Here is a 57,671-nt window from a genome sequence, read left to right on the forward strand (position 1 = left end):
CTCAATCAGAGGTTCCCAGATTGCCCATGTCTCGTCCGTAAAGGTGCCTGTTCTGTCTCCTTCTTCCATCCCTACAATATGGGAAGAAATTCAAGATCTAACAGGCCCTAGAAAAACATCGTAATTAGATATCAAATCCAGCCACTTTATTTCTCATCATCATCACTGTTGCTGTAGCGATGAGTCAGATCAAGAATTAACAAAATCTAATATACTGCAATATAATCAAAATATGTCGGGTTTCCTGTCCCGGAAAATATGGTTTTGATTTCTGATGATGATAAAAAATGGATAGAGATTGAATTATTCCAATCGAACCACGCTTCAAAGAAATTTCTCCTTGAAAAATAACTGCTTATGCAGTATGTGGTCAACGATATCGCACAAAATGGAAATAAACTATGAATATAAATATTATTTTTAAAAATAAAAATAAAATTTTAATTCTTATTTTTATTTTGTGGTCAGCAATCGCTGCATATCTAGTCTGCCACCATGCAATGTGGCGTGACGAAGTGCGAAATTTTATGATTGGTATAGGAGCAACTTCCCAGATTCATCTTATTGGGAACCCCCATCCATTCCTAACGTATAAAATAGAACAAATATTTTATTGGATATTGGGTTCTTATTGGGCACTTCCATTATCTTCACTGTTAATATCTTTTTCCACGGTTATAATTATACTATTTTGCTCACCATTTGATGTTAAAACAAAATCTTTAATGTTATTTGGCTATCCATTGCTATATGAATACACTGTAATGGATAGAAATTATGGTATAAGCGCACTTCTGTTAATGCTTTTTTCATATTTTTTCTCAAATAAAAATTACAAATATATATATTCTGGTCCAATCTTGTTTTTACTGGCCAATACAAATGTTCACTCCGCACTTATTGTCGGGGTCTTGTCGGTTTTATGGCCACTCAATGTTTGGTATACAAATGGAAAAAAATGGAATGAAGAAACCAGAAAAGCTTTTATAAATGGATTTATGGGGCTTTCAGGTTTTGTAGTCTGTTTAATAACAATTTATCCAATACGCTACGACCTTGCTCCTGCGCATCCGCTGGAAATTGCTCCTAAGCATCACCTGCATTTTTTAAAAAATCTAACGTTTTTTGAGTGTGAAAACTATTTTTCTGAATTTTTCGGACATAAAACTCTTGGGAAAATAATATATATCACTCTGCAATCAATCGCTTATGCATTTATTATGCTCTCTGTTTTTTCATTATGGGGAAACACCTTACTGTTTTCTATAGCTGCAATAATCCTTGTCGGATTTACTCTGTTTTTTTCCGTTATCTATCCAGGGAGATACAGGCATGAAGCTTTATGGATTATGCTTCTTTTCGCACTACTTTGGATAAAGAAAAATACAGATCAGAAAGTCATTCCCAGCACATTAAATAAAATTGGATTGGTTTCTTTTTATGGCATGCTTTCTGTACAATTTATTTTATCTATCATGCTGGCATTCCACGAAGTGAAAACACCTAACAGTCGGTCTAAGGAGTTTTCAACCCTTATAAGTCAAAATGAAATTTTAAAAGACTCCCCAGTTCTTTCATCCCTGGACTATATTTTGGAGCCAATTCCATATTACACAAAAAAACCTGTGTTCATGATGACACTAAATGATTTTGATTTTGTAGTCCCATATAAAACCCAGCTTAATTATAGCCTAGATGATTTACTTCATGCTGCACAAAAGCTTGCATTATGTTCCAAATCACCTCCTTTGATTTTAATTGTAAATGATAAAAACAATAACAAAACATCCACCGCCAATATAATGGATAATGAAGAAGAAAATTCCATTAGGGAATATACGTATAATTACTGGATTTTTACAGCAACATCTGAACAGAAAAAACGATTTTTGGAAAAAACTCATAGAATAGCACGATATCCAAATGGCTATCTGGAGGAAGGGTTTATCGTCTACGAACTAAACGTCGATAATACTGCAAAAACCTCTTGTTCTCCGGGATGAATTTATTTTCAACTCTGTGTTAAAAAATTGAAAATTACTGCGTATGGTCTTTGAAATATTATAATTATAACTCCCCAGAACACGATCAAGCATCGCAATCCATGTTTACCCATTTGGGTCATTCAAAGTCTTCTTCATACCCGGACTGGATATCTCAAAATCCACAGTCCGGAAGAAAGCTCCCAATAAACCACTACGCCCGTTCAGACGAGCCAAGCATTAAAAAAAACAGTAGCGTCATACTCTTGCCCCCTCATTCTAGCTCTAATGGATGGACGCATAGCCGACTGCTCAAATCCAAGCGACTTTCCCAACCCTCCATTTTCAGTTCCATAGCCTGAGCTCTTTCAAGGTAACTGGCGACAACCTACAAATTTTTCCCAAATTTTACGGCAGGGAAAACATGGTTGAAAAGAAGACTAAGAATAATGGCTGTAAGAGCACCAACAGTGATCCCACTGCCAAATACAATCTGGATCCATGGTGGAAGACTCTCAGTAATATGGGGCTGAGCCGTTATAAGAATACTAAGCGCAACACTGGCCCCTGAAATAGTCATATTATTATGGTCATCAAAATCAACCTCACTGAGTATCTGAACCCCTATCATTGCAACCGTTGCAAACATGGCAAGAGCCGCCCCCCCCAGTACGGGAGCAGGAATACTGGCAACAAGTGCCGCTGCCACCGGAAAACTGCTCAGAATGATCATGATAACGGATGCCGCCACAATAACCCAACGACTACGCACGCCTGTCATACGGACAAGTCCAACATTTTCCGCATAACACGTGTATGGAAACGAATTGAAGATGCTCCCCAGAACGGTAGCCAGACCATCCGCCTGTATGGCTGAGGCAATATCATCCGCACTGATCTTACGTTTTACAATTGAACCAATAGCGTAAACACCAGCAGATGTTTCAATCATTGCAATGACCATAACAACAGTCATCGACAGGATCGGGGCAATATGAAAAACTGGCATGCCAAAATAGAATGGTTGTGTATAGGCCAGCCATGGCAGGGTATTATACTCATGAATTGTCATATCACCGAGTAGCATGGCAACACCCGAACTCAGCAGCAAACCCAGCAGAACCGCTATCGTGGCAAGAAACCCACGGAGCATTCTCTGCATGATAATGATGATAAAGAATGTTCCCAAAGCATAGTAAACATTTTTGATATCGACGGAGCTTTGTATCACACTCGGGCTCTGACCACCGACAATGCCATTGGCAGCTATGGGAAGTAAGGCAAGCCCAACAATAAGAATGGTTGACCCCATCACTACTGGTGGAAAAAACCGAACAATGGTGGAGAAATACCGCCCTATAAAAAATGCAAAGAGTCCGGCGATCAGAATAGCGCCATAAATTTCACGCAGCCCTTCAGTGCCACCACCCGCTGCCACACCAATGGTCACCATTGGTACCATGGCGGTGAATGTGACGCCTTGCAATAATGGCAACCGGACACCAATCCTCCCTATTCCTACTGATTGTATTAACGACGCAAGTCCACATGTAAAAAGATCAGCATTAACAAGATGAAGAAGGTCACTTCTTGACAGATGAAGTGCATTAGCGAGAATTATAGGAACAATAACGGCAGCGGCATAAAACGTGCAGACATGCTGAACACCATAGACGACTAGTTTTTTTAGTGGCAGAATCTCGTCAACAGGATTGCCAGATGTTGTCCCAGATTTATTTGTTTCTAGCCGGAATGATATGCCTGCACGCGTGTTTCCTTCGGTTTCATCACACTACCTTCCGGCCCTGCTTACCTGATCCATGATATTCAAAACGTTTGTGGGTACAGGTTTATAATACCATGCATGCCCTACCAACGCCTAGAATATTGGTCGGATAACACTGCAAAAGACATGAAATATCTGCAAATTATGTCCTTTGCGCATGTTATTTATCATGATCGATCTATCCCGATATTATTTAAGATTTGTGCCCATAAGTTGCCTGCAATCTTTCCTGCAAATAATCATACCCCGTTACTGGTGGGTAATGCGCACTCTCCCCTGATTGAGTAACAATCGGTTCAACCAGTGCATCGGCATCCGGGTCCAGAAAAAAGGCGATAGAATATCGCTCTCCATCAGGCCGCAAGACACGATGGGGGGTGGAGACATACACATCATTGCTCCATCGCATCAGACAATCACCAATATTGCAGATAAACGTGCCAGGAATAAGAGGGGCATCTATCCAGTCACTACCACGCGGGCGCACCTGTAGGCCGGACACACCATTGACGGCCAGAATGGTCACATTCCCATAATCTGTATGTGCACCAGCACCCGGCGCCTGATCCGTGCGTTCGGACGTGGAACTCAGACTGGCAGGGGGGAAAGGCGGGTAGCGTAAAAGACGCAATGTTGCCATAGGATTTTTAAATTTATCAGAAAAAAAGTTCTCATCAACTCCAAGATCACGAGCAAACCCGCGGTGCAAAGCGGACCCAATATCCAGACATGTTGCAAAATAGGCCATCATAAGCTCACGCCATCCCGGAATGGCTGGCCATACGTCAACATCATCGGTGTTATTGGGGCAGATATTAAAAGCCTCCTTATTGTCTGGCAGGGATGTCGTATCGAGACGTTCAACCCCCAGACCAACATAACCTCGATTTTTTCCAACCCGGCTCATGGCGACCATGTCCTTGACCGCAGATGGTTGGTTAAAAAACACCTTTGACGCTTCAAAGAGCTTTTCCATCACTTCGGGAGAAACTCCATGGCCAGTAATATAGAAAAAACCGGCCCCACGGCATGCCTCACCAATGGCTGCGGCTACAACCTCACGCTCCGTGCTGGTGCCATGCCGCAGAGCTGCAATATCAATGACGGGAATATGGGGAGACGACATAGGACATATCCTTTCAACCGAAGAACGTGAGGCATGTTGTTGTTGATCTGGCATGCGAAAAGCATCGCCCATGGTAACGGATGTTCGACCGTGAGTGCCGCGTTGCCGGATACTGCGAGGGCTAAGACCACTGGTCTGCCGGATCTCACGCGAGAGATGGAAAGCCGATCCATAACCGGTAATATCCGCAATACTGGCGAGCGCCATGTCTGTATGCCGTATGAGGCGCAGAGCGGCCTGAGCCCTGACCGCTCGTAAGTACCGCATTGGTGTTGTCCCCTGATGACGGCGGAACAGATCTATCAGATAGGGAGGAGTGACATTGGCAACTGTCGCCAATGTTTCAAGGTCTGGCTTATCTGCATAATGCTGGTCAATATAAGCCTTTGCAGCAAGCAGGGGCGTAGGCATATGGCCAATAACATCCTGTCCGGCCTCTATGCGCCATGCTGCAAACAATGACTCCCCCAAAGCGTTACGCAGCGTATCAAGCGTAGGGGACGTGTGCAGACCACAGCCAATCCCTTCACGAAACAGCGTAAGAATACGCTGGGAGGCCCGGACCCTATCCCCCAGAAAATCGCATCTGGAGGATAGTGCGGATTTTAGAATCGGTGTTTCGCACCACATGACACGGCTACCCGGGGCATACGTCGACCGCCGCCCCGTTCTGTTGATGAAGATGCCGCACTCGCCGGTATGCAGTTCCCGTTTATTGCCATCAATCACAGTGCTCATCGTGCCTGTTTCCAACAGGATCAGTGCAGCGTAAGCACCACTAGTAACACGGAATTCACCTCCTTCGGGGTAGGCGGTCTGCCCAAATGCGAAGTTGGAGCCACGTCTGATGAACGCCATTTCCTGAACCTCTGACAGATCGAGCCTCCCCACATAATCCACAGCCTGAATTATAGTTTGGATTCCGAAATGATAGAATGGCTGGAATGGCAAAAAACATATCCAGAATTAAGATATGCGAGCAGCAGACATGCGTTGCGAACGGTTCGATCCCCCCGCCCAGCCAGAACGCATACATGTCTTACAGAGCGCTAATCACCTTAAGTCCAGCCAGAACAGCATTGGGAATAACTGACGTTTCTCCCGGCCGCATCATGTATTCAAACTCTGGTGTAATCACCAGACCGGGCATGATGGGAATACCATAATACGCCTCCAAGATAGCCGAGTGGGTTTGCGGGGCGTTCACATACGCCCCCATGGACATACCCGCCATCTGGCGTAACTGCTGACCGTAAGTCGTGCGTGGACTGAGTTGATAGTAGGAGTACATAACACCAAACCGGTCAAACGGTCGCCCGGGAATAATACCCAGCAGGGATGCCCCCGCATAAAACTCGTTGGAGAATGTGGAGTTACTTGGTGTGTTATGAATAAACCCAGCCAGCACATAGCCGCCCGCCATCTGGTGCTGGCCATGACTGCGATAAACCATCTGGTCCGTTTCTATATAAAATGTATCCCTCGGTTTTTCCTTGTGCTTGTGCACAGATCCGGCAAATGCGGGCGGGATAACCCCAATCATATCCGCATAAGGGGACGTATCATGAGCGTATCCAATTTTGTAATGACCGGGCAGTTTACGCTCGCCAAAAAAGGGCTCCCATGTCAGTTCCACAGGCGTCTGAAGACCTGTGTAGGGCTCACTACCCCATGCCCACCCGGTATTATCGACCGCTTTTGGACCAATACGATACACACCGGTCCGTAGGATCAGATCCCGGGTGGGCCGTATTCTAAATGTCCCCCCCCATGACGTTTTAGGGTAAACACTCCAGCCTGCGGGTTCACGAATAGCCATTGGCGCGGAACACATGGTCATGAACGTGCAGAGCAATACAGAAGTGGAGTAGGTATGCGTAAGCGCAATGCGACCAAGATTAATATTGATCCGATTATTCAGGAAAGATTTTTCCACATAAAGGTCGGCCAGGCGCGCTGCTGCAGGCCCATGAATACTCCAGACTTCCGTCAGCAGAACATTGCGTTCCCCCACATGGTCCCACCCAACCTGACGTCCCTCGCGGTTCATGACAATGCCATGCAGGAACCAACCGTTCAACGGCTCCCATTTTGTCAACTTTCCCAGATCAAACAGCATGGCGATACGCACTTCATGCGTGTAATCCATACCTTTTGATAAACCACCACTCATGTTCCCCATGCCCTCACCTTTATAGGTCAACTCAAAGCTGAAGCCATGATTAGCCAGACGCTCCCGGAACGGTTTAAGGGCAGGCACAAGGTTGCCAAAAGCCTGCTCGGAGACATAATAACCCGCACTAACATCTCCTCGCCGCAATGCGTCCTCATTATTATTGAGTAATGAAGAAATACTCTCCGTATTAAACAAAGATTCCAGACGGTCTTCGGCAATAGGTCGTTTATGTTTGACTGGAACAGATGGAACGCCACCCCCACTCTGTAATGACGGACCGGCACTTACAGATGGCCCGTCTATAACCTGCGCATCCGCTCCGCAAGAGAGAGCTAACACTATCAAAACGAACCCAAAAACGTCGTAACCTATTGAAAAGACAACAGATATTTTGCGCCAAAAAGCGCACAATTCCCGGCTATACTGACAAAATTTGGACATGATTTTATCCAGAACTGTACGCGTCCATCCCAGATTGTTCTGGAATAGAGGGACAGAATTTCTGTTTTACGTAATAAGGACGAGCTTACAGCCTGCGCGTAACAGGCAGTCTTACCCTGACCCTACTTCGTTTCTTCAGACCCGGAGATGCATGGAGCGATAGTTTATCAGACATATTTTTCTTTTTCTTATGACTGTTTTTTTCAAGCTAAACCGGATTTTAAAGATTTTCAATTCACGTTCTTGTACCCAATTTGTAATAACAAAAAATACAATCTGGTATTCCAATATCTCCACCTAAGTAGAATATAGGCATAAGATCACAATAGGATTCTATTTTAACCAATAATTTTATAAATAAATCAGATATTAAAAATTTTCCCGTATAAATATTACACCAACCCAATACCTCGCCACCCTGCACCTCATTGCTATCAAATTATCGTTCCTCGTCATGCATTCTGGCGTTACCCAAGATGAAACCCGTCCAGCAATATGCGTAACTGGCTTGCTTCTTGCACCATACCTTCGCTCGCCGTGGATGTCCGTTCCGCCATGGCGGCATTCTGCCGTGTACCTTCATCAATAGTGGCAACAGCGCCATTAACACTCTGCAACGCCGCAGCCTGCTCCCGTGCGGCCTCCTCGATCGCCTTAAGATGAGAGCGAATTTCAAAAATTCCGGCAATAATAATTTTCATATCATGCCCAGCCTCCTTCATAATAGAGACCCCATGCCCTACCTGTGCCTGAGAGGTACCCGCCAAACCACGCACATCTTTTGACGCCAATCCAGCACGGTTCGCCAACTCACGAATTTGCTGGGCCAGAACCTTAAAGCCATTCCCCGCATCTGACGCCCGTGCGGCCTCAACGGCTGTATTCAGCGCAAGAATATTGGTCTGAATGGCTACCGCATCCATAATGTCCGTAATTTTGTTGATTGCTTCGGTCGAACGTTCGATTTCGACCATGGATTCATTAGCCCGGTCGATCATACCGCCAAAATGCTGAATACTATTCAGACAGTTTTCAACAAAATTATTGGCTTCAGAAACCCGGCTTGCAGTTGAACTGACCGTTGCTGTAATCTGCTCGATAGCGGCCGCCGTTTTTTCCACCGATGCTGCCTGCCGCTCGGTACGCTGCGCCAGTTCCCCCGATGCATCGCTAATTTCCTGCGTGGCTACATCAATATTATACGCAGTATCGCTTGCCACCATCAAAGTGGTACGCAGGGAATGTATGGCAGCGTTCAAATTATCGCGCAGTGGCAGATAAGCTTCGGGAACATCGCTCCCCATATTCTGGGCAAGGTTTTGCTCCGCAATATCCTGAATGACAGAACCAAAACTCTCAGCAACAAAAACCTGTTCCTTGGCTATGGCTTCATCCCGTGCCGTGGCCCGAGATTTTTCAGCCTCTGCCAGATAAACCGAGATAGTGAGATCCATCTCAAATAGTACAGCTTTACATAAACTGCTGATCTGATCGCCAATTTTTTTGGCAACCATGTGTTTCCTATCAAATAAGCCACTTTTAGGCAAAACGTTGGTCACAATGGCATGGATAAGATGATCCATTACAATAGCATAACCACCAATGTACCATCTGGGCTCAAGACCTATTCGGGCATGGATACTGCCAATTCTACTCACATTTTGAGCATATTCTCGACCAAAATTGGCGGAGGAAATATTTTTCCAGTGTTCCTGCTGAGCTTCCTTGGCATGTTCAATATGCGCCTCGGATGAAAAAAACTCCCTTGTTTCCGGAGTATGCCGCACCTGAGCATAAAACCCATCCAACGCCTGCGGAAGCTCATTATCTATAATGGTCTTTATAGAGCGGATCGTCTCACAATCTGTCTCTGTTAATCCCATAAATTGTCTACGACTATCCAGATCAGAAAGTTTTTTTTCCTCCCTGACCTGTGTGGCTGGAGTAATGATGGTCATACTGTATCCCCTATCCAAAAAGAGGGTGGCCATTAACTCTCCACAAGGAGATCAACCTTAAAAATTTTAGGTATTATGTTCTGTAAAATTAATTCTTTAATCTTGAATTTTCTTTCATAACCCCATTCTTTCCTAATGACCGTTCCATTATCCAGGTATTAAGTGCTGCAGGGGGCATGGGTCTGCCAAACAGGTAACCCTGCATGACATCACACCCCATTGAACGTAGCATTTTCTCTTGTGAATCGTCTTCCACGCCTTCGGTCACAATCCTGACCCCAAGCCTTTTACCAATGGTAATAGCCGCTTCTGTTACGATAAGGGAACTAATATTTTCTTCAAAATTCATCACAAAGCTCCGGTCAATCTTAAGCTCTGTCAAAGGCAGGGTACTCAACCGTGACAGGGAGGAAAAACCCGTGCCAAAATCATCCAGAGAAAGGCCAACACCAATACCGCGTATGGCTGATAATGTTGCCAATGCTTCCGAACTCTGCCGCATCATCACGCTTTCGGTAATCTCGATTGTCAGACGGTCAGGTGTCAGATTATAGGCATCCAGCACATCAACAATCTGCTGGAGAAGTTCTGAACTGGCAAAATGCCCAGCCGAAATATTCACGCTAACCACCGGCACCATAATCCCCAGCTGGTCCCACTGCGCGAGTTGCTGGCAGGCCTCAGCAATGGACCACCGACCAATTGCCTCAATCTGTCCCGTCTCTTCCGCTATGGGAATAAAGCGCGATGGTGGCACTGCCCCTAAAACCGGGTGTTGCCAACGTGCAAGTGCCTCAACACCATGTAGTTTTCCGGTGGTAACGCATATCTGCGGTTGGTAAAATAAAAGAAGTTCCGAATGCTGTATGGCTTTTCGTAACGCTGATCCAACTATCAACCGTGATTGTACTTCACTGTCAGACGCATTATCCAGAATACGGAAACTACCGCGTGCCATTTTTTTGGCTTCGAGCATGGCCACTTCCGCACGGTTGAGCACCTGCTCCACGTCTTTGCTCTCGTCTGGATACAGGCTAATCCCTGTGCTGATCGATACAATCAGTTCATGTCCGTTTATGATAATTGGCTCATGCATAACCTCGATCAGTGTTTCGGCAAAACTACTGGCAGTATTTCTATCACCACCGGGTATGATGATGACAAAATCATCGCCACCCAACCGTCCGGTTACAAAATTGCTCCGACACTGTGCATTCAAACGCTGCGCTACGATCTGAAGCAGAAGATCGCCCTGATCATACCCCAGAAGATTGTTAATATCCTGAAAAAGATCAATATCCAGAACAAGCAGGGCAAATGGCCAACCATTCGGCTGCTGCGCCATCATGTTCTTAAGAATTATTGTTACTGCATTGCGGTTTAACAAACCAGTTAGAGAATCATACCGGTCCAGACGGTTCAGTTTCTGTCGGTTTTTTCCCCGTTCTATAATAGCGGCACAGGACGGAACACAGCCAGAGACAATTTTTTGCGGCCAGTTGGTAATCTTATCCCTATTGCGCGAATAAAGTGCAAAAATTCCAATCGGCGTTCCTGTTCCATCACAAACGGTCGACGCCCAGCAGTCCAGCAACCCGACTTCTTGCTCAACCGCACCTGCATTTTGCCAGACAACTGTCCGGGCTTCCTCCGGATGATTGCGCAGTGCTACCATATCGGCTTCGGGCAATGTCATACGTGTGAGCATCCGACCCTTACGGCGTGGAAGACTTTCACCAGAAAGTATCTCAAGACCGCGCTCTGGCGTAATCTGCAACAGAACTGCCACGCTGTTCAGCACCAGTTTTTCGGCCTCAGCGCACAGCATGTCTGCAATGTCCTGCTCTGTCGCTTTCCCTGCAAGCTCCGTAAAAACCTTATTTTGTAAAGTAATTAGTTTTTTACGATGACTTTCCTCAGTAACTCCTTTTACAATAGCCATATAATAACGTTTATTGAGCGGGGCGAGGGTGATGGCGGAAACAGACATTTCCGCCACAGCATAATCACCCGCACTGCGGGTAAAAGTAATCTCGCGCGACGTGCCTACAATGCGGTCAATACCCGTGGCACGATTATGGGCAATATAATCGTCATGCTTAGCGCGGTGTTCAAATGGCACCAGACATTTGACGTTCTGGCCCATGACCTCCGACGCGGCATAGCCCCATAGACGTTCTGCCGCAGTATTGAAAAAAATAATATTATTATCTTCGTTAATTATAATAACACCGTCTGCGGCCTGCTTTAGTATTTCGTAATACATGTTTCCACAATGTTCGGGGAGCAAGATATCGTGTTCAGTTTCGCTCATGAAAAATATCCACCCTTAACAATTGCAGGATAACAGATGCTACGCCGCATTGATCACTTACAGAATATTCTCTTCCGAGAAAAAATCAGTCAAAAATTAATTTTGATGGACAACTCCTAGTCATAAAGATAATTTTCCACATTTCTAATTCGCAAAAATTGTACCAATCTATTTTATGATATGAAATATATGATAATTCCTTATTATTGAGACATAATATCTTAATTTCGTTTTCTCTAGATAGAAGAAATGGGGTCTATCCGCACCTGAATGTCCCGTGGTTTTGCAAAATAAGGATGCGACGTTACCAATATGCTCGCTCCAGCCCGTACGTAGTCTGCTGCATTATCAGGCCCTACCGCACCAGAAACCGCTAATAGTGGCACCTGTTCGGGCAGTTCAAGGTCATCCAACATGCCTTTAAGTTCAGAGACGGCCTGAAGAGGAAATTTTTCAAGCTGAAGAATGTCAGGTTTATCCTTTAAAAAAGACATTGCTTCATCAATAGATGTCACTTCCACAACAATTTTACGTTCTGGCAGGATCTGTTTCAGACGCGCAACAGCCGCGTGCCCACCCGCCGGTAAAAAAGCCCGATGCTCGGGGAACACCAGAACAGTTTCCGATAAATCGGTGCGGTGCATGACTGCGCCACCAGCCATAATAGAGCGCATGGCAAGCCCACGCATGCCCGGTGGGGCCTTACGGGTGCAAGCAACAGCCACATCTGAACGCACGCTCCGGGCAGCCTGCACAATTGCATGGGCATCGCTTGCAATACCACCAGCCCATTCCATAAGAGTCTGAGCCTGCTTCCATGCCAGAAACAGAGCTTCGGCTGGCCCTTCCACCCGCAGAATACTCTCCCCCTCGCCAGCCCACTGCCCTGCGGGTGCGCTAAAGCAGACGCGCGCGCCAACATGCCTGAACAATGCAGCCGCTACCTCGCTACAGGCAACGATCTGCGGCATGCGTGCGGTAAAACTGATCCGCGCCTCTTGCCCGCAAAGGCCTAAAGAACGGGTTGTCAGGTCACCGCACGGTGCATCTTCAGCCAGGATCGATTCAATAAGGCCTGTTGGAACATGCAACATTGTTCAGCCAAACTTGAAGAGAACGCCAAACCCGCCGCGCGGATAATTCCATTCGATCTCACCAGTGTTCTGGCACACAACGCGACATGTTCCACATTCCATGCAGCCATCGGCCACAATTTCCACCTGTCCGTGCTCGTTCTGGCTGTAGCAGCCCGCCGGGCAGACATGCACCATGGCCTTCAACTCCTCCGATGGTGTCTCATGCGGGGTTACATGGATATGCGGTTTGCCTGTGTCCACCACATAGCGGTTCTGGAACAGTCTGTTTTCAACATCGTCGCTCATCGCCATGCCCTCGCCAGTTTAACAGCATCACCCAAAAGCCCAAGGCCACGCACATGCCAAGCTGCTTTTACGATTTCGTTTTCCTTGGTCTTCTTGTCTCGCCCGTCAACACGGAACCATGTCTGGGCGGCACCATTCATCAAGCGTGGATAGGTATCCATGATCGTGCTCCCCTGCTTTTCAAGCATTCTGGGAACATCCTTGTATTTTTTCATATCCTTCATAACAAACGAGTCATCCAGACGCTGCCGGTATGCTCCGAGTGCTTTTTTGGTGCAGGCCTGTCCACGCTGGTTAAGGGTAATAATGGTTTCTGCTGCAAGACGCCCTGTTGTCATGGCAAGGTTTGATCCTTCCCGGTGCACGGCGTTCACAAAATGGCCCGCATCACCAACGCAAATCCAGCCATCACCCACCAGTTCTGGAATAGCCCTGTATCCACCTTCGGGAATCAGGTGGGCGGCATATTCCTTCATTTCCGAGCCTTCCAGAAGACCACGGATAGAAGGATGAGCCTTGAACCTGTCCAGAAGCTGATAAGGCGAGCCTTTGCCAACGCGGCTCAACTCACTCACCAGACAGCCAATACCGATGGAAATGGACTCCCTGTTGGTATACAAAAACGCAGTACCGATCATGCCTTCGGTTATGGTGCCCATGGCCTCGATGACAACGCCCTCATCCCCTGTGATGTTGAAACGACTTTCAATCGTTTCCTGGGGCAGAAAGTGCATTTCCTTAACAGCCAGCGCCACATCTTCGGGGCGGAGTTCGGAACGCAGGCCGGATCTCTGTCCGACCAGACCGTTTACACCTTCGGCCAGAACAACCACGTTGGCGTAATATCCCTCCCCCTCACGATCAGTCTGCACACCGATCACCTGCCCCCGCGGGTCACGCAGCAGGCCTGTTACGGTGGTTTCGTACAGCACCGTAGCACCTGCATCACGCACCTGACGATTGAACCACTTATCGAACTGTGCGCGAATGATGGTATAACGGTTTGGAAGATCCTCGTTATAATCATCACTCCGATGGTGCATGCCCGTATGGCCACGGTCATCCATCATCCATATCCGCTGTTCAACAATGTGCCGCTCCAGCGGCGCTTCCTCCCGGAAGTCGGGGATCATCTGTTCCAGTGCGTCCGAGTACAGAATGGCACCCTGCACGTTTTTGGACCCGGAATATTCCCCACGCTCGATCTGGAGCACATTCAGCCCTGCATTCGCCATTGTATATGCCGCGGAATTGCCCGCAGGACCCGCACCAACCACAATGGCATCAAATACAATTTTATTCATGACTGTATTCTCTCCCTCAACCTGCAAGTCGGTTGACAAGCAGACGCTGGCGAAAAGCCTCGGTCAGCAATGGCAAAAGAGTGACCGCATCCGCGACAACTCCAAGATGGGCAAAGTCAAAAATAGGAGCATTGGAGTCAGTATTGATTGCAACAATCATATCCGCCCCTTCCACACCAACCCGGTGCTGAATTGCCCCCGAAATACCTGCCGCAATGTACAGCTTGGGGCGAATGGTCTTGCCCGTCTGCCCGATCTGGCGATCAGCCCCGATCCAGCCTTTTTGCACCAGTGGGCGCGAACCACCCCAATCCCCCCCCAGTACACTCGCCAGTTTACGCACAAGCTGTATGTTCTCTTCCGAACGCAGGCCCATGCCACCGGCAACCACAATATCCGCAAAGGCCAGACCGGATGCCTCCGAGGCATCATCTGGCAGAAAGCTCAGAACCTTGGTGACAATATCGTCTTCGTCCAGATCTGGTGTGTAGGATACAACACGTCCCTGCCTCCCCTCTTCAGGTTTGGGCATGGCCATCACACGTGGGCGGATAGTCGCCATCTGTGGCCGGTAGTTGAGTGTATGAATGGTGCAAAGCAACGAACCACCAAACGTTGGCCGTGTGGCAGCCAATGAGCGTTCATCATCAATTGCCAGTTCCGTGCAATCAGCCGTCAGCCCGGTTTTGAGCGTGGTTGCCACAGACCCGGCAAGGTCACGCCCCAAAACAGTTGCACCCAGCAGCATGATCTCGGGCTGGTACTTCAGCACCAGTTCGGTCATAACCTTTGTATAGGGCTGGTTGCGATACTGTGCGAGCACAGGATGATCGACCAGGTAGACAAGATCTGCCCCATAAGCAAAGCAACTCCCTGTGGCTTCATCCAGCCCATGGTCCCCGCTACCAAGCAGGACGCCCGCCAGTTCCACGCCAAGCTGGTCGGCCAGTTTACGGCCCTCACCAAGCAGTTCGAGGGAAACAGGGTGAATCCGCCCATGCTCGAACTCGATAAAAACCCAGACATGCTTGTAAGACCGGAAGTGTTCCGGCAATTCTTTTTTCATGCCAGCGCGTGAGCCAGAAGCGCTAGCGACCGGGGTTTGTGAAGTATTCATGGTCGCCCTTTTCCTTTCACGGCGTCAGCGCCGCTCAATACCCACCAGCCGCGCTGATCAGGTCTTCCTCCAGTGCTGGCTGGCGCTTAAAAATGGCGTCAATCAGCGCCGTGGCCGTGGCACTGCCGCCACCACCGGCTGGGATCATTTCTGCTTTTTCGGATCGGGCCGCAGGTGCGAACACCCGTTTGACCACCGTGGGGGAACCACGCAGACCACACAACGATAAATCCGTAATGCCAACTGCCGCAGCATTCCACTGCGTGACCTTTGCCTGCGCGGCACGCAGCACATCGGACTGGGTGCCACGACGGATCTGGTTACTCCCCTCCAGCATGGTGATCATGGCTGGTAAACGGGAAGTCAGCACCTGCACGCCATGGTCAGCCCGACGACGCACCGTAATGGTGCCTTTGTCTGGATCAATCTCATCAATAGCGGAGACATAGGTTAACTGGGAAAGCCCCAGACGCTGGGCTATACCGGGGCCAACCTGGGCTGTGTCACCATCGATTGTCTGCTTTCCGCAAAACACGATCTGGGGCATGCCCTGTTCTTCGGCAGCTTTTTCAATCAGTCTGGACAAAGCATAACTTGTTGCCAGCGTATCGGACCCGGCAAAAAAGCGGTCTGTCAGAAGCAAACCACGGTCCGCGCCGTAGCCCAGCGCCTTGCGCAGACTCTCCGACGCCATGGGGGGCCCCATGGTCAGCACCGTAACCGTACCGCCAAAACTGTCGCGCAGGCGTAGAGCCTCTTCCAGCCCGAACAGGTCATAGGGGTTGATAATTGTCGGCACACCTTGCCGCATGATGGTGTTTGTAACCGGATGCACGCGAATTTGCGCGCTGTCCGGAACCTGTTTAATGCAGACAAAGATACGCATCGCCCTACTTCCTTTTATCTGTCCTTCCCCGTTATCCTCGCAAGCTGTGTGCCATTCCGCTTATGCGCGGCAAAAAACAGCATCATCAGACTATGACGGCTAAGGGGAGATACATGGTTTTTCTCCCCTGTTAGAAAAACGACAAGTTGGGACTGACTTTTCCATACCTTCGGCTTATTTTGTGTTGTCTTCCGTCAGTTCTGCCACAACGGTCAGGTCGTCCAACCCTACAATTGTCTGCCGGGCCGGGCGTACGGCATCGCGGTGCACCTTGAACGACCGTTCAGCGATGGGCGTGGATACGACAAAATCCTGATAGGCACGCGACAAAAGCATACGACACTGTTCACGTACATTTGCCTCGTCCAGTTCCTCCTCCAGCCCCTGCTCATCAAGGTAGGAGCGCATACGCCGCAGAATATGCAGCCGCGCTACATTCAGCACGGTGGGGTCATACGGCACGCCGAGTTGCTCAAAAAATTCCTCAGCAGCGGAAAGTCTGCGGAGTTCTTGTAAAACATGCATGGATCACGGCTCCTTTTAGCATCGGCCCTTCAGGCCGCGCGGCATTGCAATTCCGAGAACAAAAGTGCGATTTCATCTAACGTGATGGTTCTTTTGTGCTGTTCGGCCAGATGCCGCACAGCCTCCAGTAATTGCGTGGCAACACCTTCCGGCGCGTTCACGCCCAGTCGCTCCAGCGCATGGTTGATCGCAGCACGCCCGGAATGTTTGCCAAAAACAATCTCACGTTCACGGCCCAACTGCATGGGGTCCATGGCTTCATAGGTGTTTGCATCCCGTAGCAGGCCGGACACGTGAATCCCGGATTCATGACGGAACACCGCAGACCCAACCACAGCCTTGCCTTCGGGTATAGGACGGCCGGATGCGTGTGCCACAACGCGGGCCAGTGGCTCCAGCCGCCGCAAATCAACACCACTTTCACACCCTAAAAAGCGAGGGGCCGCCAGAGCCAGTTCCTCCAGCGGGGCATTACCCGCTCTCTCACCCAGCCCCAGAACAGTTACACTAGCAACATCCGCCCCTGCCCGCAGAGCAGCAAGCGTGTTCGCTGTCGCCAGACCGTAATCATCATGGCCATGGAACTCTATTTCCAGTTCCGTCTGCTCTCGCAGCCAGCTTATGGTTTCAAAAGCCGCAAACGGGTCCAGAACACCAAGCGTATCCGCGTAACGGAAACGCCTGGCCCCGGCCTGCCCGAGCATTCCCACAAAATCAGCCAGAAAACCGGGTTCGGCCCGGCTGGAATCCTCCCCCCCGACAGAGACCACCAGCCCCATATCCACCGCCCGCGCAACAACATCACGCGTCATATCCAGCACCTGCGCAGGGGGGCTGCGGTACTTCGCGGCAATCTGCATTGGGGAGATGGACGCGGAAAGATGCACACTGCCAAGCCCCGTAGCCTGCGCCAGAGCAAGATCCCCCGGTATCATCCGGCACCACGGAATAACCCGTGCGCGGGCAACAGAACGCCCTATCCGGGCAATAACAGCCATCTCCTCCGGCCCCATGGCGGGGGTACCGGCCTCGATCTCATCCACCCCGGCCTCATCCAGCAAACAGGCAATCGCCAGTTTTTCGGCCGGGGTAAAGGCAACACCCGGCGCCTGTTCACCGTCTCGCAGGGTACTGTCGTTCAGTTTCAGGCGGCGTGGAGACCGCATGAGCGGCTTGGCTGTCATGTCTCGCGCCTTTTATCTCACTGGAAAAAATCAAGCGTAGGTGGGCGTGAACGCACTCCGGGTTGCAGACGTACCATCCCAGAACGGGGATATGCCGCGCAGGGTATCAACAATACCGGGCATGACCTCCAGAACATGGTCAACATCCTCTTCCGTATTCTCCCGCGACAGGGAAAAACGGATTGCTCCATGCGCGGCCGTATAAGGCACTTTCATCGCACGCAGGACATGCGATGGCTCCAAAGACCCGGACGTGCAGGCCGAACCGGATGAGGCTGCAATACCCGCTTTATTGAGCAACAGCAGAATTCCCTCACCCTCAATATATTCAAATGCAATATTGCTTGTGTTGGGCAGGCGGTAATCTGGATCACCCGTGACCATTGCGTGAGAGATCCGCTGGAGCAGCCCTTTTTCCAGCCTGTCGCGCAGGGCGCGCACCCGAGTGTTCTCATCCTCCAGATGCGTGCGGGCCAGTTCGGCGGCAACACCCAGCCCAATAATGGAGGGAGCATTTTCCGTTCCCGCGCGCCGCCCCCGCTCCTGATGTCCACCCCGGATCATCGGGCGCAGGCGCACACCACGGCGCACATAGAGCGCACCGATGCCCTTGGGGGCATGAAATTTTTGCCCAGAAAGCGAAAGCATATCAATTTCGGACGTCTTCAGGTCCATCGGGACCTTGCCCACGGCCTGCACGGCATCTGTGTGGAACAGTGCGCCAGCTTCATGCGCAAGTTCGGCCAGTGTTTCCACCTCAAACAGATTACCAGTTTCGTTATTGGCCCACATAATGGAGGCAATGGCCGTGCGTGGCCCCAGTGCCTTGCGGTACGCATCCATATCCAGCCGGCCACGGGAATCCACGCCAATATAATGGACTTTTACACCCCGGGTTTTTTCCAACCATGCGCAAAGCGCCAGAATAGCCGGGTGTTCCACTGCGGATGTTACAATTTCGTTGCGACCGGCCTGCGTTTCCAGTGCCGAGAGAAGCGCTGTATTATCCGCCTCTGTTCCACAACCGGTATAGACAATCTCGTGGTCGAACTCCGTGCCCAACAGCGCCTGAAGCTGGCGCCGCGCGTGCCTGATGGCCGTTCCAACATCGGCACCAAAAGCATGGATAGATGAGGCATTGCCAAACTGCTCGGTAAAATAGGGCAGCATGGCGTCCACCACACGCGGGTCAACCCGCGTGGTCGCATTATTGTCGAGATAGACCGGCTTCATCTGCTTTCTCCCACTCGTGGCCGGTAACCCTCCGGCGCATTTGTTGTGATCACCCCATGAACGCTGCGCAAAAATCAGTGCCCGGCGGGAACAGGAATAACCCGAACCGGCTCACCCAGACGTTCGGCCAGACGTTGCTGGATGCCCTGCACCGTGACCGATGCAAGCTGGCAGTTCACGCACGCACCACTCAGCTTGACCATCACCTTGTTGCCGTCCACATCCACCAGTTCACAATCTCCACCATCACCCTGAAGGACCGGCCGCAATTCGCTCAGAACTTCCTCCACGGCGCGAATACGCTGCACGGTGGTCAGCTTGGCGGGCGTTGCAAGGGCACTCAGCTCAACAAGTGGCGATGTCTTGCGGGCCGCACGCCGTGTAGGGGGGAGTGCTCCGGCCACAAAAGCATCACGCGCATCCAGCACGCCCTCGCTCACCATGGCAGCGTTAATGCGCTCCAAAGCTTCCTCAACAGTTTCGGCACAGGTAGAGCAGCTTGCCGTGGCCTTGGTGTACTGGGCAACCTGTTCCATGCTTGTCAGATTGTTGTTGCGTACCGCACGTTCGAGCATTCCCTCGTCAACACCAAAACATTTGCAGAGAAGAGCACCTTCCTCATGGTCATCTTCCCATGTTTCGCCCCGATAGTTGGCAACGGCGGCACGCAGGGCTTCATACCCCATGACCGAACAGTGCATTTTTTCCGGCGGCAGACCGCCCAGAAAATCGGCAATGTCCTGATTTGTGATTTTCAGAGCTTCATCGACCGTTTTTCCAACAATAATTTCAGTCAGGGCCGATGAAGAGGCAATAGCGGATCCACACCCGAATGTCTGGAACCGCGCACTGGTAATCTGGTCCGTGGCGGGATCAACCTGCAACATCAGCTTAAGCGCATCCCCGCAGGCAATAGCCCCGACCTCACCCACACCATTGGCGTCTTCAATGACACCAACATTTTTCGGGTTGAAAAAATATTCTTTAACCTTATCGGAATATTCCCACATGACCCTTCACTCCCGTTCCACCGCCCAGCAGGGGGTTTTAATTAAAAGACTTCCCACAGGAGCATTTTGATGCCGCGTTCGGGTTATCGAATGAAAATCCGGACTGTTCGAGGGAGACAACAAAGTCGACCGTTGTGCCCTCAAGGTGCGGGCTGCTTTCACGGTCCACAAAAACTTTGACATCATCACAAAGAACAACAATGTCGTCCTTCTCTGGAGCAGAGACCAGACCCATCATGTATTTAAAGCCCGAGCATCCACCGGCCTCAACCATGATACGGATGCCTTCGGCCGGGTTGCTTGAACCGGCAATTGCTGAACGCACCGCATCGCGCGCCGCATTGGTCAACTGGATCATTTTCCCCTCCGCATTAATTCTTTTCTCAAAGAAATACGTCGCAAGGACCGTGCCAGAAGCATTTTCTGTTTTATAAAAATGAACACATATCTGGCAGCCCGTCAGAACAGGCCGCTCTGTACAGCCCGGGCTGGCAAGCCTTTTGCTGCCAGACAAACAAAACGGATTACATTTTTGGGGGGCAACAATACTGTTATGTTTGCAACGTTGCCGCACCCATTATGCGCGGAATGTTACACAAAACATCACGGTTCCATACAGCGGGAATACTCGCACAAAATGAAGTCTTCACATGGACACATGTGCGTTGCACGGTGCCGGTCAGTCTGCGCTTTTGCGAATACGCGCCATACGGCTTTCACCGCTTTCATCACCAAAGCAGTCATCAAAATCGTCGCATTCGGAACAGACGGGAACGCTACACAGCCGGAACCCTTCATCACGGCAGATCATGCGGAACAGGAATTTTTTCCACTTCATGTCACCTGTATTCCGGCTGGCCAGAGGCTCAAAATAGCGCTCCATAAGCCAGGACAGTTCGCGCCGTGAGCGCAACCCCAGATCCTGCCACAGATGGTTGGGGGCCATGGCGCGGCGTGCCACCATATCGGCCAGTAGCAGTTCGCGCTCGTCCCCCGTAGTGGCCCTGCGCAAGAGGTCGCGCAGGCAGTTTTCATCCTCCTCCAGTACAGGCTCGACCTGACTTTCAAAAGATTCAAAAAGTGCATGCACGGAAGGAAACACCTGCGCCACAAGATGGCTCAGCCGCGCCCCTCCTACACCCAGCGTTTCCGATGGCAGGCAGTTGCGCTCCTTGGCATCCGCCAGACCAACGGCCAGTATGGAAGCCAGAACATGTGCATCAAAACCTTCACACATGTCTCCGTGAACAGCCGCCATCAGCCAGGCATGAATATCTGCTGCTCCCATAACCAGTTCCTCCGAGTTTATCAGACTGCTATGTGGGTCTGGCAGTTGGTCGGACATACGCGGGCGCAGGCACCGCACCCCACGCAGGCACCTGCATCGTCCATAGCCATGACGCGACGATCAATATCGTCTTCGTCTTCCTCGTCATCCACAATTTCGCCTTCGTCATTCACACCGCGTAGGGTCATTACGCCGCGACCGCACACCTTGTAGCAGCGGCCACAACCAATACACACACCGGGGTCTATGGCGTTCAGGTAGGACGGGGTCCAACTGCGGCCATCTCGCGTTGTCGCACTCATGCTTAAGCCTCTTTTTCTTCCAGCGCACGCAGGGCCGTGCGACGTGCCTCCAGAGTGGCGTATGCATCATGCGCACGGGCAGCCACTTCGGGAATATTGGTCCAGCCAATAGGCAGATCTTCCGACAGGTCATGCAGGTCCATTTTGGCCTTGACCGCCCGCGACGAAAGTTTTTTGATTTCGGCGCGCAACTCCTCAATATCAGACATTATTTTCTGTCCTCTCACGCATTGGCGACATCGGGATATTCCCCGATAACATCAAGGGCCATACGGACCGCCTTCATACCTTCGTTCGACAGTGCTTCAAGATTTTCAAATCCGAAACGATGCACATCACGCAGGGTTTTTGAGAATATGACCAGTCTGCCCGTTGTCAGGATCACACGGCCAAATCCCTCATGGCTCATTTTCATCATGGGGGATGCCATCAGGCCGCAATTCTGTTCCACCGCCAGACCAACCGCCTGATAAAAATGCTCCACCCGCGAGATAACATCCGGGTCAGGATCGCTAATGATCGGCATGGCGCGTTTTTCTTCCCGGCTGACAATATAATCACGCAGCAGCCATTCATCCGGTTTGTTCTCCCACGCGCCAAAGGAATCTTCCGCACGGATGCGCCCGATTAACGCCCTGAGAAAAGGGCTTTTCATCGGGTCTTCTTCCTGCACCAGAGTCGCTGGTGACACTTCGTGAGACATATCAGTCGTCCTCATCCAGAAAATCCATTGAGCGTTTGACGCCCATGGCCTTGCGCAGCCACGGTGGGGGATTCCCCACCATCATGGTCTGCACCCGTTCAATGACCGAGGGGATGCTCTCAGGGTTAAGCAGCTTGACCGGGTGAATATGCGCCCGCACGACCTTGGCTGCCGCGGGGCCACCAATAGCGAGCACAAAAAGAAGGTTACACCCCGCGAGCGCCTCCACCTTGGGGCCGATCCGGTCATCCCCCTCGGTCTGGTGCGCGCCACTTTCATCCGAGACATCATCAAAAGCCACGGCCTCAACAAACCGCGCGTTCTGTGGTGTCACATCCCAGATTGCAAAACGCTGGGCCGAACCAAAATGCGCGTTAAGGGACTTCATGTCCCGCGTGGCAATCGCAATCCTCAGGCGCGGCGCATCCTGCGGCAGTTCGCCCTGCGTATCGTTCTGTGCTGTGTCAATGAGTTGCAAATGTACCGCTGGCATGACGCCCCTCCTCAGTTGTAATGACTGGTGCTGGAATGGCACTTCCAAAATCTTCCGGCCTGTGTTCATGGCTCTCGCTAAGGAACTGGTTGGCCACACGGAAGATAAGCGAACGTGTGCCGCGATAGCCCACCGTTTCCTCATGCGAGACACCAAGCCGGTCAAAGATTGGAAAACCTACACGCATCAACGGCACGCCAAGCCGTGCGGCGGCCTGCCGACCGTGGCTGTGCGTCACGAGCAGGTCCGCTCCCGCCTGTGCCGCACCGTCCTCCAGATCCATCAGGTCCCCTACAATCACATTCTCAACCGGAATGCGCTGTAGGTTGCGGTTGCCCCCAGTAGAGGCAATGGCAGTTACGACCGACGCACCCATGCCCGCAAAAAACTGCGATAGACTGAACAGCAGGTCCGGGTCTGCGGCAATAGCCACCTTTTTGCCGCCAAAATGAAAATGCCCGTCCAGCATGGCGTCTACCAGTTGCGCACGGTGCCTGCGCAGGCGGCCCGGAACCGGTTTGAGCGAAAGCCGTGCCAGTAAAGAGACAAGCCGGTCCGATGGTTCCAGACCTGTTAGTGTAGGAAACACTGTTGCGGGCACGCCTGTCATGGCTGTTAACGTGTCCGCTGGCGTACGCATGTGCTCGCCAATGGCAATGGTGTGTACTGCACGCGCCATATTCGCTATTTCCGATAGCGACGTGCCACCAAGGGAGGTCGGCACCCAGCTCTCCGCAATATGTCCATCAAGCGAGTAGGAAACATCTGGCAGGATAACTGGATAAAATCCAAAACTTTCAATAATTTCACGCAATGCTTCAATATCAACCGGTGTCTGGTGCACACCGGGCAGCACATTGATCTGCTGGAATGAGCGGATTGATGGCGACCACGGTTCAACAAGGCGGTTAATGATCGCGGTAGTGGCACTTGCCCAGCCGTCCTCCAATGCTCCGGCATAATCCGGGGTGGAGGCCAGCACCACCTTTGTCTCCGCAAGCTCCGGGTTCCGCTCCATAATCAGACGTAGATCGCCCTCACTATCCTCCCCCCGCGTTTCCACAAGGGCTGTGGTCGCAACACCGATAAAGCCCGGCTTCATGCGTCTGGCCAGCGTTAGAAGCGCTTCTTCCAGATTAGATGCCCCCCCCCAGCAGGTGGCGACCTCGTCCATGGCGGTTGTCTGGAGGGGGATCGCCTCCTTGAAGTGCCTTACAGACAACACTAGCGCAAAGGAGGTACATCCCTGCGCGCCATGGAAGAGGGGAATCCCCTTTTCAATCCCCAGATAGGCAAGGGCCGCACCCAAGGGTGCGGAAGATTTGAGTGGATTAAGAGAGACCGCCTTACGGCGCTGGATAACGGTCGCCATTGTATTGTCCCTTATCCGATTGGTACGAGGGCTGGTACGCCTTCATCATCAAACTCCGCCTCGCCATCTTCCTGCTCCCAAGGGGCAAGTCGCCTGACGTCCTCCCACACCGGGTTGGACAGGGAGGCATCCAGTTCCCGAACAAGTGTGACCATGCCATCGTACCCGGCAAAGGCATGGTGGCGCTCCTGGTTAATATCCAGCCACGGCGTACGGGCCTTGAGTGCGACAAACTGCGTGCGCCCGCCGGAAAGCAGAATATCCGCGTCCCCGCGCCGCAATTGAGCGTACATCTCACGCGGAGGAATGGAACTGACCATATGGGCATCCCCACCCATAAGATCCTTGATTTTCTGTTTGTCGTTGTCTGTCGACTTCCGAACAGACGTGCTGACAATCACCATCCCCATTTCCTGCAAAGCAGAGACGATTGACCAGGATTTAACTCCACCGGTGTAAAGCAGAACCCGCTTGCCAGCCAACCGCTCACGGTAAGGTTCCAACCTGCTCCAGGCTCTTTGTTCTTCCGCCTTGATCAGGCCTTCGGTACGGTCAATCAGATCCGCCTCTGCTCCACGCGCAACCAGCATCCGTGCCAAATTACGCAGAGCATCCGATGTGTCACCAATCCCGTAAAAAGAGCCTTCAAAATACGGAATCCCCCACCGCTCTTCCATCTTTCGGGCCACATTAATCAAGGCCGTGGAGCACACCATCATGTTAACCCGTGCACGATGCGCGGTAGCAACCTCGTGGTAACGGGCATCCCCGGTAATGCAGGCATTAAGGCGTATACCCAGTTGCTCCAGCAGGGGTTTGACCTGCCACAACTCCCCGGAAAGATTATATTCCCCTAAAATATTGATATCTGTGGGCGTACTGCGTTCAGGCTCCATGGTCCCGATCACATGATCAAGCAGAGTCTCCCCCGCCAGTTTGTTCCCCAGATTTTTGGACCCGACAAAACCCGGCGCGTTAATGGGAATGCAGGGTGTGCCGAATTTTTCGGTAGCATGGTGGCAGACGGCATTAATATCGTCGCCAATCAGGGCGGGCACACAGGTTGAATAAACAAAAATAGCTGGCGGCGTGTAACGTTCAATCACTTCACGGATGGCGCGATAAAGGCGCTTTTCGCCATTACCCATAATAATATCTGTTTCGGTAATATCAGTCGTGGCACCAATACGGTACAATTCAGGCCCGGACGTTGCGGCGTGACGATTGTCCCAGCCATTTCCCTCACAGGCCAGTGGGCCATGCACCAGATGCACAACATCCGTTATGGGCTGGAGCGCGATCTTGGCACCGTCAAAAGCGCATCCGCCCGCAGCAGCACCGGGCTGGAGCGGCTTGGAGCATCCCTTTTTACGGGCCTTTTCACCTTTGGCCACGTTTGTATCGCAACCTGGCTCATCAAAGAGCGCGGTTATCTTCGCGTTCAGGGACTCCGCCATGCCCATTCTCCTATGAGAGGTGCCCCGTTCAAACCTGAACGGGGCAGGGTAAAAGACGTTTTTAACGCGTCAGATCGAAGGAATAGTCCGTAACACCCGGATCCATCGTGTCCTGATCCAGACAATCAAAGATTTTATCGAGGATTGTCACCAGAACACGCAGACCACCCTGATAACCCCATACGGGGAAACGGTGATGATGATGGCGATCAAAGATCGGGAACATCAACCGGATCAGAGGCGTTTTGGTATCGCGTTCCAGATACTTGCCGTAGGAGTTGCCGATCAGCAGATCAACCTCTTCCGTCGCCAGCAACGAACGCATGTGCCATAGATCACGCCCACCCCAGGCCTTGCAGCCTGCACCGAATGTCGAACTGTCAAACAGCGCCTGCATCTGGGCTTCCCAGGCCTTGGACCCGTTTGTTGCAAGGCAATGCTTGGGCTCGCCACCTGTTTCAAGCACGAAGCGCGCCATGCCATAGACAAAATCCGGATCGCCATAAATGGCGTAGGTTTTGCCGTGCAACCAGGACTGGCTATCCGCCATGGCGTCCACCAGACGACCACGTTCAAGTTCCAGAGCTTCTGGCACTGGCTTGCCCGTCAGTTCGGAAATACTGCTCAGCAGGTCATCGGTCCCGCCAACACCAATCGGATAGTGCAGAGACTTTGTTTTCTGGCCAAAACTGGCTGCATAATCGAGCGTTTTGGGTGTGCAATATTCCTGCAAGGACAGCGTGGCCGAAGCATTGACCGCATTTTTGGTCGCTTCAATCGGCGTGCCGCCATCATACATGCGGAACTCACCATCCGAGGGTGTGTCAAACTGGTCGGACACATCCGAAAGGATCGTATAATCCACGCCCATCAGATCCAGAACACGCTTGAGCTCGCGGTTGTTGCCAACAGCAAAACCATCAAACCCCGGAATAATGTTCAGAGAGCCATTGGGTTTGGCTTCCTTACCCTTCCAGAAATGATCCAGAATGCCCTTGAGCATATTGTCGTAGCCGGTCACATGGCTGCCAACAAATGCCGGTGTGTGGGCAAAAGGAACATCAAAGTCTGCCGGAACAGACTCTTTATCCTTCGCCGTAGCAATAAAGGCATTCAGGTCATCGCCGATCACTTCCGCCATGCAGGTGGTGGAGACGGCAATCATTTTGGGCGAATAAAGCTTGTAGGTATTCGCCAGCCCGTCAACCATGTTGTTCAGGCCACCAAAAACAGCGGCATCTTCCGTCATGGAGGAAGACACAGCAGAAGATGGTTCCTTAAAATGGCGTGACAGATGCGAGCGATAATACGCCACACAGCCCTGCGAACCATGCACGAAGCTCATCGTGCGTTCGAAACCGGACGCCACGAACACAGCACCCAGAGGCTGACACGCCTTGGCCGGGTTAACACTCAGTGACTCACGGGCAAAATTCTTTTCCCGGTAGTCCCAGCTTTTTGTCCAGTCAGCAATCTGCGTGACCTGCTCAACCGGAGGCATGTTCTCGAACTCGGCCTTGCGAGCGAGCATGTCTTTATATTCAGGTTCCCGAAACAGCGGCGCGTGGTCGAGAATCTTGTCAGCGGACTGTGGCATTGTCCTTGCTCCTCTTCAGGTCGTGGGTGCGCCAGACGGCACCACACGCTTGTTCAGTTCATTTTTAAGAAACAGCGTCAGGCTGCTTCTTTTTTCCAGGGTGCCTTGAACAGCCCCCAGACCGGGTTGTTGATGGCCAGATCCATGTCACGCGCGAAAATCGCAAAGCCGTCGTAGCCATGATAGGGGCCGGAATAATCCCATGAGTGCATCTGACGGAACGGAATACCCATTTTCTGCACAGGATATTTTTCCTTAATGCCAGACCCGACAAGATCAGGGCGCATGCCTTCAATAAAGCGCTCAAGCTCGTAGCCGGTCACGTCATCATAGATCAGCGTGCCTTCGCGCACGTAGTGGCCAGTGCGCTGGTAGTCATCACTATGTGCGAATTCGTAACCCGTGCCGGTAATGACCATGCCCAGATCATCATAGGCATTCACCACGTGGCGCGGACGCAGACCGCCCACATAGAGCATGACCGTCTTGCCTTCGAGGCGCGGCTTGTACTTTGCCAAAATAGCGTCAACCAGAGGCTGATATTTGGCAATTACCCGTTCCGCGTTCGCCTGGATCGTCTCGTCAAACAAGGCTGCGATCTTGCGCAGGGACGCAGCAATCTGGGACGGACCAAAGAAGTTATATTCCACCCAGGGAATATTGTACTTCTCTTCCATGTAACGGCAGATGTAGTTCATGGACCGGTAACAGTGGATAAGATTGAGCTTGGCCTTGGGCGCACGCTCCATCTCGGCCAACGTTGCATCACCCGACCAGTTACCAACAACCCGCAGCCCGATTTCCTCAAGCAGAATACGGGAAGACCAGGCATCGCCACCAATATTGTAATCACCAATGACATTGACGTCATAAGGTGTTGTCTCAAATTTGTCTTCAGATCCATCCTGATTGAACACCCAGTCACGAATGGCGTCATTCGCAATATGGTGACCAAGGGACTGAGAAACACCACGAAAACCTTCGCACCTTACGGGAACAATGGTTTTTCCGGTTTCTTTCTTTTTCTTGCGCGAGACGGCTTCAATATCGTCACCGATCAGGCCGATCGGGCACTCGGACTGAATGGAAATACCTTTGGCAAGCGGGAAAAGCTCATCAATTTCATCAATGATTTTTTCAAGCTTCTTGTCGCCACCAAAAACAATGTCACGTTCCTGAAAATCGGAAGTGAACTGCATGGTCACGAATGAATCCACGCCTGTATTACCAATGTAGTAATTCCGACGCTGCGACCAAGAATACTGTCCACAACCAACAGGTCCATGGCTGATATGGACCATGTCCTTGACCGGCCCCCAGACCACACCCTTGGAACCGGCATAAGCACAGCCGCGAATGGTCATAACACCGGGAATGGACTTGACGTTCGACTTGACGTCACATTCACTCAGGGCACCTTCTGCCTTTTCTTCGGCATCAGGGGTCGTGGAGACGCTCAGATGCTTCTGACGGCGCTTGCGGGATTTATCCGGATACGCTTCCAGAACCTCTGCAATCAGGCGTTCAGGCAGCGTGGGGTCGTTGATGGTCCCTTCATCGAGGCTCATCGTCTTTACTCCTGGGTTTCGAGAGCGAAAAGCCTGACGGGCACGGGACTACCCGACCCGCCCGGCTCAGGATCACGCTGTTGCAGCGGCGGTTTTTGCGGCTTCCTTGGCGGCCAGTTCGGCCAACTGCTGTTCCTCGGTTTTCATGATACCGAATTCGAGCAGCATTTCTTCCAGCTCTTCCATGGTGATCGGGGTAGGAATGGTGCCCTGACCCGAGTTTTCATGGATTTTGCGGGCCAGTTCGCGGTATTCCGCAGCCTGCTGGCTTTCGGGCGCGTATTCGATAACAGTCTGGCGGCGCAGTTCGGCATGCTGCACGATGTTGGCGCGCGGCACAAAATGGATGAGCTTGGAGTTCAGGCGCTTGGCCAGCGCATCGGCCAGATCATACTCACGGTCGGTCTGACGTTCGTTGCAGATCAGCCCGCCCAGACGCACGCCGCCAGAATGTGCATATTTGAGAATACCCTTGGCGATGTTGTTGGCGGCATACAGCGCCATCATTTCGCCGGACATGACAATGTAGATTTCCTGCGCCTTGTTTTCGCGGATTGGCATAGCAAACCCGCCGCACACCACGTCACCCAGCACGTCGTAGGAAACGTAGTCTACATCATCATAGGCACCATTTTCTTCCAGGAAGTTGATGGACGTAATAACCCCACGCCCAGCGCAGCCCACGCCTGGTTCTGGACCACCGGATTCAACGCATTTGATGCCGTTGTAACCAACTTTGAGAACGTCTTCGAGTTCAAGGTCCTCCACGGAACCCGCTTCGGCGGCAAGGCTGAGAACCGTGTCCTGTGCCTTGGCGTTCAGAATCAGACGCGTGGAGTCAGCCTTGGGATCACACCCAACGATCAGGATCTTCTGCCTCATCTCAACGAGAGCGGCGAGCGTATTCTGGGAAGTGGTCGATTTTCCGATCCCTCCCTTGCCATAAAAGGCGATCTGGCGAAGCTTACCCATGATTTCGGTCCTGTATTGATGGAACTGCCTGTTTCGGACAACGCGTCCGACACACCCTGTAATCTCGCAAATACTGTGCCAAACGCCCCTCGGCACGGACCAGAAAAACTGAAATAAATTAAAATGAAGTCCAGACCATTCTTAAAATTTTTAAAAATACCGTAGGTAAATAATAGATTTTTTATAAAGGTAACGAAAATTCTATAAAATCAGATATTTTGGAGCTTTATGCAGGATTGCTAACATAATCGAGCCCAACAAGTGGCAGATTCAGGCGGGTAATCTGCATTTCCTCCAGAAACCGCAGTTCATTACGGGTCAGCTCAATATCTGGCAGAATAGCATAGTGCGGCCCTGCCGAACGTTTTAAGATCTGCCGTGCATAGGAACGCAGCATCTGATCATCAAACCTGCACCCTAAAAACAAAAACCCGACAGATGTACGACGCCGCTGCACAATGTCAGGAATCGGCGTCTGGATGTCGAGTTCTGTCAGCACTTCGACATAGTCTGAATCAGCGACCAGAAAGTGATGGGCGGGAGAAACCGAACCATGCGGTTTGTAGAGAAGGGTTTTCCAGTCTACTGCATTTTGCATGGCGACCGAATCTCCCTGCGCGTCATATGCACGATACCAGGTAAAGTCACGCACACCTGTCCGTGGCGTACCCTGCACCTCGCCCCAGCGGTCTCCCGCTACACAACCGAGAGCCACACGCATAATCCCATCGTACCATGTATCAACGATCATGGAGGGCGCGCTCGCTGCCAGACTGAAATGTAGCGGAGAGGGCGCAATAGGCTGACCAAACGCACGGTCCATCAGCGAATCGAGTGTCTGACGGTGGCGTTTGCTCTCTATATACTGGGCAGCGGCCCACGGATTACCCCGTGCACGTTTGGGCAAAGCGACATGCCTGCCAAAAAAATCCGCAAGCTCCTTTGTATTGGACGGAACAATACTGTCTGCTTCCTTACTCTGCCCACTGGTTTGCGCTGACTGCTTTTGCAGATCAAGGGCAATAGCCGTCATACCCGGTCCAAGATAAGGTACCAGATGCCCAGCACTGATACGCGCAAAAAGATGATCCCAGCCGATCATACGCCTTCCTCCTCGCCAATACGGCGCGCATTGACCGTTATCGGCAGTTTTGTGTCGTTTTCCATGGAAGGAAGTTCGAGCACCCAACCGTTTTTAAGCCGGACCCAGCCACCCCATAATGTTTCTTTTTCCTGCGCAACCACCAGTTGCTCAAGATCCTTTTTGGGCACATAAACCGACAAACCCCGGTCATTACGGCGCAACATCACCTTCATGGCACATTCCTATTCTCAATTTCCGCATGCAGTTCACGCGCCCGCATGCCAACAATTGTGCCGCGTTCCACAAACTCTACTGCGTAAATATAGTACCGCTGCAAGAACACACCGATATCCCGCACGTAGCCAATATCACCCTTGTGAACGAGCATTTCTCCGATCTCACGGCCGGCAAAAGTTCCGTCATTTTTGACATACCGTGTCGCCCGGACCTTGGTACCGGGCATAAAAACAGGCTTACCGCGTGTTTCTATTTCTTCCTCACGCCCCAATCCCATGATCTTCCTCTCCTGAATTGCGACCCGGCTTTTCCTCGGCAAGACGCCGCGCCACCAGATCACAAATGATTTTCTCATCATCGTTCTCCAATGTTGCGAGCATCGGATATGGCAATCTTTCAATTGACGTAAACCGGACCCGAATATCGTGATCATGTGCGAGTTGGAGCAACAGTCCCTCCTGCGCACGGGTGGCGACAATCTGACGTACCGTTGGCTCGGGATCTGCCGCTAACGCGGGTAAATATTTAAGATCAATACCCCGTGCCACCCAACGGCGCACATCTGGTTCGGGATCATGCACGGCACTCACAAGGCTGGTAGCGGAGAGACGCCTTACAACAATAAGGCGAACAAACCAGTCCTCATCAGCAAGCATTTTCAACAATGCCGCTCCACTCAACCGACTTGCCACGGCAATACGGACCCGCCGGTCCGGGTCTGCCATCAACGCTTCAATCCGCACGGTTGGCAGACGCAGGGCAACACCTGCGCGCACTTCGGCATCGGGGTCGTCTATCAATGCTGGTAGCCGAAAAACCGATGCAAACCGCACGGCTAACGTACGGACTTCAAAATAAGGATGATCCAGATAGTCGTTAGCACCTGATGGATTTTCACGAAAAAATCGCTCTATCCTGCGTGCGCGTGCATCGCGCACACACACACGCCCACGCCTGCACCGACCATCGCGGTGCAGTTCCTCATGCCTACAGCCTTGGCACTGGAGCTTATGACCGAGCCAGTCATGCGGTTCGGCCGTCTCCCAGGCGGAAATATCCCTGGTCTGATCGTCTCCGTTGGCATGATCTGGCACGGCTTTTGGGGTCCTCAGGCCGGAATGCAGGTCTTGGGTACCGGGCATACCGCAGCACATTGCGGAACATCAAACTGCCCCTCGCATTCAGTGCATTTTTTGGCATTGATCACATACAGATCATTCTTGAGAGAAATTGCCGCATTGGGGCATTCAAATTCACAAGCACCACAGACAGTGCACTGGGACGTAACAATTTTGTAAGACATAACTTCAACCTTTCAAAAAAATCAATATGGAATCAGGCACTCTGGCGCTGTTCCTGTTGCCCATTGACCTGTTCGTACCAATGGCCGATCCCCTCTTCGATCCATTCGAGGGCATAGTCATCCGTCGCAACAATGCCTGCCGCAGCCAGAGACTCTTTGGGGCAGTCGCCAATTTTTCCGCACAGAACAGCACTCACGCCTTCAAGGGCTGCTATCACTCCATCCAGAGTTGCATCTTCCCCCCAACCGCCTTTGCAATACTGTTCGGTTTTGCGGTGCCCAACAAATTTGATGCCATGGGTCGAGATCTCGTAGATCTGAAACTCCGTGGCATGGCCGAAATGCTGGTTGATGCGTCCCCCCCCTTTTGTCGCAATTGCGACCAGAGCAGACGGGGCTTGTTGAACATCAACCAAAGACTCACTCGCCGCACGTTTGGCAGCTTCATGTTCGCCGCGCATTTCAGCCACAAGTGTCTGATAGTTCACCCGACGCGACGGATCGTAAGCAACATTCTCCGCCAACTGGTCCAGAGTGAATTCCTGACCACGGTCCTCGCCCAAAAGCCCTACCGCGTCAGCGCGGCACTGCCTGCAATGCCGCATGAGCTTTGCGCCGCCCTCCAACTGGTCCTGTAGCGCCTTCAGTTCGGCAGGAGTTGGGCCGCGCTGACCGGTCAACCCATAATGGGTGCCATGTGCAGGATCGGAAATAAGGGGCATAATATTATGTAGAAATGCGCCTTTTTCCTTCACAACCCGATTGACTTCCAACAGGTGTGTATCGTTCACACCGGGGATCATGACCGAATTGATTTTTGTGAGAATGCCCCGTTCGGTCAGCATCTCCAGTCCCAGCATCTGGCGTTCATGCAGGATTTTTGAGGCATCCAGACCCGTCCAGCGCCGGTTTTTATAAAAAATCCACGGGTAGATCTGCACACCAATCTCTGGATCAACCATGTTGATGGTAATTGTGACATGATCGATGTTCATGCTCGCAATTTCATCCACATGATCGGGCAGAGCCAGACCATTGGTGGACAAACACAGTTTGATATCTGGTATATCGGCCGAGATCAGACCAAACGTCTCGCGTGTTTTTTTCCAGTCGTAACACGCATCTCCCGGCCCTGCGATGCCGAGCACGGAAAGCTGCGGAACCTCATTGGCAACGGTAATAACCTTGCGTTGTGCCTGATCTGGCGTCAGTTTTTCCGAAACAACGCCCGGCCGACTTTCGTTGGCACAATCATATTTGCGGTTACAGTAGTTACACTGAATGTTACATGCTGGAGCCACAGCCACATGCATTCGCGCAAAATAATGATGCGCTTCCTCCGAATAACACGGATGATCCTTGATCTTTGCCCATATTTCCTCGGGCATGGAATCCGGTTTATCAGAACTCCCGCACTGAGACGACGAGCACCCGCCTGAGAGCGCTTCTCGCATGGTTTCCGCACCACTGTCTGCAAAATCTTGCAGACCGATCAACTGCCCGGCCATCTGCCCTTCTCCCCTTCATTGGTAAGAAGAAAGACGCAAAATTCATGCCAAGCTGATCTACCATCATCCAAAATATGATCAGAGACGTTAGAAAGACCACTGCACGGCAAAAGCTACGGCGACCACAAATGCCTGCCCGCTCCATGCCACAACGCAAAGCCTCTCCCGAGCACGACCATGGTGGAAGTCTTGGTTTATTATGTATCCGACTTTAGAACTTCTTGATTGGTATTCCATTTTTACGCAAAGCGTAACCTACCTGCCGCGGCGTCAACCCCAGAATACGCGCAGCTTTAGCCTGAACCCAGCCAGCCTTTTCCATTGCATCTTCAAGGATTTCCTTCTCCGAACGCACCGATGACGGTGCATCAACCGGAGGAGACGATGGTGATGGTGGCACTTCTTGCAAAGAGAGCAGGAGTGGCTCCTTGGCGGGGGGAGTTACAGCTTTATCCGCTCCCCCTACCTGCCACAGAACGGAAGAAAGACATCCTTCGCTATGGCAGGCAAAGTCATCCTCACCAATAACAATCCCGCGTGAAAGAGTCGCTGTTCTTCGAATACAGTTTTCCAATTCACGCACATTACCCGGAAAATAGCAGCCGCTTAGAACCGAAAGTCCATTGGGATCGATCTGTAATTCAGTCCCATTTTCCTGATTAAAGCGATCCAGAAATTCCTGTGCCAGCAAAGGAATATCTGTTGGCCGCTCGCGCAGGGATGGCAGAAAAACTGGAATAACACTTAGCCGATAATAAAGATCCGCGCGGAATTTTCCTTTAGTAACCGCATCTTCCAGATCTCGGTTTGTAGCGGCCACAATACGCACGTTCACTTTTAATGTCCGTGTTCCCCCCACCCGCTCAAATTCACCCTCCTGAAGAACACGTAAGAGCTTTGCCTGAAAAGACGCTGAAATTTCTCCAATTTCATCAAGAAACAACGTACCACTATCTGCAAGTTCAAAACGCCCCTTGCGGGCCGTAACTGCTCCGGTAAACGCACCTTTTTCATGCCCGAACAGTTCAGATTCAAGAACCGTTTCCGGCAAAGCCGCGCAATTGAGCTTGATAAAAGGCGCTTTAGCACGAGGGGAGGACTGATGCAGAGCCCGCGCGAACACCTCCTTGCCCGTACCGGACTCCCCACGCAGGAGGACGGTGGCATTACTACGCGCCACAATACGAATTTTTTCCATGACCGCCGTAATTGCGGGGCTTTCCCCCACAATTCGGACATCCGCCATATCAGCCGGAGTTGTTACCCCCAGCTTGGCGACCTCGGTCCGGCGGTCCAGATCTCCCATAAGTCTTTCGCGGTCACGCTCTACCAGCCTGTGCAAACGAACAGTCTGCCCGATCAGGTTACCCACCATGGCGAGCAGGCGCGTATTCAACGCAATAACCGGAGAATCTGGCGAAAAAGCCTTACAATCCACAACAAGGATTCCAATAATTCCATCCCGTCCTGGAATGGGTACGCCAATTAAGCCGACCTGCCGTGGATTTACCGCCCATGCGGGTTTTGCGCGAAAACCAATTGTCTGGTCATTTGCAATATCAGGAACAATCAGAGGCGCTTTGTGTGTGACAATATGGCCCAGAACACGTTCGGGCATGGACATGAAGTAGTCACGGGAAATAACGGGGTCTCCATGCGACCCCACAATCCGCTCCACCCTGTCACCCTCACCGAGCAACACACACACACACGCGTTCATATCAAGAAAATTCTCAAGTGTTGCAAACACCTGAACAAGCATCACGCCAAGCTCAATGGGAGAGCACAGTATCCGGGAGATTTCATACAGTCCCGACAGAGCTACCTCGGCACTCGTTTCCGTTATGCCCGTTGTAGCAGACATAATGCCCTGACTGTCTTTTCGTAGCGTCATGTCATGTTTCCCGCAACCGTATTACCACCCAGCCGGTTATGTGAGCTTGCGACATCGCCCCCACAGCATACTATGAAACGATTCCGAAATGAATAGAGGTATTAATATACCCTTTGTGGAGTCCATAGTTGAAAAAACATTATTTCATTTCATAAATTTTTATAATGATTCTCAAGTATTCTTGAATGGTTTCAGGCGAATATATTCATGCTCCACCTTACCCACCTCTACCACGCAGCAAATTTTTCCGTTTTCTGACGAAAGATGGCGGTATGTTCAGGATATCCCTATATTTAGCAACTGTTCTCCGTGCGATAACAATGCCTTTCTCCCGCAGAAGACGCACAAGATCATCATCTGAAAAAACCGACTTGGGTTCTTCTTCTGCAACCAGACGCCGGATAATTTCGCGCACTGCCTCCGCACTATGTGCCTGCTGGGTATCGCCCGCAAGAACAGAAGAAAAGAAGAAGCGTAGAGCAAAAATTCCTTGTGGGGTGGTCACCGCCTTACCCATAACGGCTCTGCTGACTGTGCTTTCATGCACACCAACTCCCTCCGCCACATCCTTAAGTGTAAGAGGCACAAGCCCCGAGGCGCCATGCACAAGGAAAGCTTCCTGCCGCCGAAAAATTTCCCGCGCCACACGTAACAACGTGTTGCAACGCAGTTCCATCCCACGGACCAGCCAGTTAGCCTGTGTATGCCACTGGTCCAGAAACCATGTGACCTGACGATCCTGTTTACGCACCGCCTGCCCCCGCAGGCTGACCCGTGTCTGAAGGTCGTGCACCAGCATGACACGTGGCAGAGTCTGGGCATTCAGTTCCACAACCCAGTCCCCATGTCCGTCAGCGCTGACAATAAGATCAGACATACGCACCGGCAGCATCTCAGCACCGGCATCAAACCCGGGTTTGGGATTAAGCCTTTTCAGCTCGGCAATCATGCCATCCAGCGTTGCCTTATCTACCTGACACTGCCTGCCCAGACGCGACATTTCCCCACGCGCCAAAGTATCCATATGATCAAGCAGCTTTTCCATCGGCCCATCCAGACAACCGCGTTCCTGAAGCTGCACTGCCAGACATTCACGCAAGGACCGTGCGAATATCCCCACCGGCTCAAAGCGCATCATATTCAGGCGAACACGTTCAATTTCCTCCGCCGGTCGCCCCGTGCGTTGCGCAAGCACGTCCACACTCTCCGACAGACGGCCAGCGGCGTCCAATGCCTCGATCAGATAGGCGCCAATCAGCATATCCTGCTGGCTGGCCGTGGACAGGCGCAACTGCTCGTATAGCTGATCCGTAAGGGAAAGCGGCACATCAGGCAGACGCGCAGTACCATCGTCCTCTCTCTGACTACCCTGGGAGAACATGTCCATACGTCCACGCTCAAAACGTGGAGCAAGTGGTGCGGCAGGATCAACTGAAGGAAGCTCAAGAAAAGGGTTGGAGGCCGCCTGCTCCTCCAGATAAGCCTGCAGGTCCGCGTTTGTAAGGTGGAGCAAATGGAGCGCCTGACGCATCTGTCCATTCATGAACAGACCGTGGCTTTGCCGCATTTCCTGACCTTGCAACATCAGCCTTCATCCCGCTTTGCCATACGCATGTGGCAGAGAAGAGTACTTCCCATCAACATCGACACGAGCAGTCCCTCCCGTTGTTTCATGAAACGTTGTTAGGAAAAACGTTTCATGAAAACGACGCAAAAACCGTGCCAGTTTTTATGGAATTATGAAAATTCTCCTTATCCCGGCGGCTCGGCCAGTGGTGTTATTCAATCAACGCCCACCATTACGTCCGATGCCTTGATAACGGCGTAAACGGGTTCGCCATCTTTCAGGCCAAGTTCAGCCACGGCTTCGTTGGTAATAGCCGCCATGACAATGGCGCCGCCGTCAATTTCGATGCTAACATGAGATGTTGTCGCACCTTTTTCAATCTTGCTGACTTTGCCTTTGATCTGGTTGCGTGCGCTAATTTTCATTGTTTTCTCTCCAAATTTTTATCAGATATCTATTCCCATTCGGATATAGATATAGTATTCAAGGAACTTTCCTGCTCCCAGTCCATACACTGCCATTTCCTGACCGTAATGGCCTACAAAATTTTCTGGCTCTCAAGAAGAATTTTTTTAGCTTATCAGCCAACAATATCAAAATCTGGCGGAATAGAATGATCCACCACCCCAGCAAGCCCGAACACCTACAAAAGCACTCCACACCTTACCATTTTGGCACGTTTTTTGCGTTATTACGGACACATGCCACTGCAGGAGACTTGCTTATGAACGCATTTCGTTCCGATTTCGACACGGATGGCATGAACCTGACATTCCGCCCAATCCGCCTGCCGCTCCTCTGCTTTATTATGGCAGGGCCTCTCCTCCCCACAGTGGCTCGGGCTGAGCAGGCCCGCATGGCCATTGCCGCAAACTTTATTGGTCCGACCAAGGAACTGATTGCAGACTTCATGCAAAAAACTGGTGATGTGATTATTCCCAGCTTTGGCTCCAGCGGCCAATTCGTGATCCAGATCGAACAGGGCGCTGGCTATGACGGATTCTTGTCCGCGGACGAAGCCAAGCCAGAAAAACTACTCAAGGACGGGTTTGGCGTGGAAAAAAGCCAGTTCACCTACGCAATTGGCAAACTGGTGCTGTGGAGCAATACCCCGGCTTACCCGGCGAGTGAGAGCACATTGCGGGCCGCGCGCTTCAGCCACCTTGCCCTTTGCAAGCCCGACGTCGCCCCATATGGCGCAGCCGCCGTAGCGACACTCAAACAGTTACGCCTTGAACAGATCCTCCAACCCCGTATTGTCATGGGGCTGGACATTGCTCAGGCTTATCAGTTCGTCCAGAGCGGTAATGCAGAGTTGGGGTTTGTCGCCCTCTCCCAGTTGCACAACAAGTCTGCTGGCACAATCTGGGTTGTGCCGTCCAATCTTTACCCACCCATCCACCAGAATGCCCTTTTGCTCCGGCAGGGGGAGCAGAACCATGTTGCCCGCGCTTTTCTTGCCTACCTGCAAAGCAAGCCCGCACAGGCCATCATCGCGACATATGGATATGACATGCCATGATGGGACCAAACGCCATGTTTGACCCCAACAGCATCTTTACTGCCCTGCGTCTTAGCGTAACACTGGCTCTCGTAACGGTAGTCATCGCGGTCAGTATTGGCATTCCTCTTGCTTGGTGGCTGGCTTACAGCCGCAACTGGTGGCGCGATGTGTGTTCCAGCATTATCACTCTGCCTCTGGTGTTACCCCCAACGGTCTTAGGTTTTTACCTTCTTCTCGCTCTCGGACCATCGGGCCTTGGTGCAGTGGCAGCCCACATAACCGGCAGATCAACCTTTGCATTCAGCTTTGCCGGTTTGACCATTGGCTCCGTCATTGCCGCACTCCCCTATATTGTACAGTCCACCCAAGCTGCGTTTGAAACCATCGGCCACAAACCAATTGAAATCGCCTACACACTACGCACGCCCCCATTGCGGGCATTCCTGAGTGTCGCTCTTCCGCTGGCCGCTCCGGGCATTATAGCTGGAGCCGTTATTGCTTTTGCCCATACAATTGGTGAGTTTGGTCTGGTGCTCATGATCGGGGGGGATATTCCCGGCCAGACCCGCCTTTTATCCATCATGCTTTTTGATAGTGTGGAAACAGGAGACTGGGCCTCCGCCCATGCCATAGCCGGAGGCATGGTGGCATTCGCCTTTATGATCATTCTGATCCTGCGCTTAACACAAAAACGCCTGACCCCCCGGACCTGATGATGTGTGCCCAACCTTTGCCCCCCGCCCTGTCTATCCATTTTCAAGGCCCCATAGACCAGCTTGATATGAACATCAGCTTTGACATTGCTGCGCCGGGGGTAACGGGGCTCAAAGGCCCTTCAGGGTGCGGCAAAACCAGTCTGCTCCGCGGGATTGCTGGCCTGCACCATTTTCCACAAGGCTACTGCCGGCTGGGGCATGAGGTATGGCAGGACATAACGGTGTTCCTCCCCCCATGGAAGCGACCCATTGGTTATGTACCTCAGGATGGTGGACTTTTTGCCCATCTGAGCGTCAAAAAAAATCTGCTCTTTGGCATGCGTTTTATTGTTCACAAGGAACGCTTTTTGCACGAAATTGTGGATGCCCTGCGCCTACAGCCATTGCTGGAGCGCAAGACACACGCGCTTTCTGGCGGCGAGCGCCAGCGTGTAGCCATAGGCCGCGCACTGTTAACACAACCCAAGCTCCTGCTGATGGACGAACCCCTCTCTGCTCTGGACCTTGATATAAAAACTGATATTATCTCTTATATAAAAGAGTTTTTAGAAAAATATAAAATACCTACACTCTATGTGTCCCATGATGCGGAGGAGTTACGCATGGTCGCCACCCAACTCCTTGACTGGCGCTCAATACAGAAAAACTCCACCTAAGACACAGCATACCATACCCAAAAACCAAATATGCCGTGGCCCTTTCCGGTAACATGCACCCTATAGTTCTCAACAAACTCACACACATCAGAATACGAAATGACATTCTGATGTTGGGCTTATAATTAGTACAGATTGTAAATTTTGGTGCCTATACGGCAATCTTATTCTCGCGCATATCCACCCCAAAAATAGAAATGTGCTTTTTTGGGGGGATACAAAAAGTAGAGAAGTTCATATATATACCTTCAGCAATGATCTTCAGTCTCGATTTTAAAGAAGTTGGTTCTCATAAATGCAAGCGATCTCCCCACAACAGAGAGGAAATATCCCATCTCTTACGATCGTTGTTCCTTGCTATAACGAGGAGGAAGTTTTCTCCTTTTGCTTATCCGAGCTTAAATCTCTTTTAGAAAACAGCATTCAGGCAAAAAAAATTAGCGCGCAAAGCCATATCCTGTTTGTGGATGATGGAAGCCGTGATGGGACCTGGTCACTGATTGAGCAAGCCGCTCAAGCAGATAATCTGGTGCATGGGGTCAAGTTATCCCGTAATCGCGGGCACCAGATTGCCCTGATGGCGGGCCTATCCTGTGTTGATACAGATATCTGCGTCAGCATTGATGCGGATTTGCAAGATGATATCGGCTGCATTCCCCAAATGGTTGAAAAATACATGGAGGGGAATGAAATTGTCTACGGTGTCCGCGCCGACCGCTCCAGTGACAGTTTTTTTAAAAGATGGACTGCAAACAGCTTTTATAAACTCATGGAGACCATGGGTATCCAGCAGGTCGCCAATCATGCTGACTTCCGGCTACTAAGCCGCCGGGCCCTGCATAGCCTGCTCCAGTTTGAAGAACAGAATATATATCTGCGTGGCATGGTGCCTTTATTGGGGTATAAAACCGCACAGGTTTTTTATGCCCGCAAGGAACGTCTGGCAGGCGAATCAAAATATCCATTTTACAAAATGCTCTCTCTGGCCATCGAGGGCATTACATCCCTGACCATAAAACCATTACGGTTTATATCTATACTCGGCGCAGTTACCTGCTTTTTTTCTATTATTATTAGCATTCTTGTCATTATACAAAGATTCAATGGCTATGTTTTTCCCGGATGGGCCTCCGTGGAAATTTCGATCTTTTTTCTGGGTGGCGTACAACTGCTCTGCCTTGGCGTGATCGGTGAATATATTGGCAAAATTTACATGGAAACCAAGCACCGACCCAAATTTTTCATTCAAGAGAAAATATAGTTCTGGGTCTTACGCACAGATAGCGAACAAGAAGAATGCACTCCAAAAAGAACAAATCGCCTGTTCATACAAATATTATTTGAGTGAAATATAAATCTATTTTCTTTTTATTTCACTCAATTATCTTTCAGAGCCAATTCCTCTCTGTTCGCCCCGACTATTCTTTTGACCAGCCAGTCTATAAATTTACGAGAGGCTTCTACCGGATCGTCCCCGTAGTGGCATTGCTCATGCCACTGAGCGGCCTCTGAGCCTTCCAGCCCCTGTGCGGCCAGCCAATGCGTAATCAGGCAATGACGTAAAGAATGTTTGCTCGCACTCTGCCCACCACGCGTGGACATCCAGTGGTATGCCAGCACGCCCAGATCACTCACCAGTTCCTTGGTATGCCTACAAGCGTTCGCTTTTACTCTGTAAGCCTCATACCATTTGGCAAAATGCTCTGGCGGCATGGGGGGAGAAATGCCATAGCCCTGACCATAACGGCAGCCCAGATGGTAGATGGCTTCAATAACATCATCATCTTCCAACCCTTCCACAATCACCAGTTCATGAAAATCGGTCCCCATATCCAATACGGACTTGACCATGCTGAACGTCTGGATTGGCGCTGTACGAATATTGCGCAAAAGGCCCTGATCGACCTTGATAATATCAAACGGCAGGGAAGAAAGACGCAGCAGATTACTATAACCCGACCCCAGATCATCAATTGCGATCTTGACACCCACCGCCTTGAATTTCTGGATTGCTATGTCCTGTATGGTTGGGTCGATCATCTGGGTTTCCAGCAGTTCAACCGTTAACTGATCAGGCCGAATGTTATAACGCTTTAAAGCGCTTTCAACCCATGCAGGACCATCCTCGTTCAAAAGGTAGGTGGGAGGCATATTCACGGCAAGGTTTATAACCTGCCCATTATTCTGCCACCGCTCCAACAGGCTCAGACATTCCTCCAACCCCATATGGAAGAGCCTGTCCAGTTCGTTCTGCCCCAGTAGGGACAAAAAGCTTCCCGGCTCAATAATGGTGCCATTTGTATCCTGAATACGAACAAGTGCTTCAACTTCCAGCAGTTCTCCGGTGCGCAGGTTAACAATTGGCTGCACGTACATCCGCAGTCCATCGCTAAACAGCCTGTCCCGTAGGTAACAGGACTGCTCCTCCGTTACCGCGGAACCACGCGGGAAGCAGCAGCGCATCCACATCTGTTCCCAGCGGTGTTGCAGACTACGGGCAAACTGCTGCATCCGCTGGGTTTCAAACTGGTTCGGACACGCCCCAAACAGGGCCAGCACAACCGCAACTTGCTCCTCTTCCATGGAAACCGGAATACTAATGGAGGAGCATATACCCAACGTTTCCATCATACCGCGCCAGGGAGCAGCATTTGGGGCGGTGGAATAGGAGGCACAGGTCTGCTGCTGTCGTGTACGCCACGCAAGTCCGGTCACGGAATTACCAAATACCGACTGCGCACTCACAACAGGCTGGCTGATTTTCTGTTTCAATTGTTCGGTCAGTTGGGCACCGGCACTCCCGCCACTATGCTCAACGACCAACTCACCGGCCGGATTCATGCGAAAAAGCAGAACAGCCTGAATACCCGGCAGGCTCCCCAGTGCTTCTACCCCCTGCCCGCTAACATCTGGCCAGACACAACCGGCAACAGGCAAACGGTTGGATAAGAGGGAGAAATATTTTTCCTCAATACCCTGTCCTGCCTCAAGCTGCGCGCCTTTGTCATCTTGCAAGCGCATTTCGGTCGTGAGGAGAATATGGTACCTGTCATAGGCGCGCAGCAGGGCCTTATCCAGACTATCGATCAATAAACGCCTATAAATACTATAGGCTTCTCCCAACAAAGCGGGAGAAATACCGCACAGCATATGAATGGTGCCCAGCTTTTTTGCCTGCTGCAAAATATCCTGCCGCTGCGTTTGGGCACCGAGCAGAAAATCCAGATGTGCAGCCTGCCTTTGCTTGAGGTGTTCAAGCTGGTCTGGTGTCAGCACTGACAGAATAGTCTGCGCTTCGCTCATTTTTGCCAGACTGTCGTAAAAACACTCAATAAAATTCTGCCGTATCCGCGTCAGAAAGGTTTTGGCGCGTGTCAGCAGTTCCGCAGCTTCTGGTCCATATGGGTTGAAGGTCACCTGCTCCACGGCTTCTTCTGCGGGTAACTGCCGGGTATTGCTGGCCATGCACCACCAGTTCTGGCGGCTGGCCTTGTTCTGCTTGGATAAATACATGGCGGCATCGGCCCGCCGCAAAAGCGTATCCGGGTCTTCTCCATCAACCGGATACAAAGCCAGCCCCAGAGTCATGCCGACCATGGCGAACGAGTCATGCGTTACGGAAAAAGGCGTTTCCACAGCCTTGTGCAGATTGTCCAGAATTTTTGTAGCCTGAGTCACCTGCAAAAGTGGGTCCAGATTTTCCAGCACGATCACAAACTCATCGCCACCCAGACGGGCCACATAGTCCGTATGCCGGACATGCTCCTGCAAGCGGTGTCCAAGAGCCTGCAAAAGGCGGTCCCCCGCCTCATGCCCGTATCCATCGTTCACCAGTTTAAAATCATCAAGGTCCAGCATACCCACGGCAACCGAACTCCCCTGACGAACCGCACGGGCCATGGCCTGGGGCATATATTCCTCCAGCGCCAACCGGTTGGGCAGGCCTGTCAGCGGGTCATGCCGCGCGCGCCTTGGTTCCTCGTTCTGAAGTTTTTCCAGTCGTTTCTGTGCATCCAGCTTGTCCAGCGCATGGCCCAGCAGTTCCGCCACTTTCTGGCACAACCCGATGCACTGTTCATCGAACATATCCGTCCGGGCAGACACAAAAGAAATAACCGCCCAACGCTCCCCTCCGCGCCAGATGGGAACCGCCAGAACGGCACACCATTGGTTACGGCACAGAAAATCATACCACGGAGCGTTTTTCTGCTCGGCCAGTTCATTGTTGCTATAAACAAGGGTCTGTCTGTCCCATGCCTCCATGGCAACGGGGAACTGGGGCATGTTCTCATGAAAACTGAACTTCAGGTTGGCTATGCCCTGTGTTCCAGCCCCCATGCAGGAGAGGATATGCAACACGTCGGATGCATCTTTACGACCAATCCAGACCGCCTGAAACAGCGCATCGTACACCAGATCAGCGCATGTTTTATCGCACATCTCGCTTTCGGTGGAAGCCTGCAACACTGCATCGGCCGTGTTGAGAAGGGCACGATAAAGTCTCTGCACTAAATCCAGATTTGTTGCATTCCCCATAAAACAGACCAAAACCTTCCATAACGCCTATAACTTGCGTGGTAACCCTCTTCCACAACGGCACAAGAACCACTGCGATGCATTAGTACCCCTAAAATAAGAAGATTTTATAGGGCTATGCTATTACTGATCGAATATAATATATTTAATTATTAAATACATTCCCATAACAAAAGTCGCCATTACCTGTACTATCAGGCAAACTCACCCACTTTTTTTAACTGGTGATCATTCCATAACCACGTGTGTGGCAGGCATTATCCGATACCAAATTATCCAGCAAGCATCTTTAACCCACTACGGCCCGCAACACACAGTCGCACCACCAATACCCAAAAACCAGTTGATCAACACGCATATGGGCTACGGTGTGACAAACTCACCCAGCCCCTGCAAACCTTGTCTGACCATATGCACATACCCGCGCAAACAGCAGGGTATTCAGGCGGCTGGTTCTTTTTCTTTCGGCATTTCCATAACTTTAATGCAAGTGCTCAAAATCTTCCCGTTCAAAAAACTATCGCGGACAAGGCGGCGGGACACATCGGCGGGCTTATGCTGGCCATCTGAGCGGCGCATATTGTCATCGAGCACCACATTCCCCGTTTTTGGGTCAAAATACCCAAAATCGCATAGGTGTGGGTTTCTGATATCGGCCATAATATCGAACAGATGGCATTTATATTCCCCAATCCAGATTTCCGCTCCTTTACGGTTGGAAATATCGGGATAGTTGAATGTCAGCCCCCGGGCATGAAAAAAGTCAAAAATACCACCCATCAAGCACTGGGTTGCCTTGACCTCACGCGGGTTGAATTCAAAACCGTAATAAAAATGCTTCTGATAATGGATTTCGTCTGTGGGCAGATACTTCTGGTTAAACAGCCCCATGAACTTCTGCAGGCCGTTAGGGTTCGCTTTTACCTTCACGGGATCTTCGTGAAAAAGCGCTGTTCCACGATAATTGAAGAACACGGGAACAATAATATGTTTTGGGTTTTCCCACATGGGAAATCTCCTAAAGACCTGACCACACAATAAATAACCCTAGTCTGTTACGATTCCATCGGCTTTGACAAGCCGCAGCACTCATAACTCCCGACCAAAATCACCAACGCCCAATATCAGCGAGGGAGGCAGCAACATGCAAGTAACCTTATGACTGTACAATCGGCCTTGATGGCTTTCCCTGACGCCAGACGGGGCACGGCTGGCACCATGCGCTCTCAATTACCGTCTTATGCTGTTTTAGCATAGAGCATTCATCTACCATGCCCCAACGCAGTCTGCCCCATCCACCCAAAACACGGGCGAACGGGGCAGACTTTATGGGTTTTGGCACACCCGAACGCATATAGTGCTGTTCCATGACGCATCCGCCACGGCAAAACGTTTTACGGGTGGTCGGGCGGTGTGGGCTTGGGAGCTTCCTGCGGAGCGGCGGCAGGCACCGGAGCTGGCACAGGATGTGGCTGACGCATGGCGCCAACCTGCTCCGCGTTGACCTGATGATCCCCACTACCAAACCTGATGGTCAGGTAATTAACCAGTTTGGCAATTTCGGCATCACTCAGGCGTTGTACGTCGGAGTGGCTACCAAAGGATGGCATGCTGACATGACCGGAAGGTGTGGAGCGGTTCACCCCTTCCAGAATGGTCATGATCAGATTATCCACCCGCCCTGACCCTACAACAGAGTTCGTGTAAAGCGAGGGCACATACTGATCCGCAGTACCTGCGCCACTGCTGCCATGGCAAGCGGCACAGTTTGCATCATACAGTTCCGCACCACCCATTTCGTACAGATCATCAACCCGGTGGACGATTCCCGACCTTATGTCCGGCTCCTGCATTGCCTTGCCAAAGCTGTCCCGCGCTTGATGTTCCATCTCATCATCATGTGCGGGTACCTGTTTAATAAAGGCCGCCAGAGCGTGCAGGTCCTCATCACTCAGGTGGCTTGTGCTGTGCTCAACCGCTTCCCCCATGGGGCCTGCCGCCTGACTGCGCCCTTTGGCATGGCCTGTTTTAAGGTAGGTCACCAGATCATCCTCGCTCCAGTCCCCTATCCCGCCTGTATTGCTGGGCGTGATATTGGGTGCGAACCAGCCATTCAACTGGCTCCCCGCAAGGTACTGGTCCTGCTGCTCCACCAGCATGAAGTTGCGAGGCGTATGGCAGGTGCCGCAATGCTCAAGTGCTGTCGCCAGATAATGACCACGGCGGAGCTTGTCATAGGTTGAGGAATCCCCGGTTTCGGGCTTTTCGCTCTCTGCCAGCATGTTCCACGCCATCATGGACATACGGATATTACCCGGGAACCCGATCTCTGTTTCCGGCGGTTTTTCCGCCACCGGCTGCACACCATGCATAAACCACGTGTACAGCGCCTTGACGTCCTGATCCGTCAGCCCGGCATAGGATACATAGGGCATAACGGGGTAAAGATAAGCTCCATCCTTGCGCAGGCCACGGCGCAGGGCTTTTTCAAAATCATCCAGCGTGTAAGCACCGATCCCATTTTGTGGGTCGAGTGTTATGTTGGTGGAAATAACGGCCCCTTTGGGGGTGGCAATTTCCAGCCCTCCGGCAAATAGCTTGCCGCCGGGGCGTGTATGGCAGGCTACACAATCCCCCGCTGTGGCAAGGTACGCACCGCGGGCCATAAGGGCTTGCTCGTCATCCGCCGCATGGGACGGAGCCGCATGCAGTCCCCCCAGCACAGCACTCCCGAACAGAACGGACCAGAAAATATGTTTGAAATCAGCCATGGAGCAGTTCTTTTTTCAACGTATCGGCAACACGCAGCGCAATGGCGGCCACGGTCAGGGTAATATTCCCCGTTCCCACGGTCGAAAAGACAGATGAACTGGCAATAAACAGGTTCTCATGGTCATGCGTACGGCAATGCCCGTCCACCACGGAGTCCTTGGGGTCTACCCCCATGATGGTGCTGCCCGAGGGATGATCCTGTGGGAAGTAACCCGGTGTCCATTCCTCGTCCGTGCCGTGCATCAGATGGATTAACTGCTTGAACACACTGCGCGTATGGTCACAACTGCGCACGGTATATTGCGGCAGTTTATAATAGACCTGCGGGTGCGGAATACCCAGCGCGTCTTTTTCCGTCTTGCTCAGGGTCAAGCGATTTTCAGGGTCTGGCAGGGCTTCGTTGTGGCTGAACAGGCGCACTGTGTGCGATGCCAGATAACGGATCTGCTCTTCCAGTTCCCGGCCGACATAGCCTTTGGAAATGGCAAGCTGGGTTGCAAAGTCGACCTGATTGTCATCCACCATGTGCACAAGGTAGGCACCACGCTCGTTGCGCCAGTCCCCATCACGGAAGTTGTCGATCACGTTGGTTTCCAGCGGTCCACGCCCCGGCCAGAGCGCTTTGTCCCCGCTGATAAACGTAACCTGCACCCCGGTATGGTCCATCATGTTCCGGCCGACATGGCCTGAACTGTTGGCAACCCCATCGGGACTCTGCTCATCAGCGGACAGGAGCATCAGCTTGGCGGTCTCAATACAATGCGCCGCGATTACAAAGTATTTGCCTGTTACGCGGTGTAACCCACGCTCCATGCGTCAGAAATGAAGCGGACGCCCGCAGCCCGAACGTTGCAAATGTAATCCCTGCATCAGCAGTCCCGCCACGCAGCGCGGCCACCCCGCCATGTTCCCGAAAAGAACCGGTATGCTGGTTAAGGTACGCCATGTTGCCGAACGGTTCCAGCACACTGCGCCCCACATGGAGCCGATACCCCAGCTCACCAAACCCCTGCGCGGTGCCGCCGTCATACTGACTGGACAAGGTATTGCCAAACCCCGCAAACGCCACCTTGCGTGAAAGGGAAAGCAGGTTCCACGTGTAACCTGCCCCCACATGCAGGGTCCATCCACCCCAGTGTGCCCCTACATACCCCCCCAGTGATATGTTGTTGCTCTGGCCGGAGGAACTCCGCCCTCCGCCATCCACCATGGAACGGCCATAGCTGACCAACCCACCAGCACGCCACAGACCGCGCTCCCCCAACGACGTATCCACCCCCATTATAAAGCCAGAGGTGGAATGACTCAGACTGGCGGCGTTGCCATCGCCACTATTATGACCAAATCCACCATAGGCCTCGCTCCACATCACGGTCTGCGCGCGAGTACATCCCTCACTTTGCAGAACATGACCCTGATGGACCGACGCCGCGCGCAGACCACTCTGTGCCCACCCGTTATCGCACCACGCGCCTGCCAAGCGGTCAGATACGGCCTGCCGCATGTACTGGGCATCCTGCAAAAGAACCGTGCGTATGGATGCATGAATTTCGCCCGACAAAGTATCCAGCGCCGCATCAACCGCGCGCACACCCCCCAGTTGCACCACCGCACGCACAACAGAACTGGTCAGTGCCACCCCCTGCAATCCATTCCCCGCAGCCTGCTGGTTACGTGTGCGCGCCACGGCGGAAAAGGGCACAGTATTGCGCAGCAATTGCAAATTAACTGTATCTGCTGTGTACAACAGGGTTGGCGTTAAAAATGGATAGATATTCGCCTGAGCAGCATCCACCCCATCATACTGCCCACTCACACCCATGGCTGCGGATAACAAAGTATATTGCTCGCCGTAATGCAGGTTTTGCACACCCGGCAGTTGCACGGTGCCACCAGACAAGGTGGCAGCCCCCGTCACCCGGAGCGCTGGCTGAGTGGTGGACAGGTTATTGAGCTGCAAGGTGGAACCCTGCGCCATGGCCAGATCCCCTGTTATGGTCAACGAACCACCATGGCTGGCTGTTCCGGGCGACAGGGTTGCACCGGAATAAACGGTGGTTGTGCCCACACTCCCCTCCCCGGCCAGTGTTGCACCATTGATTACACTAACTGCACTGGCCACTCCACCATCAACCTCCAGCGCGCCAGACTGCACCTCCGTCGCCCCGGCATAGGTATTAACCCCCGAGAGAATAAGCGTGCCCTGCCCCGCCTTGGCCAGCCCCCCCGTCGCCCGCCAGTGTACCTGACAGCACTGCTGTTCTGCCATTTGTATCCAACGTGGACTGCACACCGCCTGTCAGTTGCATATCCATTGCCGTGTTCAGACCAGAATTGATAAGTTTGATGGCTCCACCAGACAAAACCAGATTTGATTGTCCACCCACCCCCTCCTGATCCAGAAGAGCGCTGGCCGTTTGACCGTTTTCCACCTTGTCGCCCAGTTCCAGCGTACCGCCGGATTGTAAAATCAGACTGCCGGTACCATCCGTCCCATCTCCTCCAAAAGAGATCTGCCCGTCCACAACCAGCCTTCCGCCATTGCTGATTTGCGTTGTACCGCTCCCTCCATCGCCCCCCGAACCACCATTCACGTAGTAATCCTGCACCACGTGCAAAAGAGAGTCCGGGCCATCAACCGTTACGGCGCCCTCTCCATTGCCGTACAGGCCCACAGCCACCGTTCCGACCTGAACATGCCCACCATCCGTTACACTCAGTCCGCCGTAGGTTGTCTGTCCCGTATTGTAAAACGGACTACCTGCATTGCCATTATCCCCAGTTCCCACCACCAGAATACTGTCTGGGGACGTGACAATCCGTGATCCCGCACCGGAAACATTGATAAGACCATCTCCCCCACTCCAGCCTGCCTGTATAACAGTGTGGTTCAGCAGCACGCTCCCCCCATCCTGAATGGAAAGAGTGCTGGTCCCCGCTATTTTGTACCCAACAAAAACCTGTCTTTGGGATACAAGCGTGGCGCCAGTTCCCACCACCTGAAGTGTCGCCCCTCCATCCACACAGACAGGAGAGACAAAATACTGGCTGGAACAGTTGCTGGCACCAGAAAAACTTTCCGAACCGTTAACAGTGTACGTGTTATTGCTCCCGACCAGATACAAACCCGCCTCCGCACAGGCGATCTGCCGGGTTGCCACGTTCAACACAACCACAATGAAAACCGGCCCGAACACGATGGCCGCACGTGTCATTACGCGGGTAAACAGGACTGCGTTTGTCCTGTTTACCCGCGTAAAAAAGCCTGCATGATCAAAAGCCATGCGCCTGTATTCCTTATCAGATTAGATGAAATTCTCCGTGAATCTAGATTTATGCTAAACACATCCGGAGATATATTGAGCGTTAAAAAAACGCTTATTGCTGTTTATCGAATGTTTTTGTTTCTGTATTAATTGATTATAAATACTGTTGTTTGAATTTTATTGACTTAATTATTTTTGTTCTTAAATTACAAACTGAATTTACGCTTATTCCCAGCCTCAAACCACAACATTAAACCACCACTCCCTCCCACACGAAAATACTCTGGCCCTTGGCTACAACCCACACCCATCTGGAAATGCAGCCATGCAACAGAAAGCCTTTCCACCTCGAACACTCTGACTGCATCAGAAAACGGAACCACCAGAAAGGACTCTCCCCCTGCTACATCATCTGGATACGCTGCTTCAGCATTACGGTTACGGCATCGTGACCCTGCTTGTCCTGATGGAGAGCATGGGCCTGCCCGTTCCGGCCGAAACCTGCATCATCACCGCATCACTTTACTGCCTCAAAACCCACCATCTGGCCATTCAGGGGGTTGCTCTGGCTGCCATTGCCGGGGCGATTATCGGGGATAATTTTGGTTATCTGATCGGGCGGCATTTCGGGCTACCACTCCTGCAAAAACATGGGAGGAAGGTCGGCCTGACCCCGGAACGGCTTGTTCTTGGCCAGTATCTGTTTCGCCACCATGGGAGCGCCATTGTTTTTTTGGGGCGGTTTGTCTCTGTCCTGCGCGTCTTTGTGGCCCTGCTGGCTGGGGCATGCAACATGCACTGGAAGCGCTTCATGCTTTTTAACGCGCTGGGCGGCACGTGCTGGGCTGGCGGATATACGATGGGCACCTACCTGCTGGGACGCAAAATATCCGAAGTTTCCGGCCCAACAGGTATAGCCATAGGTGTGTTGACCGTTATTGGTCTGCTTGGCTCGGGTCTCTTCTTACGTAAAAACGAAAAACATCTGACACAACTCGCGCTTGCTGAAGAAAAAACTCTGGCCTCTCCCACTTAAAACATAGCCGCACCGGCCGGGTGATCCTGCCGTTACCCCCAGATGAGTGAGGTGGTTGACGATATTGTGAAACGGTTCCGTTTCGTTTATTTGTAAGCCTGACTCCAACCTCGTCATCACGATAGCAAGGCTTTACCGGCATGGGGGTAACACACTATGGGCAAGATCATTGGCAGAACATTCCACTGCTGTTCGTGCGGTAACCAGCAACGTGCTGCACGTTAACCCCCTGCACCACCCGCAACATTCTGGCGCCCTTTGCCCAAGCTCTCCGCACATTCTGATGGCGGAAGCCTTTTCCGCGCTGGAACGAATCTGGACTGATCTTAAAAAACCCGCAAAAAGCGTTGTGTTCCGGCAAGGTGAAAGTGCCGATTTTATTTACTTCATCCAATCTGGAGCACTCAGGCTGGACTACCAGCTTGAGGATGGCCGCAATCTGGTGCTCGACTTTTTGTGGCCAGACAGGTTTTTCGGCATTGTGGAAAACGAGGTTTACGCCTGGTCAGCCATTGCACTTGTGGACGTTCATCTCAAACGCCTGCGCCGTAGCGCCGTACAGGCCCTTACACAGGACTATCCGGGTGTCATGGACCTGCTGCTCAAGCAGAAAACGGCCTCCCTTATGGCGGCCAAAAACCATATTATTCTTATGTCCTGCCCAACAGCGACAAGCAAACTGATCGGTTTTTTACTGGATTACAGCAAACGGCCCGAATATTTTGACCGCACCACACAGGTGCTGACACTGGTGATGAGCCGCAAGGACATTGCCGATTATCTGGGTATGACTTTTGAAACAACCAGCAGAATTTTCAAATATCTGGAAACCAGAAACTATATAAAAAAAATCAACCACCGGCAGATACAGCTTAACACCCACATGCTGCTGGAGGCATAAGATACGCAAATATAAACTCTTGGCCATCTTTGCCGTCAGGCGGGCCACTCATTCCATCTGGCCCCTATTTTTATGCGGAATTCTGGTTTTCTCTTATTTGCCGTTTTTATCAATACAGTGAAGTCTCTCAGTTTTTCAGAGATTTTTAGCAGGCATAGCCATCCTGCGCCCCTGCGGGGCCGCCAGAATTCAACTCTCACTGGCAACAATCAGCACAAGCCCTAACCGGGATTGATGCCTGTATGGATGGGTCGCCAAATTGGCATATCTACCCCGGGGCAATTCCCGTTAAATCACTGCTTCGTTACCGGTTGGACGTTCAAAACACAGTCGTCTCAGACCGGCCACACGAGGATCGGTCAGGGTGAAAAAACAGTCTTTTCCACATAATCGCAAGCAGGAGCTTTGGTACTTTGGACTGTCCTGCGCCATAGGCTGCATGACGTGCCTCCCCCGGTCCGCACAGGCGGACAGTAGTGCTGAGATCGCGCAACTCCGCAGTATGGTGCTGCAACTTCAGGCACAGGTCAAAGACCTGCAAAAAAGCCAGAAAGTAACCCATGCCGCCCTGCGCCATCTGCCCGGTGGGGAACAGAACCACACAGGCCAATATGCTCCCGGCCTGCGGTCGGCTGGCGCGGCAAAAACACATGCCGCATCCCTGCCACCCATGACCAACCCAGGGGCCGGGGAACTGGCAGGTCCGGTCCGCATAAATGACCAGCCAGTCGAGCCATTTTCCGCCGACCCCACGCCGACCACCGTAGCGCAAGAACCGCAGAGCGTTAAAAGTATCAACCTGTCTTCTTCCAGCCCGACGGCACTGACCCAGACGGAAGTGGACAGTCTGCCCCCTATTTTTAAAATTGGTTCAGTCTCGGTCAAACTTGGTGGATTTGTGGATATGTCCAATATCTACCGTGACAAAAACCTGACCGCAGGCCCCGCCACCCCTTGGGGCGCATTCCCCTATTCCGGCAACCCCAATGCCCACGCCTCCGAATACCGCCCTACCGCCCAGTTAAGCCGCTTCAGCCTGCTGATAGAGGGCAAGCCGGCAAGAGGTGTGACCGTTGAAGCCTATGTGGAAAGCGATTTTGGGGGCTCTGGCAGCAATTCCAACGCAGTGCAGACCAACAGCTACGTGCCCAGAATGCGGCAGGCTTATCTGGCGGCGGATGACCGGGACCTCGGTCTGCACTTTCTGGCTGGTCAGGCATGGAGCCTGACCACGGGCTACACCAACACCCTGCTGCGCAGGCATGAGCAGCTCCCCCCGGTTGTGGACAGCAACCTTATTCCCGGTGTTACCTTCACCCGTGTTCCGCAGGTGCGCTTTATCAAGGACTTCCACCGCAAATGGTGGCTTGGCCTGTCGGTTGAAACCCCACAGGCAACCCTTGGGTTTGATGATTCCACACTGGATTCGGGGGGGAACCTTCCCCCAGCCATGGGCCAGACCTCTGGCCCACACGTGATCTATAACAGCACAGGCACAGGCATGCTGGACCCCGAAGCCCATTACAGCCTTGATGCCGCGCCGGATATTGTTCTCAAAACTGCGGTTGATACCTCTGTTGGCCATTACGAACTGTACGGTCTGGCACGGTGGTTCCGTACCATTGTTGTCAATGGTGGCGGCAGTGGTGGGCTTGGTGGTCAGGCCCACTCACGCGTGGCATTTGGCGGGGGCGTTGGCGGCTCCATGGCCGTACCACTCCTGTCTGGAAAAATGCAGCTTGTGGGCGATGTACTGGCTGGCAAAGGGATCGGCCGGTATGGTCCCAGCCAGTTGCCTGACATGACTTTACGCAGCACTGGTGCTCCCGCCCCCCTGCGCGAGATTATTGGCTCCGTTGGCCTGATCGGTCACCCAACAGACAATCTGCTGCTTTACACCTATGGCGGTGTGGAAGCCGCGCACCGCGCGGTTTATGAGGGCGCGGATGGCAGCTATTATGGCTACGGCTCCCCCAACGCCAAACTTTCAGGCTGTTCTCTTATGTTGGGGGTTTGCAATGCCCAGACCCAATCGCTCATATCCTACACAATGGGCGGATGGTGGCACCTTTTGGACGGCCACTACGGCAGCGTTATGGCAGGCCTGCAATACACCTACGTGCGCAAGTTTGCCTTCCGCGGAGTTACGGATTCCGGAACGTCCACCCGCCCGACCGTAAACGGCAACACAGTTTTTGTGACCTTCCGGTACTACCCTTTCCAGAACTGAGGGGCTGATATCTGAGCCAGCCCCCCCTACCCGACCAGTCGCTTCGTGCCCTCATGAACATGAACCCGACGGACCAAAAGAAAAACCGCAAAGACGAGGCAACCAGCCCCGACCTTGCGGTCATATCCGCTCACATATCCGGCCCCGGACTTAATCCAGCCGCACGGGGGGGCGAATAAAGGTTTCAATTTTGTCCGCAAAAATGGAAGCCAGACCACGCAGCCATCCGTACAGTTCAACCTGATGTTTTCTGTAAAGCATCATGTGACCAATACGGGCGGAAAGCCCCCGCATAAAGCCGCCACCCAACACGCGCCCACCTGGCAGGGCGGCCCAACCATTATAATTGCCCAAAGCAACAATGGCCCCCTTGTTATGGAAAATACATGAAGGCACCACCGTGCCATGTTCAATCCATGCGGGCAGATGTTTGGCAAGATGAATAGCCTGCTGCCGGGCAACCTGCGCGGTGGCAGGCAACGGGTCGTCTACAATAAAGGAGCAGTCCCCCATTGCAAAAATCCGGTCGTCATCCACAGAGCTCAGGTTGGATTTAACCTGAATCTGGCCCGAACGGTTGAGCGAGAGCCCACCATAAGCACGGGTTACTTCCGGTGCACGAACCCCAGCCGCCCACACCCGCAGCGTTGCAGGCACATGCGTGCCATCTTTGAGAATAAAGCCGGTCTCGTCCGCTCCTGCCACTCTGGCGGATGTGCGCACCGTAACCCCAATACGCTCCAGTTCCTGCTGTGCGGCGGCTGATACGGATTCGGGAAAAGCAGGTAGAATACGAACACCAGACTGGAGCAGCGTAATGCTTAGCTTGGGTGGCTCCTTGCCAAAGGCGTGCAGGCTGACCGGGTCCACAATTTCGAGCGATTTGTGCAGTTCCGCAGCAAGCTGTGTGCCCGTGGCACCCCCGCCAACAATGGCAATATCGAGCTTGGACGTGTTAGCAAAAGCCTTGAGCAGTTCCATACGAAACTTCTCGTTAAAAGAATTGGCTTCCACCAGATTATCAATAAACAGGCAGTTTTCCTTAACACCGGGCGTGCCAAAATCGTTCGCACAACTGCCCACCGCCAGCACAATGGCATCATAGGTCAGCGTCCGGCTTTCCAGCACGGGGGTCCCATCGGATGCATGGAAGGGGCTTAGGGTGACCTCCCGTTTCTCCCGGTCCAAGGATACGACCTCACCCGGCCAGAATTCAAAATGATTGCCGCTGGCCTGAGACATAAAACTGATGCGGTCATTCTCGTTCATGACCGTGCCTGCCGCAAAACAATGCAACATGGGCTTCCATACATGGCAGAAGCTCTTATCCACCAGAGTAATGCGGGCCTTCCCCTGCCTGCCCAGAGTTTTGCCCAGACGCGTTGCAAGAGCCAGCCCGGCCACACCACCGCCAACAATAAGAATTTCAGACCTGGACGACATCGGTTTTACAAACCTCTTTAAAAAAACGCAGAATGGAAGAGAAGACACACAGACGCAGCGGGTTTTCCGCTTGGAAAACACAGTAGAATTATTTTGATCTGGGAGTTTTTTACCGATATTTTTTAGAAAAATATCAAGTATAGGTCGTATGTTTTTTGAATCCCCGGTGGAATTTAACTTCCACCGGGGGGGGTATGCGTTAGAACGGTGCGTCAATATCAACCGTGTTGATCAGCTTGTGATTGATAAATTCCTTAATCCCAAGCCCGATCAGTTCACGCCCGTAACCGGAGCGAGCAATGCCCCCAAACGGCAGATCCGCTTTTGGTACCAGCGGGTGGTTGATAAACACCATGCCAGTGCGGATCCGTGCCGCCACACGCGCCCCGCGCGCCTCATCACGCGTAAAGACCGAGCCACCCAGACCATAAGGCGAATCATTGGCAATACGCACGGCGTCGTTTTCGTCTTTTGCGCGGTAAAGCTGTGTAACAGGACCAAAAAACTCCCAATGACGGGCTTCGTTATTCTCATCCAGACCTGTCATGAGCAGCGGCTGGAAAAACGCACCTTTGCCCGGAACAGCCGCGCCAATCACTTCCACCTTCGCACCGTGGCTCATGGCCCGTGTCACCTGATCGTGCAGATCATCTTTGGCTGCCTGCGAAGAGAGCGGTGCCAGCGTGGTGGAAGGGTCCATCGGGTCGCCTGCCTTAAGTTCGGCAACACCCTTTTTGTACAGTTCCAGAAAACGATCATACACCGCGTCTGCTACAATCAGGCGTTTAGCGGACACGCAAACCTGACCAGCATTCCAATGGCGGCCAAGCACTGCCCATTTT

General features: G+C 52.0%; 49 protein-coding genes and 1 pseudogene (1 of these 50 running past the window's edge). 8 read left to right on the forward strand and 42 right to left on the reverse strand.

Going from position 1 to position 57,671, the window contains the following annotated elements:
- Positions 1–401 precede the first annotated feature (401 nt).
- Positions 402–2,003: a hypothetical protein gene (locus tag GOB86_RS02825; protein WP_165990873.1), complete on the forward strand. Its 1,602-nt coding sequence runs from the start codon at positions 402–404 to the stop codon at positions 2,001–2,003.
- Positions 2,004–2,370: 367 nt separating this feature from the next.
- Here GOB86_RS02825 and GOB86_RS02830 read toward each other — a convergent pair whose 3' ends face one another.
- The 34 genes from GOB86_RS02830 to GOB86_RS02995 all read right to left on the reverse strand — a co-directional run bounded on the left by GOB86_RS02830 (position 2,371) and on the right by GOB86_RS02995 (position 38,194).
- Complete coding sequence (locus GOB86_RS02830) at positions 2,371–3,741, reverse strand: solute carrier family 23 protein (RefSeq protein ID WP_165990980.1); 1,371 nt, start codon at positions 3,739–3,741, stop codon at positions 2,371–2,373.
- 220 nt (positions 3,742–3,961) lie between these two features.
- Entirely contained in the window at positions 3,962–5,752 is a 1,791-nt protein-coding gene (locus tag GOB86_RS02835) for a 2-oxoglutarate and iron-dependent oxygenase domain-containing protein (protein WP_165990874.1), read from the reverse strand.
- A 181-nt stretch (positions 5,753–5,933) separates the two neighbouring features.
- Entirely contained in the window at positions 5,934–7,289 is a 1,356-nt protein-coding gene (locus GOB86_RS02840; protein WP_165990981.1) for a carbohydrate porin, read from the reverse strand.
- A gap of 689 nt (positions 7,290–7,978) precedes the next feature.
- Positions 7,979–9,469 carry a globin-coupled sensor protein gene (locus tag GOB86_RS02845; RefSeq protein WP_165990875.1) on the reverse strand — a complete coding sequence of 497 codons (1,491 nt, stop codon included), beginning with the start codon at positions 9,467–9,469 and terminating at the stop codon, positions 7,979–7,981.
- Positions 9,470–9,557: 88 nt separating this feature from the next.
- Positions 9,558–11,783 carry an EAL domain-containing protein gene (locus tag GOB86_RS02850; RefSeq protein WP_165990876.1) on the reverse strand — a complete coding sequence of 742 codons (2,226 nt, stop codon included), beginning with the start codon at positions 11,781–11,783 and terminating at the stop codon, positions 9,558–9,560.
- A gap of 236 nt (positions 11,784–12,019) precedes the next feature.
- The gene (modD, locus tag GOB86_RS02855; RefSeq protein ID WP_165990877.1) at positions 12,020–12,877 is read right to left on the reverse strand and encodes a ModD protein; all 858 of its coding nucleotides are present in this window, start codon (positions 12,875–12,877) and stop codon (positions 12,020–12,022) included.
- A gap of 3 nt (positions 12,878–12,880) precedes the next feature.
- Complete coding sequence (locus tag GOB86_RS02860) at positions 12,881–13,165, reverse strand: ferredoxin family protein (protein WP_165990878.1); 285 nt, start codon at positions 13,163–13,165, stop codon at positions 12,881–12,883.
- Entirely contained in the window at positions 13,162–14,469 is a 1,308-nt protein-coding gene (locus GOB86_RS02865; protein WP_165990879.1) for an FAD-dependent monooxygenase, read from the reverse strand. Before GOB86_RS02865 ends, GOB86_RS02860 begins: the two co-directional genes overlap by 4 nt.
- 16 nt (positions 14,470–14,485) lie before the next feature.
- The gene (locus GOB86_RS02870; protein WP_165990880.1) at positions 14,486–15,586 is read right to left on the reverse strand and encodes an electron transfer flavoprotein subunit alpha/FixB family protein; all 1,101 of its coding nucleotides are present in this window, start codon (positions 15,584–15,586) and stop codon (positions 14,486–14,488) included.
- A gap of 34 nt (positions 15,587–15,620) precedes the next feature.
- Positions 15,621–16,472, reverse strand: coding sequence for an electron transfer flavoprotein subunit beta/FixA family protein (locus tag GOB86_RS02875; protein ID WP_165990881.1), 852 nt, complete (start codon positions 16,470–16,472; stop codon positions 15,621–15,623).
- A 174-nt stretch (positions 16,473–16,646) separates the two neighbouring features.
- On the reverse strand, positions 16,647–16,997 hold the full coding sequence (nifW, locus tag GOB86_RS02880) for a nitrogenase stabilizing/protective protein NifW (RefSeq protein WP_165990882.1): 351 nt from the start codon (positions 16,995–16,997) through the stop codon (positions 16,647–16,649).
- Between the two features lie 29 nt (positions 16,998–17,026).
- Positions 17,027–18,181 carry a homocitrate synthase gene (nifV, locus tag GOB86_RS02885; protein WP_242012460.1) on the reverse strand — a complete coding sequence of 385 codons (1,155 nt, stop codon included), beginning with the start codon at positions 18,179–18,181 and terminating at the stop codon, positions 17,027–17,029.
- A 30-nt stretch (positions 18,182–18,211) separates the two neighbouring features.
- A complete protein-coding gene (gene nifS / locus GOB86_RS02890) occupies positions 18,212–19,414 on the reverse strand; it encodes a cysteine desulfurase NifS (protein WP_165990883.1) in 1,203 nt (400 codons plus the stop codon).
- A gap of 74 nt (positions 19,415–19,488) precedes the next feature.
- Positions 19,489–20,424, reverse strand: coding sequence for a Fe-S cluster assembly protein NifU (gene nifU, locus GOB86_RS02895; RefSeq protein WP_165990884.1), 936 nt, complete (start codon positions 20,422–20,424; stop codon positions 19,489–19,491).
- A 37-nt stretch (positions 20,425–20,461) separates the two neighbouring features.
- Positions 20,462–20,938, reverse strand: coding sequence for a HesB/IscA family protein (locus GOB86_RS02900; protein WP_242012462.1), 477 nt, complete (start codon positions 20,936–20,938; stop codon positions 20,462–20,464).
- Between the two features lie 165 nt (positions 20,939–21,103).
- Positions 21,104–21,712 (reverse strand): nitrogen fixation protein NifQ, encoded by a 609-nt coding sequence (locus GOB86_RS02905; protein WP_165990885.1) that lies wholly within the window; start codon positions 21,710–21,712, stop codon positions 21,104–21,106.
- A 20-nt stretch (positions 21,713–21,732) separates the two neighbouring features.
- On the reverse strand, positions 21,733–22,014 hold the full coding sequence (gene fdxB / locus GOB86_RS02910) for a ferredoxin III, nif-specific (RefSeq protein WP_165990886.1): 282 nt from the start codon (positions 22,012–22,014) through the stop codon (positions 21,733–21,735).
- A gap of 2 nt (positions 22,015–22,016) precedes the next feature.
- The gene (locus GOB86_RS02915; RefSeq protein ID WP_165990887.1) at positions 22,017–22,223 is read right to left on the reverse strand and encodes a CCE_0567 family metalloprotein; all 207 of its coding nucleotides are present in this window, start codon (positions 22,221–22,223) and stop codon (positions 22,017–22,019) included.
- A 14-nt stretch (positions 22,224–22,237) separates the two neighbouring features.
- A complete protein-coding gene (locus GOB86_RS02920) occupies positions 22,238–22,717 on the reverse strand; it encodes a NifX-associated nitrogen fixation protein (RefSeq protein WP_165990888.1) in 480 nt (159 codons plus the stop codon).
- 1 nt (position 22,718) lies between these two features.
- Positions 22,719–23,210 carry a nitrogen fixation protein NifX gene (nifX, locus tag GOB86_RS02925; RefSeq protein WP_165990889.1) on the reverse strand — a complete coding sequence of 164 codons (492 nt, stop codon included), beginning with the start codon at positions 23,208–23,210 and terminating at the stop codon, positions 22,719–22,721.
- Positions 23,182–24,582, reverse strand: a complete 1,401-nt coding sequence (gene nifN / locus GOB86_RS02930; protein ID WP_165990890.1) for a nitrogenase iron-molybdenum cofactor biosynthesis protein NifN — start codon at positions 24,580–24,582, stop codon at positions 23,182–23,184. Before nifN ends, nifX begins: the two co-directional genes overlap by 29 nt.
- Positions 24,583–24,593: 11 nt before the next feature.
- Positions 24,594–26,039, reverse strand: a complete 1,446-nt coding sequence (gene nifE, locus GOB86_RS02935) for a nitrogenase iron-molybdenum cofactor biosynthesis protein NifE (protein ID WP_165990891.1) — start codon at positions 26,037–26,039, stop codon at positions 24,594–24,596.
- A 61-nt stretch (positions 26,040–26,100) separates the two neighbouring features.
- Complete coding sequence (gene nifK / locus GOB86_RS02940) at positions 26,101–27,636, reverse strand: nitrogenase molybdenum-iron protein subunit beta (RefSeq protein ID WP_165990892.1); 1,536 nt, start codon at positions 27,634–27,636, stop codon at positions 26,101–26,103.
- Positions 27,637–27,713: 77 nt separating this feature from the next.
- Positions 27,714–29,204 (reverse strand): nitrogenase molybdenum-iron protein alpha chain, encoded by a 1,491-nt coding sequence (nifD, locus tag GOB86_RS02945; RefSeq protein ID WP_165990893.1) that lies wholly within the window; start codon positions 29,202–29,204, stop codon positions 27,714–27,716.
- A 72-nt stretch (positions 29,205–29,276) separates the two neighbouring features.
- Entirely contained in the window at positions 29,277–30,176 is a 900-nt protein-coding gene (gene nifH, locus GOB86_RS02950) for a nitrogenase iron protein (protein WP_165990894.1), read from the reverse strand.
- Positions 30,177–30,402: 226 nt separating this feature from the next.
- Positions 30,403–31,278: an SIR2 family NAD-dependent protein deacylase gene (locus tag GOB86_RS02955; protein WP_165990895.1), complete on the reverse strand. Its 876-nt coding sequence runs from the start codon at positions 31,276–31,278 to the stop codon at positions 30,403–30,405.
- Entirely contained in the window at positions 31,275–31,493 is a 219-nt protein-coding gene (gene nifT, locus GOB86_RS02960; RefSeq protein ID WP_165990896.1) for a putative nitrogen fixation protein NifT, read from the reverse strand. The genes GOB86_RS02955 and nifT overlap by 4 nt, the downstream gene beginning before the upstream one ends.
- Positions 31,490–31,774, reverse strand: a complete 285-nt coding sequence (locus GOB86_RS02965) for a nitrogen fixation protein NifZ (protein WP_165990897.1) — start codon at positions 31,772–31,774, stop codon at positions 31,490–31,492. The genes nifT and GOB86_RS02965 overlap by 4 nt, the downstream gene beginning before the upstream one ends.
- Positions 31,758–32,639, reverse strand: a complete 882-nt coding sequence (locus tag GOB86_RS02970) for a 4Fe4S-binding leucine-rich repeat protein (RefSeq protein ID WP_165990898.1) — start codon at positions 32,637–32,639, stop codon at positions 31,758–31,760. Before GOB86_RS02970 ends, GOB86_RS02965 begins: the two co-directional genes overlap by 17 nt.
- Positions 32,606–32,800: a 4Fe-4S binding protein gene (locus tag GOB86_RS02975; RefSeq protein ID WP_165990899.1), complete on the reverse strand. Its 195-nt coding sequence runs from the start codon at positions 32,798–32,800 to the stop codon at positions 32,606–32,608. The genes GOB86_RS02970 and GOB86_RS02975 overlap by 34 nt, the downstream gene beginning before the upstream one ends.
- Positions 32,801–32,832: 32 nt before the next feature.
- Entirely contained in the window at positions 32,833–34,308 is a 1,476-nt protein-coding gene (nifB, locus tag GOB86_RS02980) for a nitrogenase cofactor biosynthesis protein NifB (protein WP_165990900.1), read from the reverse strand.
- 211 nt (positions 34,309–34,519) lie between these two features.
- Positions 34,520–36,202, reverse strand: a complete 1,683-nt coding sequence (gene nifA / locus GOB86_RS02985; RefSeq protein WP_242012464.1) for a nif-specific transcriptional activator NifA — start codon at positions 36,200–36,202, stop codon at positions 34,520–34,522.
- Positions 36,203–36,419: 217 nt separating this feature from the next.
- Positions 36,420–37,787 (reverse strand): RNA polymerase factor sigma-54, encoded by a 1,368-nt coding sequence (gene rpoN / locus GOB86_RS02990; RefSeq protein WP_165990901.1) that lies wholly within the window; start codon positions 37,785–37,787, stop codon positions 36,420–36,422.
- Positions 37,788–37,984: 197 nt separating this feature from the next.
- Positions 37,985–38,194 carry a TOBE domain-containing protein gene (locus GOB86_RS02995; RefSeq protein ID WP_165990902.1) on the reverse strand — a complete coding sequence of 70 codons (210 nt, stop codon included), beginning with the start codon at positions 38,192–38,194 and terminating at the stop codon, positions 37,985–37,987.
- 299 nt (positions 38,195–38,493) lie between these two features.
- Between GOB86_RS02995 and modA the strand changes: the two genes are divergently transcribed.
- The 4 genes from modA to GOB86_RS03015 all read left to right on the forward strand — a co-directional run bounded on the left by modA (position 38,494) and on the right by GOB86_RS03015 (position 41,906).
- Positions 38,494–39,291: a molybdate ABC transporter substrate-binding protein gene (gene modA, locus GOB86_RS03000; RefSeq protein ID WP_198912026.1), complete on the forward strand. Its 798-nt coding sequence runs from the start codon at positions 38,494–38,496 to the stop codon at positions 39,289–39,291.
- The gene (gene modB, locus GOB86_RS03005; protein ID WP_242012471.1) at positions 39,288–39,986 is read left to right on the forward strand and encodes a molybdate ABC transporter permease subunit; all 699 of its coding nucleotides are present in this window, start codon (positions 39,288–39,290) and stop codon (positions 39,984–39,986) included. Before modA ends, modB begins: the two co-directional genes overlap by 4 nt.
- Positions 39,986–40,645, forward strand: a complete 660-nt coding sequence (locus GOB86_RS03010) for an ATP-binding cassette domain-containing protein (RefSeq protein ID WP_165990903.1) — start codon at positions 39,986–39,988, stop codon at positions 40,643–40,645. Before modB ends, GOB86_RS03010 begins: the two co-directional genes overlap by 1 nt.
- Before the next feature lie 295 nt (positions 40,646–40,940).
- Positions 40,941–41,906, forward strand: a complete 966-nt coding sequence (locus GOB86_RS03015; protein ID WP_165990904.1) for a glycosyltransferase family 2 protein — start codon at positions 40,941–40,943, stop codon at positions 41,904–41,906.
- Positions 41,907–42,022: 116 nt separating this feature from the next.
- Here GOB86_RS03015 and GOB86_RS03020 read toward each other — a convergent pair whose 3' ends face one another.
- The 6 genes and pseudogenes from GOB86_RS03020 to GOB86_RS03045 form a co-directional block, all read right to left on the reverse strand.
- Positions 42,023–45,154, reverse strand: a complete 3,132-nt coding sequence (locus GOB86_RS03020; RefSeq protein WP_165990905.1) for an EAL domain-containing protein — start codon at positions 45,152–45,154, stop codon at positions 42,023–42,025.
- Positions 45,155–45,622: 468 nt separating this feature from the next.
- Positions 45,623–46,189, reverse strand: a complete 567-nt coding sequence (locus GOB86_RS03025) for a hypothetical protein (protein WP_165990906.1) — start codon at positions 46,187–46,189, stop codon at positions 45,623–45,625.
- Positions 46,190–46,575: 386 nt separating this feature from the next.
- Positions 46,576–47,952 carry a cytochrome c gene (locus GOB86_RS03030; protein ID WP_165990907.1) on the reverse strand — a complete coding sequence of 459 codons (1,377 nt, stop codon included), beginning with the start codon at positions 47,950–47,952 and terminating at the stop codon, positions 46,576–46,578.
- Positions 47,945–48,763: pseudogene (locus GOB86_RS03035) on the reverse strand (GMC oxidoreductase); the annotation flags it as partial. The gene GOB86_RS03030 and the pseudogene GOB86_RS03035, both read right to left, overlap by 8 nt.
- Entirely contained in the window at positions 48,705–50,222 is a 1,518-nt protein-coding gene (locus GOB86_RS03040) for an autotransporter family protein (RefSeq protein WP_165990908.1), read from the reverse strand. The gene GOB86_RS03040 and the pseudogene GOB86_RS03035, both read right to left, overlap by 59 nt.
- A complete protein-coding gene (locus GOB86_RS03045; protein WP_165990909.1) occupies positions 50,131–51,237 on the reverse strand; it encodes a hypothetical protein in 1,107 nt (368 codons plus the stop codon). Before GOB86_RS03045 ends, GOB86_RS03040 begins: the two co-directional genes overlap by 92 nt.
- Positions 51,238–51,667: 430 nt before the next feature.
- Here GOB86_RS03045 and GOB86_RS03050 point away from each other — a divergent pair, with 430 nt between their 5' ends.
- From GOB86_RS03050 to GOB86_RS03060, 3 genes are all read left to right on the forward strand, one after another.
- Complete coding sequence (locus GOB86_RS03050) at positions 51,668–52,255, forward strand: DedA family protein (protein WP_253543751.1); 588 nt, start codon at positions 51,668–51,670, stop codon at positions 52,253–52,255.
- 169 nt (positions 52,256–52,424) lie between these two features.
- Positions 52,425–53,156 (forward strand): Crp/Fnr family transcriptional regulator, encoded by a 732-nt coding sequence (locus tag GOB86_RS03055; protein WP_165990910.1) that lies wholly within the window; start codon positions 52,425–52,427, stop codon positions 53,154–53,156.
- Between the two features lie 364 nt (positions 53,157–53,520).
- On the forward strand, positions 53,521–55,386 hold the full coding sequence (locus tag GOB86_RS03060) for a hypothetical protein (protein WP_253543753.1): 1,866 nt from the start codon (positions 53,521–53,523) through the stop codon (positions 55,384–55,386).
- A 150-nt stretch (positions 55,387–55,536) separates the two neighbouring features.
- On the opposite strand, the gene GOB86_RS03065 is transcribed toward GOB86_RS03060, so the two are convergent.
- Together GOB86_RS03065 and GOB86_RS03070 are read right to left on the reverse strand one after the other, a co-directional pair.
- Positions 55,537–56,829, reverse strand: a complete 1,293-nt coding sequence (locus GOB86_RS03065) for an NAD(P)/FAD-dependent oxidoreductase (RefSeq protein WP_165990911.1) — start codon at positions 56,827–56,829, stop codon at positions 55,537–55,539.
- Between the two features lie 199 nt (positions 56,830–57,028).
- A protein-coding gene (locus GOB86_RS03070) for an NAD-dependent succinate-semialdehyde dehydrogenase (RefSeq protein WP_165990912.1) crosses the window boundary here: on the reverse strand, positions 57,029–57,671 show its end. Its footprint extends 749 nt past the window's final position; only the last 643 of its 1,392 coding nucleotides appear in the window; the start codon falls outside the window, past its right edge; the stop codon is at positions 57,029–57,031.

This window comes from Acetobacter lambici (genome assembly GCF_011516885.1).
Lineage (GTDB): Bacteria > Pseudomonadota > Alphaproteobacteria > Acetobacterales > Acetobacteraceae > Acetobacter > Acetobacter lambici.

Coding starts and splice junctions, on each gene's coding strand:
- GOB86_RS02825 (WP_165990873.1), top strand. CDS start 402: ATGAATATAAATATTATTTTTAAAAATAAAAATAAAATTTTAATTCTT.
- GOB86_RS02835 (WP_165990874.1), bottom strand. CDS start 5,752: ATGGCGTTCATCAGACGTGGCTCCAACTTCGCATTTGGGCAGACCGCC.
- GOB86_RS02845 (WP_165990875.1), bottom strand. CDS start 9,469: ATGACCATCATTACTCCAGCCACACAGGTCAGGGAGGAAAAAAAACTT.
- GOB86_RS02850 (WP_165990876.1), bottom strand. CDS start 11,783: ATGAGCGAAACTGAACACGATATCTTGCTCCCCGAACATTGTGGAAAC.
- modD (WP_165990877.1), bottom strand. CDS start 12,877: ATGTTGCATGTTCCAACAGGCCTTATTGAATCGATCCTGGCTGAAGAT.
- GOB86_RS02860 (WP_165990878.1), bottom strand. CDS start 13,165: ATGAGCGACGATGTTGAAAACAGACTGTTCCAGAACCGCTATGTGGTG.
- GOB86_RS02865 (WP_165990879.1), bottom strand. CDS start 14,469: ATGAATAAAATTGTATTTGATGCCATTGTGGTTGGTGCGGGTCCTGCG.
- GOB86_RS02870 (WP_165990880.1), bottom strand. CDS start 15,586: ATGAATACTTCACAAACCCCGGTCGCTAGCGCTTCTGGCTCACGCGCT.
- GOB86_RS02875 (WP_165990881.1), bottom strand. CDS start 16,472: ATGCGTATCTTTGTCTGCATTAAACAGGTTCCGGACAGCGCGCAAATT.
- nifW (WP_165990882.1), bottom strand. CDS start 16,997: ATGCATGTTTTACAAGAACTCCGCAGACTTTCCGCTGCTGAGGAATTT.
- nifV (WP_242012460.1), bottom strand. CDS start 18,181: ATGACAGCCAAGCCGCTCATGCGGTCTCCACGCCGCCTGAAACTGAAC.
- nifS (WP_165990883.1), bottom strand. CDS start 19,414: ATGAAGCCGGTCTATCTCGACAATAATGCGACCACGCGGGTTGACCCG.
- nifU (WP_165990884.1), bottom strand. CDS start 20,424: ATGTGGGAATATTCCGATAAGGTTAAAGAATATTTTTTCAACCCGAAA.
- GOB86_RS02905 (WP_165990885.1), bottom strand. CDS start 21,712: ATGGGAGCAGCAGATATTCATGCCTGGCTGATGGCGGCTGTTCACGGA.
- fdxB (WP_165990886.1), bottom strand. CDS start 22,014: ATGAGTGCGACAACGCGAGATGGCCGCAGTTGGACCCCGTCCTACCTG.
- GOB86_RS02915 (WP_165990887.1), bottom strand. CDS start 22,223: ATGTCTGATATTGAGGAGTTGCGCGCCGAAATCAAAAAACTTTCGTCG.
- GOB86_RS02920 (WP_165990888.1), bottom strand. CDS start 22,717: ATGTCTCACGAAGTGTCACCAGCGACTCTGGTGCAGGAAGAAGACCCG.
- nifX (WP_165990889.1), bottom strand. CDS start 23,210: ATGCCAGCGGTACATTTGCAACTCATTGACACAGCACAGAACGATACG.
- nifN (WP_165990890.1), bottom strand. CDS start 24,582: ATGGCGACCGTTATCCAGCGCCGTAAGGCGGTCTCTCTTAATCCACTC.
- nifE (WP_165990891.1), bottom strand. CDS start 26,039: ATGGCGGAGTCCCTGAACGCGAAGATAACCGCGCTCTTTGATGAGCCA.
- nifK (WP_165990892.1), bottom strand. CDS start 27,636: ATGCCACAGTCCGCTGACAAGATTCTCGACCACGCGCCGCTGTTTCGG.
- nifD (WP_165990893.1), bottom strand. CDS start 29,204: ATGAGCCTCGATGAAGGGACCATCAACGACCCCACGCTGCCTGAACGC.
- nifH (WP_165990894.1), bottom strand. CDS start 30,176: ATGGGTAAGCTTCGCCAGATCGCCTTTTATGGCAAGGGAGGGATCGGA.
- GOB86_RS02955 (WP_165990895.1), bottom strand. CDS start 31,278: ATGATCGGCTGGGATCATCTTTTTGCGCGTATCAGTGCTGGGCATCTG.
- nifT (WP_165990896.1), bottom strand. CDS start 31,493: ATGAAGGTGATGTTGCGCCGTAATGACCGGGGTTTGTCGGTTTATGTG.
- GOB86_RS02965 (WP_165990897.1), bottom strand. CDS start 31,774: ATGGGATTGGGGCGTGAGGAAGAAATAGAAACACGCGGTAAGCCTGTT.
- GOB86_RS02970 (WP_165990898.1), bottom strand. CDS start 32,639: ATGCCCGGTACCCAAGACCTGCATTCCGGCCTGAGGACCCCAAAAGCC.
- GOB86_RS02975 (WP_165990899.1), bottom strand. CDS start 32,800: ATGTCTTACAAAATTGTTACGTCCCAGTGCACTGTCTGTGGTGCTTGT.
- nifB (WP_165990900.1), bottom strand. CDS start 34,308: ATGGCCGGGCAGTTGATCGGTCTGCAAGATTTTGCAGACAGTGGTGCG.
- nifA (WP_242012464.1), bottom strand. CDS start 36,202: ATGACGCTACGAAAAGACAGTCAGGGCATTATGTCTGCTACAACGGGC.
- rpoN (WP_165990901.1), bottom strand. CDS start 37,787: ATGTTGCAAGGTCAGGAAATGCGGCAAAGCCACGGTCTGTTCATGAAT.
- GOB86_RS02995 (WP_165990902.1), bottom strand. CDS start 38,194: ATGAAAATTAGCGCACGCAACCAGATCAAAGGCAAAGTCAGCAAGATT.
- modA (WP_198912026.1), top strand. CDS start 38,494: ATGAACGCATTTCGTTCCGATTTCGACACGGATGGCATGAACCTGACA.
- modB (WP_242012471.1), top strand. CDS start 39,288: ATGATGGGACCAAACGCCATGTTTGACCCCAACAGCATCTTTACTGCC.
- GOB86_RS03010 (WP_165990903.1), top strand. CDS start 39,986: ATGATGTGTGCCCAACCTTTGCCCCCCGCCCTGTCTATCCATTTTCAA.
- GOB86_RS03015 (WP_165990904.1), top strand. CDS start 40,941: ATGCAAGCGATCTCCCCACAACAGAGAGGAAATATCCCATCTCTTACG.
- GOB86_RS03025 (WP_165990906.1), bottom strand. CDS start 46,189: ATGTGGGAAAACCCAAAACATATTATTGTTCCCGTGTTCTTCAATTAT.
- GOB86_RS03030 (WP_165990907.1), bottom strand. CDS start 47,952: ATGGCTGATTTCAAACATATTTTCTGGTCCGTTCTGTTCGGGAGTGCT.
- GOB86_RS03040 (WP_165990908.1), bottom strand. CDS start 50,222: ATGGCAGAACAGCAGTGCTGTCAGGTACACTGGCGGGCGACGGGGGGG.
- GOB86_RS03045 (WP_165990909.1), bottom strand. CDS start 51,237: ATGGCTTTTGATCATGCAGGCTTTTTTACGCGGGTAAACAGGACAAAC.
- GOB86_RS03065 (WP_165990911.1), bottom strand. CDS start 56,829: ATGTCGTCCAGGTCTGAAATTCTTATTGTTGGCGGTGGTGTGGCCGGG.